Source organism: Pseudomonas jinjuensis (genome assembly GCF_900103845.1).
Taxonomy (GTDB): Bacteria; Pseudomonadota; Gammaproteobacteria; order Pseudomonadales; family Pseudomonadaceae; genus Pseudomonas; species Pseudomonas jinjuensis.
The window spans coordinates 1-55791 of sequence record NZ_FNIJ01000003.1; the positions used below are offsets into that span (position 1 = coordinate 1).

54 protein-coding genes and 1 pseudogene (1 of these 55 only partly in view) are annotated in these 55791 nt (G+C 68.5%); 46 read left to right on the forward strand and 9 right to left on the reverse strand.

The genetic code is table 11. The annotated features are described in order from the left end of the window. Positions 1-378: 378 nt before the first annotated feature. Both BLR75_RS04480 and BLR75_RS04485 read right to left on the reverse strand, forming a co-directional pair. A complete protein-coding gene (locus BLR75_RS04480; protein ID WP_084313929.1) occupies positions 379-792 on the reverse strand; it encodes a GNAT family N-acetyltransferase in 414 nt (137 codons plus the stop codon). Between the two features lie 81 nt (positions 793-873). Then, positions 874-1878 (reverse strand): hydrolase, encoded by a 1005-nt coding sequence (locus tag BLR75_RS04485; protein WP_084313928.1) that lies wholly within the window; start codon positions 1876-1878, stop codon positions 874-876. A 204-nt stretch (positions 1879-2082) separates the two neighbouring features. On the opposite strand from BLR75_RS04485, the gene mhpB reads away from it, so the two are divergent. From mhpB to BLR75_RS04610, 26 genes and pseudogenes are all read left to right on the forward strand, one after another. Beyond that, positions 2083-3027: a 3-carboxyethylcatechol 2,3-dioxygenase gene (gene mhpB, locus BLR75_RS04490; RefSeq protein WP_084313927.1), complete on the forward strand. Its 945-nt coding sequence runs from the start codon at positions 2083-2085 to the stop codon at positions 3025-3027. 20 nt (positions 3028-3047) lie between these two features. Further along, a complete protein-coding gene (locus BLR75_RS04495) occupies positions 3048-3911 on the forward strand; it encodes an alpha/beta fold hydrolase (RefSeq protein WP_084313926.1) in 864 nt (287 codons plus the stop codon). Between the two features lie 13 nt (positions 3912-3924). Beyond that, positions 3925-4713: a 2-keto-4-pentenoate hydratase gene (mhpD, locus tag BLR75_RS04500; protein ID WP_084313925.1), complete on the forward strand. Its 789-nt coding sequence runs from the start codon at positions 3925-3927 to the stop codon at positions 4711-4713. A 140-nt stretch (positions 4714-4853) separates the two neighbouring features. Then, complete coding sequence (locus BLR75_RS04505) at positions 4854-5786, forward strand: acetaldehyde dehydrogenase (acetylating) (protein WP_084313924.1); 933 nt, start codon at positions 4854-4856, stop codon at positions 5784-5786. Then, positions 5783-6793, forward strand: a complete 1011-nt coding sequence (dmpG, locus tag BLR75_RS04510; protein ID WP_084313923.1) for a 4-hydroxy-2-oxovalerate aldolase — start codon at positions 5783-5785, stop codon at positions 6791-6793. The genes BLR75_RS04505 and dmpG overlap by 4 nt, the downstream gene beginning before the upstream one ends. 1017 nt (positions 6794-7810) lie before the next feature. After that, positions 7811-7981: pseudogene (locus tag BLR75_RS27270) on the forward strand (HAMP domain-containing protein); the annotation flags it as partial. A gap of 12 nt (positions 7982-7993) precedes the next feature. Beyond that, a complete protein-coding gene (locus BLR75_RS27275; protein WP_371858142.1) occupies positions 7994-8845 on the forward strand; it encodes a methyl-accepting chemotaxis protein in 852 nt (283 codons plus the stop codon). 222 nt (positions 8846-9067) lie between these two features. After that, the gene (locus BLR75_RS04520) at positions 9068-10114 is read left to right on the forward strand and encodes a WD40/YVTN/BNR-like repeat-containing protein (RefSeq protein WP_245726101.1); all 1047 of its coding nucleotides are present in this window, start codon (positions 9068-9070) and stop codon (positions 10112-10114) included. Between the two features lie 34 nt (positions 10115-10148). Then, positions 10149-12524: an efflux RND transporter permease subunit gene (locus tag BLR75_RS04525; RefSeq protein ID WP_084313920.1), complete on the forward strand. Its 2376-nt coding sequence runs from the start codon at positions 10149-10151 to the stop codon at positions 12522-12524. Between the two features lie 71 nt (positions 12525-12595). After that, complete coding sequence (locus BLR75_RS04530; RefSeq protein ID WP_084313935.1) at positions 12596-14200, forward strand: DUF1302 family protein; 1605 nt, start codon at positions 12596-12598, stop codon at positions 14198-14200. Between the two features lie 20 nt (positions 14201-14220). After that, positions 14221-15474, forward strand: coding sequence for a DUF1329 domain-containing protein (locus tag BLR75_RS04535; RefSeq protein ID WP_084313919.1), 1254 nt, complete (start codon positions 14221-14223; stop codon positions 15472-15474). Positions 15475-15564: 90 nt separating this feature from the next. Next, positions 15565-16671: an alcohol dehydrogenase catalytic domain-containing protein gene (locus tag BLR75_RS04540; protein WP_084313918.1), complete on the forward strand. Its 1107-nt coding sequence runs from the start codon at positions 15565-15567 to the stop codon at positions 16669-16671. A 61-nt stretch (positions 16672-16732) separates the two neighbouring features. Next, complete coding sequence (locus BLR75_RS04545; RefSeq protein WP_084313917.1) at positions 16733-17266, forward strand: cupin domain-containing protein; 534 nt, start codon at positions 16733-16735, stop codon at positions 17264-17266. Positions 17267-17680: 414 nt separating this feature from the next. Next, positions 17681-18685 (forward strand): AraC family transcriptional regulator, encoded by a 1005-nt coding sequence (locus BLR75_RS04550; protein WP_084313916.1) that lies wholly within the window; start codon positions 17681-17683, stop codon positions 18683-18685. 474 nt (positions 18686-19159) lie between these two features. After that, positions 19160-20497, forward strand: coding sequence for an aromatic ring-hydroxylating dioxygenase subunit alpha (locus tag BLR75_RS04555; RefSeq protein ID WP_084313915.1), 1338 nt, complete (start codon positions 19160-19162; stop codon positions 20495-20497). A gap of 54 nt (positions 20498-20551) precedes the next feature. Further along, positions 20552-21415 (forward strand): alpha/beta fold hydrolase, encoded by an 864-nt coding sequence (locus BLR75_RS04560; protein ID WP_084313914.1) that lies wholly within the window; start codon positions 20552-20554, stop codon positions 21413-21415. Then, on the forward strand, positions 21412-22812 hold the full coding sequence (locus BLR75_RS04565; protein WP_084313913.1) for an amidase: 1401 nt from the start codon (positions 21412-21414) through the stop codon (positions 22810-22812). The genes BLR75_RS04560 and BLR75_RS04565 overlap by 4 nt, the downstream gene beginning before the upstream one ends. Before the next feature lie 225 nt (positions 22813-23037). After that, positions 23038-23508 (forward strand): REP-associated tyrosine transposase, encoded by a 471-nt coding sequence (locus BLR75_RS04570; RefSeq protein WP_084313912.1) that lies wholly within the window; start codon positions 23038-23040, stop codon positions 23506-23508. 200 nt (positions 23509-23708) lie between these two features. Next, positions 23709-24737, forward strand: a complete 1029-nt coding sequence (locus BLR75_RS04575; protein ID WP_084313911.1) for a ring-hydroxylating dioxygenase ferredoxin reductase family protein — start codon at positions 23709-23711, stop codon at positions 24735-24737. A gap of 10 nt (positions 24738-24747) precedes the next feature. Then, on the forward strand, positions 24748-26073 hold the full coding sequence (locus BLR75_RS04580) for a M20 family metallopeptidase (RefSeq protein WP_084313910.1): 1326 nt from the start codon (positions 24748-24750) through the stop codon (positions 26071-26073). A gap of 17 nt (positions 26074-26090) precedes the next feature. Next, positions 26091-26837, forward strand: a complete 747-nt coding sequence (locus BLR75_RS04585) for an aspartate/glutamate racemase family protein (RefSeq protein WP_084313909.1) — start codon at positions 26091-26093, stop codon at positions 26835-26837. Next, positions 26834-28282 carry an indoleacetamide hydrolase gene (iaaH, locus tag BLR75_RS04590; RefSeq protein ID WP_084313908.1) on the forward strand — a complete coding sequence of 483 codons (1449 nt, stop codon included), beginning with the start codon at positions 26834-26836 and terminating at the stop codon, positions 28280-28282. The genes BLR75_RS04585 and iaaH overlap by 4 nt, the downstream gene beginning before the upstream one ends. 38 nt (positions 28283-28320) lie before the next feature. Further along, complete coding sequence (locus BLR75_RS04595; RefSeq protein WP_084313907.1) at positions 28321-29067, forward strand: SDR family NAD(P)-dependent oxidoreductase; 747 nt, start codon at positions 28321-28323, stop codon at positions 29065-29067. An 11-nt stretch (positions 29068-29078) separates the two neighbouring features. Next, positions 29079-30038 carry a VOC family protein gene (locus BLR75_RS04600; protein WP_084313906.1) on the forward strand — a complete coding sequence of 320 codons (960 nt, stop codon included), beginning with the start codon at positions 29079-29081 and terminating at the stop codon, positions 30036-30038. Then, the gene (locus BLR75_RS04605) at positions 30035-30883 is read left to right on the forward strand and encodes an alpha/beta fold hydrolase (RefSeq protein WP_084313905.1); all 849 of its coding nucleotides are present in this window, start codon (positions 30035-30037) and stop codon (positions 30881-30883) included. Before BLR75_RS04600 ends, BLR75_RS04605 begins: the two co-directional genes overlap by 4 nt. Next, positions 30880-31308: a lipocalin-like domain-containing protein gene (locus tag BLR75_RS04610; protein ID WP_084313904.1), complete on the forward strand. Its 429-nt coding sequence runs from the start codon at positions 30880-30882 to the stop codon at positions 31306-31308. The genes BLR75_RS04605 and BLR75_RS04610 overlap by 4 nt, the downstream gene beginning before the upstream one ends. 248 nt (positions 31309-31556) lie before the next feature. Here BLR75_RS04610 and rsmD read toward each other — a convergent pair whose 3' ends face one another. Genes rsmD through BLR75_RS04625 form a run of 3 tightly spaced genes read right to left on the reverse strand, consistent with a single transcriptional unit; the run spans position 31557 to position 35030 of the window. Further along, positions 31557-32165, reverse strand: coding sequence for a 16S rRNA (guanine(966)-N(2))-methyltransferase RsmD (gene rsmD, locus BLR75_RS04615; protein ID WP_084313903.1), 609 nt, complete (start codon positions 32163-32165; stop codon positions 31557-31559). After that, entirely contained in the window at positions 32165-33667 is a 1503-nt protein-coding gene (locus BLR75_RS04620) for a M16 family metallopeptidase (RefSeq protein WP_084313902.1), read from the reverse strand. The genes rsmD and BLR75_RS04620 overlap by 1 nt, the downstream gene beginning before the upstream one ends. Beyond that, entirely contained in the window at positions 33660-35030 is a 1371-nt protein-coding gene (locus BLR75_RS04625; RefSeq protein ID WP_084313901.1) for a M16 family metallopeptidase, read from the reverse strand. Before BLR75_RS04625 ends, BLR75_RS04620 begins: the two co-directional genes overlap by 8 nt. 234 nt (positions 35031-35264) lie before the next feature. Here BLR75_RS04625 and ftsY point away from each other — a divergent pair, with 234 nt between their 5' ends. From ftsY to BLR75_RS04650, 5 genes are all read left to right on the forward strand, one after another. Continuing rightward, positions 35265-36806 (forward strand): signal recognition particle-docking protein FtsY, encoded by a 1542-nt coding sequence (gene ftsY / locus BLR75_RS04630; protein ID WP_084313900.1) that lies wholly within the window; start codon positions 35265-35267, stop codon positions 36804-36806. Continuing rightward, positions 36803-37474 (forward strand): cell division ATP-binding protein FtsE, encoded by a 672-nt coding sequence (gene ftsE / locus BLR75_RS04635; protein WP_084313899.1) that lies wholly within the window; start codon positions 36803-36805, stop codon positions 37472-37474. Before ftsY ends, ftsE begins: the two co-directional genes overlap by 4 nt. Further along, the gene (gene ftsX / locus BLR75_RS04640) at positions 37474-38481 is read left to right on the forward strand and encodes a permease-like cell division protein FtsX (RefSeq protein WP_084313898.1); all 1008 of its coding nucleotides are present in this window, start codon (positions 37474-37476) and stop codon (positions 38479-38481) included. The genes ftsE and ftsX overlap by 1 nt, the downstream gene beginning before the upstream one ends. A gap of 115 nt (positions 38482-38596) precedes the next feature. Then, on the forward strand, positions 38597-39451 hold the full coding sequence (rpoH, locus tag BLR75_RS04645) for an RNA polymerase sigma factor RpoH (protein WP_084313897.1): 855 nt from the start codon (positions 38597-38599) through the stop codon (positions 39449-39451). Positions 39452-39537: 86 nt separating this feature from the next. After that, complete coding sequence (locus BLR75_RS04650; protein WP_084313896.1) at positions 39538-40164, forward strand: hypothetical protein; 627 nt, start codon at positions 39538-39540, stop codon at positions 40162-40164. On the opposite strand, the gene mtgA is transcribed toward BLR75_RS04650, so the two are convergent. After that, positions 40161-40847: a monofunctional biosynthetic peptidoglycan transglycosylase gene (gene mtgA, locus BLR75_RS04655; RefSeq protein WP_084313895.1), complete on the reverse strand. Its 687-nt coding sequence runs from the start codon at positions 40845-40847 to the stop codon at positions 40161-40163. The two genes, BLR75_RS04650 and mtgA, sit on opposite strands and share 4 nt — an antisense overlap. 68 nt (positions 40848-40915) lie before the next feature. Here mtgA and BLR75_RS04660 point away from each other — a divergent pair, with 68 nt between their 5' ends. From BLR75_RS04660 to trmB, 4 genes are all read left to right on the forward strand, one after another. Then, complete coding sequence (locus BLR75_RS04660; protein WP_084313894.1) at positions 40916-41287, forward strand: DUF423 domain-containing protein; 372 nt, start codon at positions 40916-40918, stop codon at positions 41285-41287. A gap of 101 nt (positions 41288-41388) precedes the next feature. Then, positions 41389-41589 carry a sulfur carrier protein ThiS gene (gene thiS, locus BLR75_RS04665; protein ID WP_084313893.1) on the forward strand — a complete coding sequence of 67 codons (201 nt, stop codon included), beginning with the start codon at positions 41389-41391 and terminating at the stop codon, positions 41587-41589. A gap of 65 nt (positions 41590-41654) precedes the next feature. Continuing rightward, complete coding sequence (locus tag BLR75_RS04670) at positions 41655-42461, forward strand: thiazole synthase (RefSeq protein ID WP_084313892.1); 807 nt, start codon at positions 41655-41657, stop codon at positions 42459-42461. Positions 42462-42588: 127 nt separating this feature from the next. Continuing rightward, positions 42589-43260 (forward strand): tRNA (guanosine(46)-N7)-methyltransferase TrmB, encoded by a 672-nt coding sequence (trmB, locus tag BLR75_RS04675; protein WP_217633578.1) that lies wholly within the window; start codon positions 42589-42591, stop codon positions 43258-43260. Between the two features lie 48 nt (positions 43261-43308). Here the strand turns inward: trmB and BLR75_RS04680 are convergent, their stop codons facing one another. Next, on the reverse strand, positions 43309-43563 hold the full coding sequence (locus BLR75_RS04680) for a hypothetical protein (protein ID WP_084313890.1): 255 nt from the start codon (positions 43561-43563) through the stop codon (positions 43309-43311). A gap of 98 nt (positions 43564-43661) precedes the next feature. Next, a complete protein-coding gene (locus tag BLR75_RS04685; RefSeq protein WP_084313889.1) occupies positions 43662-43985 on the reverse strand; it encodes a DUF3392 domain-containing protein in 324 nt (107 codons plus the stop codon). 321 nt (positions 43986-44306) lie between these two features. Here BLR75_RS04685 and BLR75_RS04690 point away from each other — a divergent pair, with 321 nt between their 5' ends. Together BLR75_RS04690 and BLR75_RS04695 are read left to right on the forward strand one after the other, a co-directional pair. Continuing rightward, complete coding sequence (locus tag BLR75_RS04690) at positions 44307-44807, forward strand: hypothetical protein (RefSeq protein WP_084313888.1); 501 nt, start codon at positions 44307-44309, stop codon at positions 44805-44807. Positions 44808-44932: 125 nt separating this feature from the next. Then, on the forward strand, positions 44933-45361 hold the full coding sequence (locus BLR75_RS04695) for a glycine zipper domain-containing protein (protein ID WP_084313934.1): 429 nt from the start codon (positions 44933-44935) through the stop codon (positions 45359-45361). A 287-nt stretch (positions 45362-45648) separates the two neighbouring features. On the opposite strand, the gene BLR75_RS04700 is transcribed toward BLR75_RS04695, so the two are convergent. Then, positions 45649-46443: a thymidylate synthase gene (locus tag BLR75_RS04700; RefSeq protein ID WP_084313887.1), complete on the reverse strand. Its 795-nt coding sequence runs from the start codon at positions 46441-46443 to the stop codon at positions 45649-45651. A 216-nt stretch (positions 46444-46659) separates the two neighbouring features. On the opposite strand from BLR75_RS04700, the gene BLR75_RS04705 reads away from it, so the two are divergent. The 9 genes from BLR75_RS04705 to BLR75_RS04745 all read left to right on the forward strand — a co-directional run. Then, a complete protein-coding gene (locus BLR75_RS04705; RefSeq protein ID WP_084313886.1) occupies positions 46660-47157 on the forward strand; it encodes a sugar dehydrogenase complex small subunit in 498 nt (165 codons plus the stop codon). A gap of 1 nt (position 47158) precedes the next feature. Then, positions 47159-48742: a GMC family oxidoreductase gene (locus BLR75_RS04710; protein WP_084313885.1), complete on the forward strand. Its 1584-nt coding sequence runs from the start codon at positions 47159-47161 to the stop codon at positions 48740-48742. A gap of 2 nt (positions 48743-48744) precedes the next feature. Further along, positions 48745-50028, forward strand: a complete 1284-nt coding sequence (locus tag BLR75_RS04715; protein WP_084313884.1) for a c-type cytochrome — start codon at positions 48745-48747, stop codon at positions 50026-50028. A 223-nt stretch (positions 50029-50251) separates the two neighbouring features. Continuing rightward, entirely contained in the window at positions 50252-51232 is a 981-nt protein-coding gene (locus BLR75_RS04720; RefSeq protein WP_084313883.1) for an AAA family ATPase, read from the forward strand. Between the two features lie 10 nt (positions 51233-51242). After that, a complete protein-coding gene (locus BLR75_RS04725) occupies positions 51243-52187 on the forward strand; it encodes a DUF58 domain-containing protein (RefSeq protein ID WP_084313882.1) in 945 nt (314 codons plus the stop codon). Then, complete coding sequence (locus BLR75_RS04730; protein WP_084313881.1) at positions 52184-52660, forward strand: DUF4381 domain-containing protein; 477 nt, start codon at positions 52184-52186, stop codon at positions 52658-52660. The genes BLR75_RS04725 and BLR75_RS04730 overlap by 4 nt, the downstream gene beginning before the upstream one ends. After that, complete coding sequence (locus BLR75_RS04735; RefSeq protein ID WP_084313880.1) at positions 52647-53636, forward strand: vWA domain-containing protein; 990 nt, start codon at positions 52647-52649, stop codon at positions 53634-53636. The genes BLR75_RS04730 and BLR75_RS04735 overlap by 14 nt, the downstream gene beginning before the upstream one ends. After that, positions 53636-55228: a VWA domain-containing protein gene (locus tag BLR75_RS04740; RefSeq protein WP_084313879.1), complete on the forward strand. Its 1593-nt coding sequence runs from the start codon at positions 53636-53638 to the stop codon at positions 55226-55228. Before BLR75_RS04735 ends, BLR75_RS04740 begins: the two co-directional genes overlap by 1 nt. Next, positions 55225-55791, forward strand: the start of a protein-coding gene (locus BLR75_RS04745) for a BatD family protein (RefSeq protein WP_084313878.1). Its footprint extends 768 nt past the window's final position; 567 of the gene's 1335 nt are visible here — the first part of the coding sequence; its start codon is at positions 55225-55227; its stop codon lies beyond the right edge, outside the window. The genes BLR75_RS04740 and BLR75_RS04745 overlap by 4 nt, the downstream gene beginning before the upstream one ends.

The window sequence follows — 55791 nt, forward strand, 5'->3', positions numbered from 1 at the left end:
CAGCACACCGAACCTGTAGGAGCCAGCTTGCTGGCGATCCGAGGTACCAGCCGGCAACGCTGTGCACAGGGAAACCAATTGATCGCCAGCAAGCTGGCTCCTACGAAAACAGAGCCGTACCCCGACCGGTAGAAGCGCGCCATGCGCGCGATTCGCGGGCATGGCCCGCTCCTACACGGCCCATTGGATCCCCGCGTTCGCGAGGACGACGGGGTTGGGAGTCGCACGGAGTTACCCGAGAAATCCGTCATTACTCGCTGCGCTCGCCCTTCGGGCCGCACTGAAGTGCGTTCAGCGCAAGCGCTGTCCCGCGAACGCGGGAAATCAGAAGACAGTTGCTCCTGCAGAACCACGTCCACGGCACCCCGGCGCGGCCGTTCAGACCCTGCTCTTCGGTCCCGGCACCGAGCCTTGCCGCAGGCCGATGCCGTGGCGCAGGAAGAACTCCTCCACCCCCTCGGTGGCATCGGTGTACAGGCGGGTCCCCGGATGGTCGGCGATGAAGCGCGCCAGCAGCGCCTTGCCGATACCGTGCCCCTGGTAGTCCGGCAGCACGGCCAGTTCCGCCAGCCAGGTGGTCTGCGGATTGTCGCTTTCCGCACGGAGCAGGCCGACGACTCGCTCGCCGTCCAGGGCCAGCAGCGAGTAGCTCGAGTCCTCATAGAGATCGCGCAGATCCAGCGCCGAGCCGGGATGTCCCCAGCGAACCGCGCGGTGCACGGCGGCGATGTCGGCGCACTGGGCGTCGCTGAGCGTCGGGTTGAGCAGCAAGGTGAATTGCGGGTTGTCCATGAACTTCACTCCTTGCCCCTGGGTTCAACCTCAGAATGCTGACTCTCTCACATTACCCGATTGATTTGCGGCAGCTGCCGCTCAGTTGCCCCAGGCGTGCAGCTCCAGCAGCCAGCCGGGAATGCGCCGCTCCAGGTAGTAGTCCGGATGGCGCGGTGAGCCGCCGATGAAGCCGACGTGTCCGCCCCTGGCCAGCAGTTCCAGCCGGGTGGAAGCCGACAGCTCTTCGCGGCGCGGCACGCTCTCGGCGTGGATGAAGGGGTCGTCGCTGGAATGCACGATCAGCGTCGGCACGCGGATGCCGCCCAGGTAGTAGTAGCTGGACGCACGCCGGTAGTAGTCGTGGGCGTCGGCGAAGCCGTGCAGCGGTGCGGTCACCCGGCCGTCGAAGTCCCAGAAGGTGTGCACGCCGTCGAGGTTGCCGAGGCCCTGCAGCACCTGCAGGTATTCGAGGCTGCCGCGCTCGGCGAAGGCCTGCTGCTTGGTCTTCACGTAGGCCACCAGTTCGCGCATGAAGTGCGCCTGGTAGATGCGCGAGAAGCCGATGCCGATGCGGTCGGCGCACTGGTCCAGGCGGAACGGCACCGACACCGCCGCCGCGCCGCGCAGCGGGCAGTCCGCGCCGGTTTCGCCGAGGTACTTGAGCAGCACGTTGCCGCCCAGCGAATAGCCCACCGCATACAGCGGCGCCATCGGCCGCTGCGCGCGCAGGTGGGCGATCACCGCCGCCAGGTCCTCGCTGACGCCGGAGTGGTAGCCACGCGGCAGATGGTTCGGCTCGCCGGAGCAGCCGCGCCAGTTCAGCGCCACGCTGGCCCAGCCGCGCGCCGCCAGCGCCTGCTGCAGGCCGAGGATGTAGTGCGAGCCGGACGACCCGGTCAGCCCGTGCAGCGCCAGCACCAGCGGCGTCCCCGCCTCGTGCGGGCCGTTCCAGTCGAGGTCGATGAAATCGCCATCCTCCAGCCACAAGCGCTCGCGCTGCCGCTGCAACGCCGGGGTGTTGCGCATGAACGAGCTGTAGAGCGTCTGCAGATGCGGACCGGGGAGCCACCAGGCGGGGACGAAGGGAGCGGATTCGCGGGACATGTCGGGTCGGAAGGACGTCTGGGAGAGAGTGCGCAGGGCATGGAAAACCCCTGCCCTGCCCGTCAATTCTGGCACGCGCGATTAATCTGCGCACAGCGGATAAGCCCTGCATTGGCGGGATAGTCCCGGCCTCCGCCGCCTCCCTAGAGTCTGTCTGCCATTGCCGTCGGCCTGGACGGTCGTGGCTGACAAACGAGGTCTCAGATGAAGGCTTATCTGCAATGCCTGTCGCATACGCCGCTGGTCGGTCATTTCGACCCGGCGCCCGCCGTGCTGGCCGAGGTCGGCGCGGTGATCGGCTCGGCCCGCGAGCGAATCGCGCGCTTCGATCCGGAACTGGTGATCCTGTTCTCGCCGGACCATTACAACGGTTTCTTCTATGACGTGATGCCGTCGTTCTGCATCGGCATGGCGGCCCACGCCATCGGCGACTTCGGCACCGCGGCCGGGGTCATCGACGTGCCGCAGGCGCTGGCCGAGCGCTGCGCCGAGGCGGTGCTGGCCGACGGCATCGATGCCGCCGTGTCCTACCGCATGCAGGTCGACCACGGCTTCGCCCAGCCGCTGGAAGAACTGCTCGGCGGCCTGCGGCGCTACCCGGTGATCCCGATCTTCATCAACTCGGTGGCCCCGCCGCTGCCCGGCTTCCAGCGCGCCCGCCTGCTCGGCGAAGCGGTCGGCCGCTTCGCCCGCTCGACCGGCAAGCGCGTGCTGCTGCTCGGTTCCGGCGGGCTGTCGCACCAGCCGCCGGTGCCGGAGCTGGCCAAGGTCGAGGGGCTGATGGCCGACCGCCTGAAAGGCAGCGGCCGCCACCTGCCGGCCGACGAGCGCCAGGCGCGCCAGCAGCGGGTGATCGATGCCGCCCGGCGCTTCGTCGAGGAGCCGGATTCGCTGCATCCGCTCAATCCCGAGTGGGACCGGCAGTTCCTCGACACCCTCGCCGCAGGCCGCCTGGCCGAACTGGACGGCCTCGGCAATGCCGAGCTGTCGGCCATCGCCGGCAAGTCGACCCACGAGGTGAAGACCTGGGTCGCCGCCTTCGCCGCGCTGTCCGCCTTCGGCCCCTACCAGGCCACCGACCGCTACTACCGGCCGATCCCCGAGTGGATCGCCGGATACGGCGCGCTCAGTGCGCAGCCGCTCGCCTGAACCAGCCAGGAGAAACCGCGATGACCGCGTTCACCGAATCCGCCAGCAGCCGCTTCGTCCGAGTCGAGGAAGACGGCGTGGAGCTGAACATCCACTACAACGACTGCGATCCGGGCAGCGCCAGCGAAACCGTGGTGATGCTGCACGGCTCCGGCCCCGGCGCCAGCGGCTGGGCCAACTTCAGCCGCAATATCGAACCGCTGGTGGCAGCGGGCTACCGGGTGATCCTCATGGACTGCCCGGGCTGGAGCCGGAGCGACCCGATCGTCTGCAGCGGTTCGCGCTCCGAGCTCAACGCCCGCATCCTCAACGGCCTGGTCGATGCGCTGGATCTCGACCGCGTGCACATCCTCGGCAACTCCATGGGCGGCCACAGCGCCGTGGCCTTCGCCCTCGATCATCCGCGGCGGGTCGGCAAGCTGGTGCTGATGGGCGGCGGCACCGGCGGCGCCAGTCCCTTCGTGCCGATGCCCACCGAGGGCATCAAGCTGCTCAACGGCCTGTACCGCGAGCCGACCATCGACAACCTGAAGAAGATGATGAACGTCTTCGTCTTCGACCCCAGCGACCTCACCGAGGAGCTGTTCCAGGCCCGCCTGGACAACATGCTCAACCGCCGCGACCACCTGGAAAACTTCGTCGCCAGTCTGGCGGCCAATCCCAGGCAGTTCCCCGACTTCGGCCCGCGCCTGGGCGAGATCGCCGCGCCGACCCTGGTGATCTGGGGCCGCAACGACCGCTTCGTGCCCATGGACGTCGGCCTGCGCCTGGTCGCCGCCATCCCCGATTCCGAACTGCACGTGTTCAACAACTGCGGCCACTGGGCGCAGTGGGAGCACGCCGACAGGTTCAACCGCCTGGTGCTGGATTTCCTGCGCCACTGAGCCGAGGTGAAGCATGAGCGTTACCCAACAGACTCTCGAAGAAATCGCTGCCGGCCTGCGTCATGCCGAAGCCCAGGGTGAGGCAGTCGCCCCGCTGCGCGAACTGATCGGCGAAGGCAATGGCGAAGCCGCCTATGCCATCCAGCGCCTCAACGTCGCCCACGGCATGGCCGCCGGCCGTCGCGTGGTCGGCCGCAAGATCGGCCTGACCAATCCCAGGGTGCAGGCGCAGCTCGGCGTCGACCAGCCGGACTTCGGCACCCTGTTCGCCGACATGGGCTACGGCGACAACGAAGTCGTCCCCATCGGCCGGGTGCTGCAGCCGAAGATCGAGGCGGAGATCGCGCTGATCCTCGACCGCGACCTGCCCCGCGCCGACACCAGCTTCGCCGACGTGCTGGCCGCCACCGGCTGGGTGCTGCCGGCGCTGGAAATCGTCGGCAGCCGCGTCGCCGGCTGGAACATCCGCTTCGTCGACACCGTGGCCGACAACGCCTCCAGCGGCTGCTACGTGCTCGGCGGCCCGGCGCGCCGCATCGACGGCCTCGACCTGCGCGGCGCCGCCATGCGCATGACCCGCAACGGCGAGGAAGCCTCCAGCGGCAGCGGCGCCGAATGCCTCGGCCACCCGCTGAATGCCGCCGTGTGGCTGGCGCGCACCATGGCCCGCCTGGGCGAGCCGCTCAAGGCCGGCGACCTCATCCTCACCGGCGCCCTCGGGCCGATGGTCGCGGTGGCCGCCGGCGACCATTTCGAAGCCGAGATCGACGGCATTGGCCAGGTCGCCGTGACCTTCGGATAGAGCTAATAAGAGCCGAAAAAAGCGCTGGAGGCTGGAAGGCTGGACGAAAAAGCACCGACCTTCGCCCTCGCAGGGACCGCTTGTCGTTCAGCCTCCAGCCTTCCAGCGCTCTTCATCGAATGCTTTTTTAGAGGTAACCCATGAGCAAGAAACGCAAAGTCGCCATCATCGGCTCCGGCAATATCGGCACCGACCTGATGATCAAGATCCTGCGCAATGCGCAGCATCTGGAAATGGGCGCCATGGTCGGTATCGACCCGGCGTCCGACGGTCTGGCGCGCGCAGCACGACTGGGCGTCGCCACCACCCATGAAGGCGTCGAGGGCCTGACCCGCCTGCCGATCTTCGACGAGATCGACTTCGTCTTCGATGCCACCTCGGCCTCCGCCCATGTGCAGAACGACGCCTTGCTGCGGGGCCACAAGCCCGGTCTGCGCATGATCGACCTGACCCCGGCCGCGATCGGTCCGTATTGCGTGCCGGTGGTCAACCTGGAGCAGCATCTCGGGGCGGCCAACGTGAACATGGTCACCTGTGGCGGCCAGGCCACCATCCCGATGGTGGCGGCGGTGTCGCGGGTGGCGAAGGTCCACTACGCCGAGATCATCGCCTCCATTGCCTCGAAATCCGCCGGCCCGGGCACCCGCGCCAATATCGACGAGTTCACCGAGACCACCTCGAAGGCCATCGAAGTGATCGGCGGTGCGGCCAGGGGCAAGGCGATCATCGTCATGAATCCGGCCGAACCGCCGCTGATCATGCGCGACACGGTGTTCGTGCTGTCCGAAGCGGTCGATCAGGCAAAAGTGGAAGCCTCCATCGAGGAGATGGCCGCCGCCGTGCAGGCCTATGTGCCCGGCTACCGGCTGAAGCAGAAGGTGCAATTCGACGAAGTCCGCGACCTGAACATCCCCGGCCACGGCCGCTTCTCCGGCCTGAAGACCTCGGTGTTCCTCGAAGTGGAAGGCGCCGCCCATTACCTGCCGGCCTACGCCGGCAACCTCGACATCATGACCTCCGCCGCGCTGGCCACCGCCGAGCGCATGGCCCAGTCGATGGGAGCCCCGGCATGAAAAAGCTCTATATCTCCGACGTGACCCTGCGCGACGGTAGCCACGCGATCCGCCACCAGTACAGCCTCGACGACACCCGCGCCATCGCCCGTGCGCTGGACAAGGCCAGGGTGGACAGCATCGAGGTCGCCCACGGCGACGGCCTGCAGGGCTCGTCGTTCAACTATGGCTTCGGCAAGCACAGCGACCTGGAATACATCGAGGCGGTGGCCGGCGAGATCAGCCACGCCAGGATCGCCACCCTGCTGCTGCCCGGCATCGGCACGGTGCACGACCTGAAGAATGCCTACGAGGCCGGCGCGCGGATCGTGCGCATCGCCACCCACTGCACCGAGGCGGACGTCTCCAGGCAGCACATCGAGTACGCCCGCGAGCTGGGCATGGACACCGTCGGCTTCCTGATGATGAGCCACATGATTCCGGCGGAAGAACTGGCCCGACAGGGCAAGCTGATGGAGAGCTACGGCGCGCAGTGCATCTACATGGCCGACTCCGGTGGCGCCATGAACATGCAGGACATCCGCGAGCGCATGCGCGCCTTCAAGGCGATCCTGAATCCCGAAACCCAGACCGGCATGCACGCGCACCACAATCTCAGCCTCGGCGTGGCCAACTCCATCGCCGCGGTGGAGGAAGGCTGCGACCGCATCGACGCCAGCCTCGCCGGCATGGGTGCCGGTGCCGGCAACGCGCCGCTGGAAGTGTTCATCGCCGCCGCCGAACGTCTCGGCTGGAACCACGGCACCGACCTCTACACCCTGATGGACGCCGCCGACGACATCGTCCGCCCGCTGCAGGACCGCCCGGTGCGGGTCGACCGCGAAACCCTCGGCCTAGGCTATGCCGGCGTCTATTCGAGCTTCCTCCGTCACGCCGAGATCGCCGCGGCGAAGTACGGCCTGAAGACCCTCGACATCCTCGTCGAGCTTGGCCGGCGCCGGATGGTCGGCGGCCAGGAGGACATGATCGTCGACGTGGCGCTGGACCTGCTGAAGTCGAAGGCCTGATATGGAGCGCCCGGCCCCGGGCGCAAATGACGGCGGGCCAGGGGCATTGGTCCGCCGCTGGCCCGCAGCGTGCAAGGAGCTTTCATGCTGGCCAACCTGTCCCTGAAGAACAAACTGCTGCTGACCATCCTGCCCCTGACCCTGCTCATCTACCTGGCGACCGTGCTGCTGGTCTACCAGTCGAGCAAGGCATCCACCGAGGCGCTGGCGGAGGTGGCCGTCACCGCCATCGTCCGCCAGCAGGCGGCGGAGATCGCCGCCTATTTCGATGGCGCCCTGCATGCCGCGCGGATCACCGCCGACATGCTCGCCCACGAACTCGGCGATGACCGCCTCGATACCGGTCCGCTGCTCGAATCGCTATTGCGCAGCAGCCCGAAGGCCAGCGCCGTCTGGTGGCGACCCGCGTCCGCCACCGGGGCGCAGCCGGCATTCTGGCTGCGCGACGACAAGGGCCTGCGCCCGGCGCCGGCCGCGCAGCGTGATGCCCTGCTGGCGGCGCTGGGCGAAGGCAGCGGCGATCGGGAAAGCATCTCGCCGCCGCGTTCCCTGCCGCTTGCCGGCAAGTCGAAATCGGTGATCGCCCTGTGGCTGCCGGTGCGCCGGGATGGCCGGGTGGTGGGCCGCCTGGGCATCGGCCTGGATGCGGCGCAACTGCAGGAGCGAGTGGGGCAGTTGCGTCCGCTGGGGGTCGGCGCTGTCGCACTGACCGCCCACGACACGACGCTCGTCGCCCATCCCGACCCCACCCGCGTGGGGCGCAAGGAGGCGGAGACCGAGGCGGACTTCCTCGGCGAGCACCTGCAGAGCATGACCGACGCGGTGCGCAACGGCACCTCCCTGACCCTGCGTTTCATCTCCCCGGCAATGGGCGAGGAAGTGTTCATGCTCGCGGTGCCCGTCGCCATCGGCGATACCGCCACGCCCTGGTCGTTCGGCGCGGCCCTGCCCAGCGCCGCCGTGCTGGGCGCGGTGAAGGCGCTGGCGCTGAAGCTGCTATTGCTCGGCAGCCTCGCCATGCTCCTCGCCGGCGGCCTGATCCTGCTGCTCGGCCGGGCCATGGCGCGGCCGCTGGAAGCGGTGGTGCTGGCGATGCGGCAACTGGCGGCGGGCGAGGCGGACCTCGGCTCGCGCCTGCCGGTGCGCGGCCGCGACGAACTGGCCGTGCTGTCGGGCGAGTTCAACCGCTTCCTCGGCGCCATGGCCGAGCTGGTGCTGGAGATCAAGAACACCGGCCAGGCCCTGCAGCAGTCGGCCGCCGAACTGCAGCAGGAAAGCCAAAGCTCGGGGCGCGGCGTGGACGCCCAGCGCGACGAGGTCGGGCAGACCGCGTCGGCGATGCAGGAAATGGCCGCCACCGTCGAGGAGGTCGCCGGCAACGCCGACCAGGCCGCGCTGGCGACCCGCGAGGGCGACCTGGCGGCGGCGCAGGGGCAGGCCCTCGTCGGCAGCCTGGCGGCGGCCATCGCCGAGGACGCGCAGGCGCTGGAGCGGATTTCCACGCTGGCCGGCCAGCTGGACCAGGCCAGCCAGGAAATCGGTTCGGTGGTGGCGGTGATCCGCGGCATCGCCGAGCAGACCAACCTGCTGGCGCTGAATGCGGCCATCGAGTCGGCGCGGGCCGGCGAGCAGGGGCGCGGCTTCGCCGTGGTCGCCGACGAGGTGCGCGCGCTGGCCCGGCGCACCCATGCCTCCACCGAGGAGGTGTACCGCAGCGTGGCGATGATCCAGGAACGCACGCGCACCGTGGTGGGCATGGTGGAGAAGGGCCGTGGCACGGCGCAGGCCAATGTCGCCAGCGCGCAGCAGGCCAGCGAGGCGCTGCTGCGCATCACCCGGATGATCGGCGAGGTGCGCGACATGAGCCAGCAGATCGCCACCGCCACCGGGCAGCAGGCGGCCACCAGCGAGCAGCTTTCGCGCAGCCTGGTGAGCATCGCCGACTCCGCCGAGAACGCCTCGCGCAGCGCCGAGCAGGTGCACCGGCGCAGCCTCGACCTGCGCGCGCTGGCCGGGCGGCTGAACGGGCTGGTGAGTCGCTTCAGGCTGTAGGTCCAGGGTTCGCGAGCAAGCTCGCTCCTACAGGGGCAGCCGAGCTGGCTCGCGAACGATTCACTCCCGCCAGCGCATGACCCGGGTCATTAATCTGCGCACAGCGGATAAGCCCTGCAGTGCCGGGATAGTCCCGCCGGAAGCCCCTTCATAGAGTTGAGCTGCCTAGTCGTCAGCCCTTGGACGACATCAGCGTGCGGACTCAACGCCATGACAAAACTCATGAATATCGAAGCATCCCCACCCCCTCCGGTCGCTGCGCAGCCGGGTGTCGCCCGCCGGGCGCTGAACGGGCTGACGGTGGTGCTGCCGTGGACCATCATCGGCGGCCTGCTCTGGGCCGGCCTGTTCATCAAGCCGCAGCCGGTCGGCAGCAGCGTCACCCCGCCGGCCCTGGAGCGCCGCGACCAGTTCTACGGCCTGGCCCAGCTGCCGGGTGGCGCGGTGCTGGCCGCCGGCTCCTACGGCAAGGTCCTGGCGATCGGCGACGACGGCCGGATCGCCCGCCTGAATACCCCCACCGACAAGACCCTGCAGGACATCGCCGTATGGGATGCCCGGCATGCGGTGGCGGTCGGCAACGGCGGCGTGGTGCTGTACAGCGCCGACGCCGGCCAGCACTGGAGCGCAGCCGCCGACGTGCCGCGCTCGGAAATCGCCAACAAGCTCAACCGCGTGCGCGTCGGCAGGGACGGCCTGGCCATCGCCACCGGCGAGATGGGCGCCCTGCTCGCCTCCCATGACTACGGCAAGAGCTGGCAGCGCCTGCGCGAAGAGGAAGACGTGGCCTGGAACGACGTCGCCCTGCTGGAAGGCGGCCGTCTTGTCGTGGTCGGCGAGTTCGGCCGCATCCTGCTGAGCGACGACATGGGCGCGAACTGGGAGGAAATCCCCGCGCCGGTGCCCGGCTCGCTGATGTCGCTGAGCTTCCGCGATGCCGCCAACGGCGTCGCCGTCGGTGTCGAGGGCACCCTGCTGGTCACCAGCGATGGCGGCCGCAACTGGACGCAGGTTCAGGCAGGCACCAGCGACCACCTGTTCAACGTGCTGTGGAGCGCCGAGCGCAACCAGTGGCTCGCCTTCGGCGCGCTCGGCCGCTGGGTGAGCGGCACGCCGTCCGCCGACGGCATCGCCTGGCGCAGCGGCAACGTCGACCCGCGCGACCTCGCCTGGCACACCGGCGCGCTGGCCAGCGGCAAACAGGTCTGGCTGGCCGGCGACGGCATCGGCCGCTGGGACGGCCAGCGCTGGTCGCCGCTGAAACCCTGACCCCTGCCTTCGCCCCTTCATTCGAGACGACAACATGATCGAACGCATAGCCGCTTTCTGTATCCGCCGGCGCGCCTGGGTAGCGGGCATCCTGTTTGCGCTGACCCTGGTCCTCAGCTGGTTCGCCCTGCACATCGAGGTGCGCACGGTCTTCGAGGACATGCTCCCGTCGCGCCACGAGTACGTGAAGACCCACGAGAAGTTCAAGGACACCTTCGGCGGCTCGAACATGGTCACCATCATGTTCGAGGTGGACGACGGCGACATCTTCCAGACCTCCGTGCTGGACAAGGTGCGCCAGGTGACCCTGGGCCTGCGCGAGGTTTCCGCGGTCAACCAGTACCAGATCACCTCGCTGGCCTCGAAGAAGCTCAAGGAAGTCCGCGCCTCCACCGAGGGCATCGAGAGCCGCCCGCTGATGTGGCCGGATATCCCCGCCAACGCCCAGGCCATGGACGAGCTCAAGCAGGCCGTGCTGCGCAACCCGCTGGTCTATGGGCCCTACGTGTCCAAGGACCTGCAGGCGACGCTGATCACCGTCGACTTCATCGACAACCAGGTCGACTACGGCAAGGTGTTCGAGCAGGTCCGCGGGCTGATCGCCAGGGTCGACGACGGCAGCGTGAAGATCCGCGTGGTCGGCGACCCGATGCTGTACGGCTGGGTCAACCACCACGTGCCGGAAACCCTGCATCTGGTGCTGGCCGCCATCGCCGTCACCCTGGTCCTGCTGTTCCTCCTGCTGCGCACCTGGCGCGGCGTGTGCCTGCCGCTGCTGGCCGGCGCGGTCAGCGCGATCTGGGCGCTGGGCATCTGCCAGCTGCTGGGGATCAACTTCGAACCGCTGGTAATCGTGGTGGCGATGCTCATCACCTCGCGGGCGGTGTCGCACTCGGTGCAGATCGTCAATCGCTTCGACGACGAACTGGAGCTGCTGCCGCCCGGCGCCGACGTCTCGCGCCAGGCCGCCCACGTGGCGCTGGCCGACCTGTTCCGTCCCGGCATGCTCGGGGTGATCGCCGATGCCGCGTGCATGGCGGTGGTCGCTCTCAGCCCGATCCCGATGCTGCAGAAGCTCACCGTGCTGTCGGTGGTGTGGGTGTCGACGCTGACCGTCAGCGCGGTGATTCTCACTCCGGTCATGCTCTCCTGGATTCGCCGTCCGCACGGCACCGCGCATCCGCTGGACTGCCTGCCGGCGCTGCGCAGGGTGCTCGACCTGGCCGTGCGCGTCACCCTCTCGCGCGGCCGCTACGTGGTGCTCGGCGGCAGCCTGCTGGTGGTGATCGGCGCCGGCCTGTACGCGCTGAACCTGAAGATCGGCGACGCCAATCCGGGCTCGCCGATCCTCTGGCCGGAGTCGCAGTACAACCGTGACTCCGCCGCGATCAACGGTCGCTTCGAAGGCGTCGACCGCATGTTCATCGTGCTCGGCGACGACAACCAGCCGAACCTGGTGAAGACCAACGAGGCGCTGCACGCGATGAACCGCTTCCAGCGCTTCATCGAGGCGCAGCCGGAAATCGGCGGTTCGCTGTCCCTGGCCGACGTGCTGCCGCAGGTCAACAGCAGCCTGCGCGAAGGCAACCCGCGCTACCTGGAGCTGAGCGACAGCGACGCGATCAACGGCAGCCTCGCCGCCATGCTCGACTCGGTGTCCGAACCGGGCGACATGGACCGCTTCACCGACACCAAGTACGCCAACGGCTCGGTGACCCTGATGTTCCGCGACCGCCAGGGCGAGACCATCCGCACCGCCGTCGCCCGCATCAAGGAATTCATCGCCGCCAACCCGCTGTCCACCGGCCACTGGCAGCTCGCCGGCGGCGTGATCGGGGTGATGGCCGCGGTCAACGAGATCATCCTCTCCAGCCAGATCGAGGCCATCGCCCTCGCCCTGCTGGTGCTCGCCGTGCTCTGCACCGCGGTCTACCGCTCCGCGGTGGCCGGCATGCTGTTCATGGTCCCGGTGATCATCTCCAACATGCTGACCTTCGCCTTCATGAGCTGGAAGGGCATCGGCATGAACATCAACACCGTGCCGGTGGCCGCCCTCGGCATCGGCCTGGGCGTGGATTACGCCTTCTACATCGCCGACCGCATCAAGGAAGAAATCGCCGCCGGCAGCAGCCCGGAACATGCGGTGTACCAGGCCCTGCACTCCGCCGGCATGGGCGTGATCGTCACCGCCAGCGTGCTGATCCTCGCCACCCTGCTGTGGTGGCTGTCGTCCCTGCGCTTCCAGGCCGAGATGGGCCTGCTGATGGCCATCTGGCTGAGCGTCTCGGCGATCTCCGCGCTGTTCGTCATGCCTTCCCTGATCTACGTGTTCCGCCCGCGCTTCATCTTCGGCGAGCGGAGCGCGCAACCCGCGCAAGACGCCGCGCCGGCCCCGCTGGGCCTGGCCTGAGGCGGACGATGAAAGACAACAACAAGAACCGCCAACGGTTCCTCGCTGCCACTCACCCGAGGGGAAACATCGTGAAGCACTGCACTTCCACGGCGCGCCTGCGCGCCCCGCTCAACAAGATCGCCCTGGCGGTCGCCCTGTCCTCCGCCGCCACGCCGCTGCTGGCGGACGACGACTTCAAGTTCGACGGCTATCTGCGCGAGGAGCTGTCCTGGAACACCGAGAACTGGCAGGACACCAGGGACTACGACGACCGCGGCAAGCTCTCCATGGCGCGCACCACCGCGCAGCTCAACTTCGACTGGAAGGCCGCCGAAAACGTCTCGGTGGTGGCCAAGCTGCGCGGCGTGAAGGAGATCAAGACCAACTTCCTCGACCACCTGGAGAAGCTCGGCGCGAACAACTACCACGAGGCCGACGGCCGCGGCGACATCATGGAGCTCTATGACCGCGCCGAGATCCGCGAGCTGTACGTCGACTTCCCGGTGGGCGAGCGCACCTCGTTCCGCATCGGCAAGCAGCAGATCGCCTGGGGCGAAACCGACTTCTTCGCCGCCAACGACCTGGTGCACGGCTTCGACTACACCTGGCGCAGCTTCCTGCAGCCGGCCAACGAGGAACTGCGCAAGACCAACAACATCATCAAGATGAACATCGACGTGCCGGAAGCCCAGGGCGGCCTGGAAGTCTTCCTGCGTCCGGGCCTGGATGCCAAGGACGACATCGGCACCGAGCTGGACATCTACGGCGGACGCTGGTCGAGCCAGCCCTACGCCGGCGTCGATTTCCGCAACATCGACCCGTACAACTTCGAGAACGACGAGGGCGACTACCGCGACGTCACCGGCGGCATCCGCTGGAGCGGCATGGCCGGCGACTACAACTACTCGCTGTCGTACCTGCGCACCTTCTACAACTCGCCGATCCTCAACGCCTCCGACGACCTGCGCCTGATCGGCCGGCCGGACCTGCCGTCCGGCGCGGAAACCCAGGGCACCAGCAAGACCCGCGGCGTGGCCGGCGAGGTCATCTACCCCATCGTCGACATCTTCGGCCTCACCGGCAGCACCTATTCCGACTGGGCCGACGCGGTGTTCAGCACCGAGATCGCCTACATCAAGGACGCGCCGTACCAGTTCCAGGCGCAGGTGCCGACGCTGATCAGCCAATTGGTCGCGCCGGGCTTCGACGGCTTCACCCGCAAGGACGTGCTCGCCTCGATGCTGCGCATAGACAAGAACTTCGCCTTCACCCAGTCGCTGCTGGGCACCGAGAAGCCGATGTTCTTCTCCGTGCAGATCTTCGACAAATGGGTGCAGAACTTCGACGACGACGACCAGCTGCTCTACAGCGTCGGCTGGGGCGGCAAGGTCAAGGAACACACCACCCTGGCGACCACCATCTTCGACCTCAGCTACGCCAGCGGCCGCATCCACCCGCAGCTGGTGCTGGGCACCGACCTGACCAACAAGGGCGGTTTCGCCGTGCCCTCGGTGACCTTCGAGCTCAGCAGCAAGGTGCGCTGGAAGATCGAGTACGACGCCTTCTGGGATGACGAATGGCGCGACGGCGACAAGTGCACCCCGGGCAACGCCGCGACCTGCGACAGCACCACCCTGTTCGGCTACTTCCACAACCGCGACCAGATCTACACCAGCCTGACCTATCTCTTCTGAGCCACACCGGAGACTTCGCCATGAACCTATCCCGCTTCGCCCTGCGCCAGGCCCTGGCAGCCAGCCTCATCGCCGCAGCCGGCGCCGCCGGTGCCGCCGAGGTGCCGGCAGGCACCGTGATTTCCGCCGCCAACATCGACCAGATCAGGAACGACACCTTCGAAGGCCACAGCATCGCCAGCCTGCTCACCGAGAAGATGGAATGGCGCATCCGCAACAACGGCTGGAAGCTGCCGCTGGTCAAGTCCCAGGAAGTGAAGATCGACCCGCGCTGGGTCGCCGCCTCGCAGGCCAACGCCGGCAAGACCACGATCAACAAGGAAGCCTGCCGGGTGGACGGCTGGAGCGCCGGCGAGCCGTTCCCCAACGTCGACCTGAAGGACCCGCAGGTCGCCGAGAAGCTGATGTGGAACTGGCACCTCGGCCAGCTGGTCGGCGACGTGTCCCAGGTGCCGAAATTCACCCAGCTGCTGATCGACGGCAAGAAGGGCATCCACGCCGACCCGGTGGCCGAGTTCAGCCGCTACACCATGAAGGGCCGCCTGAACGGCAACGCCGTCGAGGGCGACGGCAGCGAGCGCGGCCGCCAGCTCCTGTACTTCAAGGCGCCGTCGGACATGAAGGGCCTCGGCACCTACACGCAGATGTACGACTCGGAGAAGGTCAACGACGTGTGGGCCTACATCCCTGCGGTGCGCCGCGTGCGCCGGCTGTCCGGCGGCGCGTGGATGGACCCGGTGGGCTCCTCCGACCAGCTGCAGGACGACCTCGACGCCTTCAACGCCCGTCCCTGCTGGTATCCGGAATACAAGCTGGCCGGCAAGCGCTGGGTGCTCGCCGCGGCGAACAGCAAGACCGGCCTGTGGAACCCGGACGGCAAGACCTTCGCCGAGAAATACCCGGTGCTGGACGACCAGCCGCCGTACTGGAACCTGAACAACAACGGCTTCGAGCCGCGCGAGGTCTACGTGATCGAGGCGATCACGCCGTCCGTGCACCCGTACAGCAAGAAGGTGCTGTACATGGACGTGAAGTACCCGCGCTTCTACTACGCCGAAGCCTATGACCGCAAAGGCGAGTTCTGGAAATTCCTGGAGTTCCACTCCTACTCCAACATCGCCGACGGCGACGTGCGCACCACCGCCAGCGCGGTCATCGACTTCCAGCGCAACCACGCCACGCTGTCGCTGATCGACACGGCGAGCTGGAAGACCAACTTCGACGCCAAGGCCAGCAACTTCTCCCTGCAGACCCTGCAGGCGGCCGGCCGCTGATCCCCACCCTCACAGGCGGCCGCGACGGCCGCCGCATTCAACCAGCACGGCCGGGCGGCGCACTGCCGCCAAGGCCCGAGGACAACGACAATGGAAATGATGAAGGCCGCGCGCCTGCACGAGATCGGCGGGCGCTTCAGCGTCGAGGACGTGCCGCGTCCCCAGCCCGGCGCCCACGACGTACTGGTCAGGGTCGAGGCCAGCGGAGTGATCCCCAACCTGAAGAACGTCACCACCCATTTCCCCGAGTGGTACCCCTTCCTGCCGCTGCCGGCGCTGCCGGCGATCTTCGGCCTGGACTCGGCCGGCACCGTCGCCGCCGTCGGTTCGGCGGTGACTTCGTTCAAGCCCGGCGACCGCGTCTACGTGAACCCCGGCATCGGCTGCGGCGAGTGCCGCTTCTGCAAGCAGGGCGAGAACACCCGCTGCGACGCCTACACCTTCATGGGCTACTTCGGTTTCGGCCCCGGTTCCCAGGCGATCTTCGAAAAATATCCCTATGCCGGATATGGCCAGTACCTGACCGCGCCGGCCACCAACCTGGTGCGTCTGCCGGACAACCTCAGCGCTGCCCAGGCGACCCGCTTCGGCTACCTCGGCACGGCCTGGTCGGCGATCCGCAAGGCGGCGCTGCGGCCGGGGCAGAGCATCCTCATTCTCGGTGCGTCGGGCACCCTCGGCGTCGGCGCGGCGCTGCTGGCGCTGGCCTCCGGCGCCTCGCGGGTGCTGGTCGCGGCGCGTGACCAGAACGCGCTGGAACGCCTGAAGGAACTGGCGCCGCAGCGCGTCGAGACGATCCGCATCGGTTCCCGCACGATCCACGAGCAGGTGCTGGAAATGCTCCCCGGCGGCGTCGACGCCATGCTCGACACCCTCGGCGCGAAGGCTCCGGCGGAGCTGTCGGTGGATGCCATGAAGGGCGTCGTGCGCGGCGGCCGCATCGTGCAGATCGGCGGCGTCGCCGGGCCGATCCCGATCGACCCGCACCCGTTCATGTGCGCCCAGCTGCAGTACCTCGGCTCGCTGTGGTTCACCACCACCGAGGGCGACGAGATGGCCGCCATGATCGAGTCGGGCATCCTCGACCTGTCCCTGCTGGAAGAGCGGGCCTATCCGCTGGAACGCCTGAACGAAGCGCTGGAGGACATCCAGACCCAGGCCAGCGGCTTCAGCAACTTCCATATCGTCCACCAGTGACCGGTGTGCGCCACGCCCGGCCGTGGCGCCCCACCGTCCAGCCTTGCAGGTGACCTGAACCATGACCGCACAACGAATCGTCACCGGCCACGACAGCCAGGGACTCTCGCAGATCGTCAGCGCCGGCCCGGTTCCCGGCAACGAGGAATTCACCCACTCGCCGGGCTTCTCCGCCGCGCTGGTCTGGCAGACCGAAGCCGAGCCGCTGCTTTCCGCTGCCGGGTCGCAGCAACCGGCAAGCTCGGTACTGCCCGGCGTCGGCGGCACCAGCGCCATGCTGGTGACCTTCCCGCCGCAGGACCAGCCACTGCCGGTGGACTTCGATCCGGCCGCCGCCGCTGCGGAAATGTGCGCCCGGCTTCCGGGCCTCGGCGAACTCTTCGAAGCGGACAATCCCGGCTTCCACCGCACCGACACCATCGACTACGGCGTGGTGCTGGAAGGCGAGCTTTGCCTGGAACTCGACGAGGGCCGCAGCACCCGTTTGCGCCAGGGCGATGTGGTGGTGCAGATGGGTACGCGCCACGCCTGGCGTAACACCGGTAACACTCCGGCGCGGATGCTCTTCGTGATGGTCGGCGCGTCACGTGGCTAGCGCCGGGAAAGGGAAGTGAACGTCATGCGCCGCCGGGCTGGAACCGGCATTCCAGAGCGGTGCGCGACAGTCCGCCCGCCGCACTCCGCCGTCCGGCAGTTTTCCGCCGGTTGCGCAGGGCGGCGGGCATGCTTCTTGCTCTTTTTCCAGAAGTCGGAAAATTCCCAGCAGATAACAAGAAATTGCAGTAGTTCCAATGTCTTGCGCAGGTCGACAAACCGTTCCCCCGCTCCATGCTGAAGCACCCGCCTCCTCGCAGTGCACCCGCTCCAGCCGGAAGCACACCGGGTAACGGCACCTCACCGACCTTGCTCGCGAAAACAACTAAATGGCCCCGGCGGCCCATCGCCGAGGACCGCATAAACCGTGAGATTGCCTGTCCGGTCCCCGTGACCGGGCAGTGGAGGGTGCAACATGGACCGCTTGAACTTTTCCCCCGCAGTGCCGCCCGACGTGGTGCTGTCCCGCTACGAGCTGTGCCGTACGCATGACCTCGAGGAAGCGCGCCAGTGGGGCGAGCGGATCTTCTGCGAGAACCGCCTGCGCAGCGTCGACGCCAAGGGCTCGGTGCTCACCCGCATCTACTACAAGCGCCTGGGCGCTGTCGGCATCGGCCGCATGAGCTATGGCGGCGACGTCACCATCGAACCCGGCGACCTCGATTCCTTCGCCCTGGTGCAGATGCCCATCTGCGGCCAGGAGCTGATCGACTGGCGCAACCAGCGCGTCGATTCCCGGCCCGGCATGGGCTCCATCCTCAACATCCACGGGGCGTCGAAGATTCAGCACCGCTCCGGCACCGAGAAGCTGATCATCCGCGTCGACAGCGCCCTGCTCGAACGCCACTGCCAGCAGCACCTGGGGCGCACCCTGCGCAAGACCGTGGAGTTCCAGCCGGCCATGCCGCTGGATACGCCGCAGGGACGCAACTGGATGCGCACGGTCGGCTGGGTCTACGACAGCATTTCCGCCGATGACGGCGACCTGCCGCCGATGCTCGCGAGTCAGTTCGAGAGCGCGCTGGTGACCATGCTGCTGGCCTGCCAGCCGCACAACTACAGCGCCGAGATGCTGGCCGACTCCGGCCCCACCATCGCGCCGTCGTTCGTCAAGAAGGTGGAGCGCTACATCGACGAGCACGCCCACGAGCCGATCACCATCGTCGACATGGCCGAGCACGCCGGCGTCAGCAGCCGCTCGCTGTTCAGCGGCTTCCGCCGCTACCGCAACACCTCGCCGATGCTCTACCTGAAGGAAGTGCGCCTGCGCCACGTCCACGAGGAACTGCAGCGGCAGAGCGTTGCCACCACCACCGTCACCGCGGTGGCCTTCCGCTGGGGCTTCAGCCACCTCGGCCACTTCACCACCGACTACAAGCGCCGCTTCGGCGAAAGCCCGTCGGAGACGCTGGCGCGCTGAGCTTCAGCCGTTCTTCAGGACAGGGATGTCCACCCCTCTCTGCGTGATGCTCCCGGTGCGGAACCGGTCGCGGGCATGGCCCGTTCCTACGTCTTCGGCAAGATATCCGGGATACGGATGCTGCACCTTGTGTGTAGGAGCCAGCTTGCTGGCGATCCGGTTTTCCTTCAGCGCCGGTGTGGCCGGATAGTGCGGCTTTCGCCAGCAAGCTGGCTCCTACGAAGAACAGTGCCGAGTCGCATCATTCGCCCTACCGGCAGTCGGTGTTCCTTGTAGGAGCGAGCTTGCTCGCGAACAAAATGCGTTGAGATACCAAGACAGTTGCCCCTACGACAAACGCTCCCGCATTTTCTGCACTGGCGGGATAACCCCCTCGGTCCCGGGAGCGTCAGCCCCGACCCGGATTCCTAGGATGACTCACACGAACACCGCACGGAGCGGTGCCTGTCCTGTCAGCCTACCGGGAGAGCCCCCATGTCCGACCAGCCCATCATCCGCCGTCGCCAGGTCAAGACCGGCATCAGCGATGCCCGCGTCAACAACGCCAAGACCCAGAGCCAGTACCAGCCCTACAAGGACGCCGCCTGGGGCTTCATCAACCACTGGTATCCGGCGCTGTTCACCCACGAGTTGGCCGAGGACCAGGTCGAGGGCATCCAGATCTGCGGCGTGCCGATCGTGCTGCGCCGCGTCAACGGCAAGGTCTACGCGCTCAAGGACCAGTGCCTGCACCGTGGCGTGCGTCTGTCCGAGAAGCCGATGTGCTTCAACAAGAGCACCATTTCCTGCTGGTACCACGGCTTCACCTTCGACCTGGAAAAAGGCGACCTGGTGACCATCGTCGCCAACCCGGACGACAAGCTGATCGGCACCACCGGCCTCACCACCTACCCGGTGCATGAAATCAACGGCATGATCTTCGTCTTCGTCCGCGAGGACGACTTCCCCGACGCGGACGTGCCACCGCTGACCGACGACCTGCCGTTCCGCTTCCCGGAAAACAGCGAGCGCTTCCCGCATCCGCTGTGGCCGGCCTCGCCGAGCGTCGCCGATGACAACGCCGTGGTCCACGGCATGCACCGCACCGGCTACGGCAACTGGCGGATCGCCTGCGAGAACGGTTTCGACAACGCGCACATCCTGGTGCACAAGGACAACGCCATCGTCCATGCCAAGGACTGGGTGCTGCCGCTGGGCATCCTGCCGACCTCCGATGACTGCATCAGCGTGGTCGAGGACGAGAACGGCCCGAAAGGCCTGATGCAGTGGCTGTTCACCGACAAGTGGCAGCCGATCCTGGAGAACGGTCCCCTGGGCCTGAAGGTGGAAGGCCTGAATGGCCGCTACTACCGTACCTCGGTGGTGCTGCCGGGCGTGCTGATGGTGGAGAACTGGCCGGAAGAGCACGTGGTGCAATACGAGTGGTACGTGCCGATCACCGACGACACCCACGAGTACTGGGAAATCCTGGTGCGCGTGTGCAACACCGACGAAGAGCGCACCAAGTTCAAGTACCGCTACGACTACATGTACAAGCCGCTGTGCCTGCATGGCTTCAACGACTGCGACCTGTACGCCCGCGAAGCCATGCAGAACTTCTACTCCGACGGCACCGGCTGGGACAACGAGCAACTGGTGGCCACCGACGTGTCGCCGATCACCTGGCGCAAGATGGCCTCGCGCTGGAACCGCGGCATCGCCAAGCCGGGTCGCGGCGTGGCGGGAGCCCTGAAGAACACCAGCCTGATCTTCAAGGACACCGCCGATGGGCATCGCCCCGGCTACAAGGTCCGGCAGATCGTGGAAGAGTGACGTCCCCGGCGGTCCGGCTCTTCCGCCGGACCGCCCCCGCCAAGGAAATTCCCCATGCTCGACGAAATCGAATCCACCAGCCGGTGGGTGACGGTCGATGGCGTGCGCCTGCACTACCGCGAGGTCGCCGGACCGGATGACAGCCTGCCGGTGATCTTCACCCACGGCGGCGGCCCCGGCAGCACCGGCTGGAGCAACTTCCGCCTGAGCGCCGCGGCCTTCGCCGAACGCCAGCGCTGCTACTTCCTCGACTTCCCGCAATTCGGCCAGTCCGACATGGTCCCGGTGGACGGCCCGGTGTTCAGCTGGCATGCGCGCAAGCTGCTCGGCTTCATGGATGCGCTGGGCATTCGCCGGGCACATCTGGTCAACCAGTCGTTCGGCGGCTGCGTGGCGATCCGCTTCGCCGCCGAGCATCCCGAGCGGATCGGCCGCCTGCTGCTGATCGCCTCGCAGCCGGTGGAACGCGGTGTCATGCAACCGCTGCTGCTGTTCAGCAAGCACGCCGCGCACATCATGTCCGACTACTTCCTCGCCGACGGCGGGCCGAGCCGGGAGAAGATGGCGGCGCTGATCCGCCGCTACGAGCTGCACGACGACGACCGCCTCGACGACGAGAACCTGCGCCTGCGTTTCGAGGCCAGCGCCAATCCCGGCTTCCTCGACCTGCTGCATACGCCCGGCGCCTTCGGCGAGTGGGAGAACCTGCTGCCGATGTTTTCCCGCGTGCAGGTACCTACCCTGATCCTCTGGGGGCTGCACGACTGGTTCGGCGGCATCGACGTGCCGATGCTGATGCTCAACCAGTTCGCCGACGCCCGCCTGCACGTCATGGGCAACGCCGCGCATCACCTGCAGAGCGAATGCCCGGACGAATTCAACGCGGTCGCGCTGACCTTCATCGGGGGCCATGAATGAGCGATTCCGAACTGCACTACCTGGACATGTACGACCTGTCGCTGCTGATCCGCAGCCGCCGGGTCTCGCCGGTGGAAGTCACCGAGGCCATGCTGGCGCGCATCGACCGCCTCGACGGCGAGCTGCACAGCTACGCCCGCGTCACCCCCGAGCTGGCGCTGCAGCAGGCCCGCGAAGCCGAGCGCGAACTGATGCGCGGCGAGTGCCGCAGCCCGCTGCACGGCATCCCCATCGCCTACAAGGACCTGCTGTGGACCGCCGGCGTGCCGACCGCCGCCGGCATGCCGATCCACCGCGACTTCGTCCCGCAGGAAGACGCCACCGTGGTCGCCCGCCTGCGCGAAGCCGGCGCGGTGATGCTCGGCAAGCTGCAGATGACCGAAGGCGCCTTCGCCATCCACCACCCGGACATCACCCCGCCGAACAACCCGTGGAACGCCGGACACTGGGCCGGCGCGTCCTCCAGCGGCAGCGGCGTGGCCACCGCCGCCGGGCTCTGCTATGCGTCGCTGGGCAGCGATACCGGCGGCTCGATCCGCTTCCCCTGCGCCGCCAGCGGCCTCACCGGGCTCAAGCCGACCTGGGGCCGGGTCAGCCGTTACGGCGCCTTCGAGCTGGCCGCCAGCCTCGACCATATCGGCCCGATCACCCGCAGCGCGCGGGATGCGCTGTTCATGCTGTCGACCATCGCCGGCCACGACCCCAAGGACCCGACTTCTCTGCCCAGCGTGTGCCTGGAGATTCCCGGCATCGAGGATTCCTTCCGCGGCCTGCGCGTCGGCATCGACGAGGCCTGGCTGAGCGACGGCGTCGACCCGGTGATCCAGCAGGCGCTGCAACAGGTGATGGCGGTCATCCGCGACGGCGGCGGCGTGCTGCAGCGCGTGCGCGTGCCGGACACCCGCGCGGTGAGCGCCAACTGGGAAATCCACTGCGGCGTGCAGACCGCCGTGGCCCACGCGCAGACCTATCCACAACGCGCGGCGGAATACGGCCCGGCATTGAGCCGCCTGATCGACGGCGGCCGCGCGCTGTCCGGCATGGACTACCAGCGCGTGCTGCTCGACGCGCAGCGCTTCACCGGCGAGCTGGAGACCGTGCTGAAGGACGTCGACCTGCTGCTCGCCCCGGTGCAACCGTACGCCGCGCCGACCCACGAGCAACTGGCCAACCTGGCCCAGGACCCGGACGCCAACCGCCGGCTGATCCAGTTCACCTCGCCGTTCAACGTCAGCGGCCACCCCTGTCTCAGCCTGCCCTGCGGCTTCACCGACGAAGGCCTGCCGATCGGCTGCCAGTTCATCGCCGGCAAGGGCGGCGAAGGCACCCTCTGCCGCGCCGGCATGGCGCTGCAGAAGGTGACGGACTGGCACAGGGTTAGGCCGAGCGGGTTCTGATCCGCAGGGTAGATGACACGCATCCTGTAGGAGCGCGCCATGCGCGCGACATATCGGCTGCACAGGGCTGTCGCGGGCATGGCCCGCTCCTACAGCGGGTGGGACGCTCTTGTAGGAGCGGGCCATGCCCGCGACCAAACCTGCCTACAACGCAATCCTCCCTTTCCTCTATCCGCGTCCCTGCCACGGCCATGACATTCGGCCTCCCATCTGTGGAGACCATTCATGACCCATCTTCCCCATCCCCCCGGCCATGCCGCACTGCGCAAAGGCCGTGTTTCCCTCGCTGGCGGAATCTATCTGGTCACGACAACCACCCTTGGCCGGAATCCGCTATTCGGCGATTTCGCCACCGCCTGCGCCGCCGCTCGCTGCTTCGAAGATCCATCCGTACTGGGCACCAACCACCTGCTGGCCTGGGTATTGATGCCCGATCACGCTCACTGGCTGATCCAATTGGGTGCCGGAGAGCCGCTTGGCATCACCGTTGGCCGACTGAAATCCGCCAGCTCGCGCCGGGTGAATCAGCTTCTGGGAAAACAAGGTCCCCTGTGGGCCAACGCCTTCCATGACCGCGCATTGCGGCGGGATGAGGATCTGCAGGCGATAGCCCGCTACATCGTCGCGAATCCCTTGCGCGCGGGGTTGGTGCGGCGGGTGGGGGCTTACCCGTTCTGGAATGCGGTCTGGTTGTGACCCCTTTGGGGTCGCGGGCATGGCCCGCTCCTACAAGAGCCCCATGCCCGCGACCCAGGTTTACCCACGCACAAGATCCTGCACTCCCGGGATAACCCCGTAACCCACGGGAGCGCCCGGCGCGAATGCCGTTCCTAAGATCGGGCCATGACTCCAGCCCAGCGCTGGTAATTGAAGTCCAGCCATGGAGCCGAACGCGCATGAACGACTCTCCGCACCAAGTCACCGTCAACTTCTCCGATGGCGTCAGCCGCAGCTTCAGCGTCGCCGCCGAGACCAGCATTCTCGACGCCGCCATCGAGGCGGAAGTCCCCCTGCTCTACCAGTGCCGCTCCGGCAGCTGTTCCAGTTGCATCGCCCAGCTCAGCGAGGGCGAGGCGCATACCCGCCCCGGGGCCAGCTCGACCCTGCTGGCCAGCGAATACGCCGCCGGCCAGCGTCTGCTGTGCCTGTGCCAGGCGCAGTCGGACTGCACCTTCGACCTGCCCTATGGCAGCGAGGTCGGTTCCAGCGCCGCCCGCGAGGTGCACGCCTTCATCGATTCGGTCGAGCGCATCGCCAGCAATGTGATGCGCCTGACCCTGGAGCTGGCCGAGGGCGAGTGGCTGGAGTTCCGTCCCGGCCAGTTCATGCAGATCCACGTGCCGGGCTTCGGCGTGTTGCGCAGCTACTCGCCGTCGAGCACCGCGGCGAGCCTGCCGAAACTGGAATTCCTCATCCGCCTGTTGCCGGGCGGCGCCATGTCCAGCTTCCTCGAAGAGAAGGCCAAGGCCGACGACGTGCTGACCCTCAGCGGCCCCTACGGCGCCTTCTTCCTCCGTGAGGAGAAGAAGCGCGCGCCGCACATCTTCGTCGCCGGCGGCACCGGCCTCGCGCCGATCCTCTCGATGATCGACAGCCTGCGCCAGGGCAGCGGGCGCAAGCCGCCGATGCTGCTGAGCTTCGGCTGCGCCAATCCGGATGCGCTGTTCAGCCTCGAAGACATCGAGCTGCGCCAGCAGTGGCTGCCGACCCTCGAAGCGCGCATCTGCGTCGACCGCGATCCCACCGAAGGGCTGCACCACGGCAGCCCGGTCAGCGCCCTGCGCGAGGGCGATGTGACCAGCCCGGACACCGTCGCCTACCTGTGCGGCCCGCAGCCGATGATCGACGCCGCCACCGCACGCCTGATCGAGCTGGGCGTCGACCCCGCCAACATCTTTGCCGAACAGTTCGTCGCTTCCAAATAAGGACTCCCGCATGCAACCCACGACTCCCGTGCCGTTCTCCGCCGACCAGATGAAGTGGTACGAACAGGCCTGCGCGAAAATCGATCCGCAGCGCCTGCAGAACCTGCTGTTCGCCCTCACCGATATCCACAGCCCGACCGGTTCCGCCCGCGCCGCCAGCGAATTCATGGCCGGCCACCTGAAGCGCATCGGCATGTCGGCGCGCTACATGCCGATGAGCTTCACCAGCGGCAACGTGCTCGGCGAATTCCGCGGCAGCGGCGGCGGCGCCAGCGTGATGCTGTACGCGCCGATCGACACCCACCTGGAGTGCGACGAGGAAGAGCAGATCCTCACCGGGGACGCCGGCGAGGCGGACATGCTGCCCATGGCGCAGATGGTCGACGACTGGGTGTTCGGCCTCGGCGCGTCGAACCCCAAGGGCATGATCGCCACCCTCACCGAGGTCGCCACCGCGCTGATCGAGGCCGAGGTGCCGCTGGTGGGCGACCTGCTGGTCGGCCTGGCGGACGGCGGCATGCCTGTGGATATCTCCGCGCGCCAGCACTCCGGCATGTCCAACGGCGTGCTGCACCTGCTCAACCGCGGCGCCGCGCCGGACTTCGCCATCATCATGAAGCCGTGGAACTGGGTGTACCACGAGGAGCCGGGCATGGCCTGGTTCAAGCTGCGCGTGCACGGCAGCCTCGGCTACGCCGGCGTGCCGCGCGACACCCCCGGCTTCCGCAGTTCGGTGGTGCCGGCGGCGACGGTGATCCAGGAACTGGAGCAGTGGATCATCGACTACTCCGAGCGCAACAAGTCCGGAGTGGTTCATCCCCACGGCTGGATCGCCGGGGTGCGCGGCGGCGATGTGGAGCGCCCGGCCTTCCCTTCGGCGGTCACGGAAATCTTCTTCGACGTGCGGGTCAACCCGCGCACCAGCCCGGCCGAGGTGAAGGCGCAGTTCGCCGCCTTCGTCCGCGAACTGCAGGCGCAGCGTCCGGAACTCGATCTCGACTGGGAGATGTACGGCTCGGTGCCCGGCGGCACCACCGACCCGCAGAACTGGATCATCCAGTCGGCCAAGCGCGGCTGGGAGCACATCGAGCAGCGCCCGCACGGCATGCCCGACCTGCTCGGCGGCCAGACCGACGGCGCCGCGCTGCGCCGCTACGGCATCCCCACCGCGCGCATCGGCTGGCCATGGCCGGCGACGGGTGCGCCGCTGCCGGTGGCCGAGGGCCTCGGCGGCATGGGCGCGACCTACATCCCGGACCTGCTGCCCTGCGCGCGGAAGATCATGTACGCGCTGATCGACACCCTGACCCGCCCGCGCGGCGAGCTCGGCCTCTGACCCAAGGAGATCGTCCCATGAGCAAGCGCGTGAAGATGATCTTCCCGGTGCCGATGAGCGAGGCGACCCGGCCGCTGGTGGAATCCCAGCTGCCGGCCGAGCTGCAGCGGCCGGATATCGAGGTGAGCTTCGTCGGCGCCGGCCGCGTCTCGACCCTGGCCGACAGCTACTACGACATGGCCGTGATGGAACAGGCGGTGATCGAGGCGGGCGTCCGCGCGGAGGAGGAAGGGTTCGATGCGCTGTGCATCAATACCGTCAGCGACTCCGGCCTCGCCGCGCTGCGCTCGCGGCTGTCGATCCCGGTGCTGGCGCCGGGGCAGAGTTCGTTCCTCATGGCCTCTGCGCTGGGACAGAAGTTCAGCATCCTGACCATGTGGCCGCGCTGGTATCCGCTGTACCGCAAGACGCTGAAGGAGTACGGCCTGGAGTCGCGGCTGGCGTCGATCCGCTCGATCGACGTGCGCCCGGATACCGCGGCCCTGCTGCAGGGCAAGGAAGAGGTGGTGTTCGGCAAGCTGCTGGAAGCCGCGCGGCTGGCCATCGAGGAGGACGGCGCCGACGTGATCGTCCTCGGCTCCACCACCATGCACCAGTCCCATGCGTATCTCGCCGAGCACCTGCCGGTGCCCGTGCTCAATCCCGGGGTGATCGCCTACAAGCTGTGCGAGGTACTCCTCGACCTCGGCCTCGCCCACAGCAAGCTCGCCTATCCGAGTCCTGAACTGATCAAGGACGAGGCATTCGTCAGGAGCCCCGCATGAAACTCTTCGATTCCGCCGCCCAGCCCGTGCCTTCCGACCTGACCATCGGCGAGGCCATGGCGGCCTTCCGCGACGGCGTGCTGACCAGCACCGAGCTGGTCTGCGCCTGCCTGGACCGCGCCGAGGAAGGCCGCGAGCTGAACGTCTACGTGACCCTGAACGGCGATGGCGCGCTGGCCGAAGCCAGGGCCGCCGACGCCGCGCGCCGCGCCGGCCGGCCGCTGAAGCCGCTTTCCGGCATCCCCATCGTGGTCAAGGACAACATCCACGCCGCCGGCCTGCCCTGCACCGCCGGCACCCCGGCGCTGGCCGGCTTCGTCCCGCGGCAGGATGCGCCGACGCTGCAGAAACTGCGCGATGCCGGCGCCATCCTGCTGGGCAAGACCAACATGCACGAGCTGGCCTTCGGCGCCACCGGCTACAATGGCGCCTTCAACACCGGCAGCCGCCCCGGCGTGCGCAACGCCTACGACAGCGAGCGGATCGCCGGCGGTTCGTCTTCCGGCAGCGCCGCCGCCCTTGGCGCGCGCATGGCGCTGGCGGCGCTGGGCACCGATACCGGCGGCTCGATGCGCATTCCCTGCGCGCTGAACGGCTGTTCCTCGCTGCGCCCGAGCGCCGGCCGCTATTCCAGCAAAGGCGTGATCCCCATCGCCCGCAGCCGCGACACGGTCGGCCCGATGGCCCTGTGCATGGCCGACGTCGCCCTGCTCGACGCCGTGATCAGCGACGAGCACGGCCTGCCGCCGGTGACCCTGGACGGCCTGCGCCTGGGCATCGCCGAGGAATTCTGGCGCAACCTCGACGAGGACACCCGCGAGGTCGCCGAGGCCGCCCTGGCGAAGCTTTCCCGCGCCGGCGCGACCCTGGTCGAACTGCCCGAGGCGCGCCTGCAGGAGCTGAACCAGCCGGTCGGCTTCCCGGTGGTGATCCACGAGGCCTACGACTCGATGGTCGCCTACCTGCGCGACGAGGGACCGGGCATCGCCATCGAGGAACTCGCCCGCGATATCCACAGCCCGGACGTGCGCGCCATCTACGAGCAGTGGGTGCTGCCACGGAAGATTCCCGGCGCCGACGGGCTGGTCGACGTCGCCCCGCTGTACCAGGCGGCGCAGGACGCCGGCCGTCCGGCCTTGAAGGAGCACTACCAGGACCTGTTCGAACGGCATCACCTGGACGCCCTGCTGTTCCCCACCACGCCGATCGTCGCGCCGCCGGCCAACGACGAGGTCAACCTGCCGGCCTGTTTCGAGCGCCTGATCCAGAACACCGAGCCGGCCGCCAGCGCCGGGCTGCCGGGCATCCAGATGCCCATCGGCCTGGGCCGCCGCACGGGTCTGCCGGTGGGGCTGGAGCTGGACGGCGCATTCGGCGCCGACCGCCGCCTGCTGGCCATCGGTATCGCCCTCGAAGCGGTGCTCGGCCGCATCCCGCCGGCCTGATGCCCGGCGCCCGTTTCCCTGTCCCGGAGAAAAGAACGATGAGTCTGGAAAACAAGGTAGTCCTCGTCACCGGAGGCGGCAGCGGCATGGGCCGCGACGCCTGCCTGGCCCTGGCAAGGGCCGGCGCCCGCGTGGTGCTGGGCAACCGCAACGCGCAGGCCGGCGCCGACGTGGTCGAGGAGATCGTCGCCCTCGGCGGCTCGGCCCAGTTCCGCGTGACCGACGTTTCCCGCCCGGCCGACTGCGCGGCGCTGGTCGAACTGGCCATGCAGCGCTACGGGCGGCTCGACGGCGCCTTCAACAACGCCGGCCTGCAGCGCGAGTTCAACGATGTGCACGAAACGCCGGACGCGGACTTCTCCGACGTCATCGACATCAACCTCAAGGGCGTGCTGTACATGATGAAGTACGAGGCCGCCGCGATGCTGCAGAGCGGTGGCGGCTCGATCGTCAACAACGCCTCGATCTTCGGCCTCAAGGCCATGCCGAAGACCGCCTACTACGTCGCCGCCAAGCACGGCATCGTCGGCGCCACCCGCGCCGCGGCGCTGGACTACGCGACGCGCAACATCCGCGTGAACGCCATCTGCCCCGGCCCGATCAAGACGCCGAGCTTCGACCGCGTCACCGGCGGCGACGAGCACATGTACGACGACGGCGTGCCCATGCACCGCATCGGCCGCCCCCATGAAGTCAGCGCCGCGCTGCTGTGGCTGCTTTCCGGACACGCCTCCTACGTCACCGGCACCACCCTCTCGGTGGACGGCGGCATGTCGGCGGAATGAGGACGACGGCAATGATCAATGCATTGAGCTACGTGGTGGCGCATACGCCGCACATGCAGCAGTGGCTGGAGATGGCCGGCAAGCATATCGGCCTGCAGGTGGAGGTGGTCGAGCCGGACGTCTGCGCGCGACTGCGCATGGACGGCAAGGTCCAGCGGCTGCTGGTGCAGGCCTGCGACGGCGAGGCGTCGATGGCCATGGGCTTCGAGGTGGGCTCTGCCGAGGAGTTGGAGGAAGTCCGGCGGGCGCTGCAGCAGGCCGGCTACCCGACCATCGGCGGCACGGCGAAGGAAATCGCCCTGCGCGGCGTCGCCGGCATGTGCCATTTCCGCGATCCGGACGGCATGCGCATCGAGGTGGCCTGGGGCCTCGCCGACGCCGAGACGCCCTTCGTGCCCGGTCGTCCGCTCGGCGGCTTCCGCACCGGCGAGCTGGGCATCGGCCACGTCGCCCTGATCACCGCGCATTTCGACGAGCTGTGCCGGCTGTACAAGGAGGTGCTCGGCTTCCGCGTCAGCGACCGCGCCAGCGCGCCGTTCCGCGTCGAGTTCCTGCACGTCAACCCGCGCCACCACACCATCGGCATCGCCCACACCGGCGGGCCGGCCAAGGTCTATCACCTGATGCTCGAATACAACGACTTCGACGACCTCGGCCGCGCCTATGACATGGCGCTGGAGAACCCCGAGAGCATCGGCGTCACCCTCGGCCGGCACATCAACGACCACGTCACTTCCTTCTACCTGAAGAACCCGGACGGCTGGATGTTCGAGCTGGGCTGGGCCGGGCGCACCATCGGCCCCGACTGGCAGGTCGAGGAACTGCAGGGCATGAGCCTGTGGGGCCACGACCGCACCTGGCTGCCGGACGCCAAGCGCGAGGAAGCCCGGCAGATTCTCAAGCGACTCGCCGACCAGGGCATGCGCGCCCCCGTCGTGACCACCACCCAGACCGCGAAGGCCAATCAATGAATGCGACCACGACTCCGGCCCTGCCGGAAATCGCCAACCGCCTGCAGATCGGCGACTGCAGCATCAACTACCACGACCAGGGCAGCGGCGAGCCGATCCTGCTGATCCACGGCTCCGGCCCCGGCGTCACCGCCTGGGCCAACTGGCGCGGGGTGATCCCGCAGCTTTCGCAGAAGGCGCGGGTCATCGCGCCGGACATGCTCGGCTTCGGCTACACCCAGTGCCCTTCCGAACGGAAACTCGATCCCGATGCCTGGGTCGGACAACTGATCGGCCTGCTCGACGCCCTCGACATTCCCTCGGTGTCGGTGGTCGGCAACTCCTTCGGCGGCGCCATCGCCCTGGCGCTCGCTCACCGTCATCCGCAGCGCGTGCGCCGGCTGGTGCTGATGGGCGCGGTTGGGGTGTCCTTCCCGATCTCCGCCGGACTGGAGAAGGTCTGGGGCTACCAGCCGTCGCTGGAGGCGATGCGCGAGCTGATGGGCGTGTTCGCCTACGACCAGTCGCTGATCAACGACGACCTGGTGCGCATGCGCTACGAGGCGAGCATCCGCGACGACGTGCAGACGCGCTTCGCCCGGCTGTTCCCCGAACCGCGCCAGCAGGGCGTGGAAATGCTCGCGCTGCCGGAGGACGCGCTGCGCGCCCTGCCGCACGAGACGCTGATCGTCCACGGCCGCGACGACCAGGTCATCCCGCTGGAGGTGTCCGAACGCCTGCTGCGACTGATTCCCCATGCCCAGCTGCACGCATTCGGCGAATGCGGCCACTGGGTACAGATCGAGAAGGCCGCCGCCTTCACCCGTCTTCTGCTCGATTTTCTCTGCCCGGAGGTAACGCAATGAACAAGGACAGCATCCAGGGTCGCTGGAACATTCTTTCCTGGGAACAGCTCTACGACGACGGCCGCGTCGTCCACCCCATGGGCACCGAGCTGGAAGGCTTCATCGAGTACGGGCCGCACGGCATGTTCTGCGTGATGGCGCGCAAGGACCGCGAGCAGTTCAGCAGCGGCGGCCAGTGGTCGGCGAACGCCGCGGAAAAGGCCGCCGCCTACGATGGCTACCTGACCTACGCGGGCGGCTACGAAGTGGACGGCGACAACATCCTGCACCACGTCCGGCACAGCCTGTTCCCCAACTGGGTGGGCGGCACCCAGCACCGCGTCGCGCAGCTGGACGGCGACGTGCTGGCGCTCACCGCGCGCCTGGAGGAAGGCACCCCCGAGGCGCGCACCGCCCGATTGCTCTGGCGCCGCAGCGTTGGGTAAATGCTCGCGGGCATGGCCCGCTCCTACAGGGTCCGGTTCTGCGGAGGGCTGTAGGCGCACGCCCGGAATACAACGTCGCCGATTTATTGGATCCCCGCGTTCGCGGGGAAGACGGAGTTGAGAACCGCACGGAGTTATCCGAAAACCCCGTCATTCCCGCGAACGCGGGAAACCAGAAGACAGTTGCTCCTACGGTTTAGCCCTGACGCGACTTCTGTAGAAGCGGGCCATGCCCTCGAAACAAAACCCTACCCTTCGCGCTGCCACAGTGCGTAGTGCACCGAACCGGCCTTCTTCTCGCGGTGCAGGCGCCAGTTGGCGGGCAGGCCGAGGCTGGAGGGGGCGGCCTCGCTCTCGGTGTAGATCCAGGCGTCCGGCGCCAGCCAGCCGCGTTCTTCCAGCAGGCGGCAGGTGTTCTGCAGCAGGTCCTGGTGGAACGGCGGGTCGAGGAAGACCAGGTCGAACGGCCGGACGCTCTGAGTTTCCAGGTAGCGCAGGGCGTCGCCCGACTGGATCTGCCCGTTGCTGCACTGGAGCGTCTGCAGATGGCCGCGCAGGGCGGCCACCGCTTCGCTGTTCATGTCCAGCGCCAGGGCTTCGCCGGCGCCGCGGGACAGCGCTTCGAGGAACAGCGCGCCGCTGCCGGCGAAGGGATCGAGCACCCGCGCGCCGGGCACGTAGGCGGCCAGCCAGTTGAACAGGGTTTCGCGCACGCGGTCCGGGGTCGGGCGCAGGCCCGGGCCCTCGGGGAAGGCGAAGCGCCGGCTGCGCCATTCGCCGCCGATGATGCGCAGCTGGCCCTGTCCGCCGTGCGCGCGCTGCGGGGCGCGGGGTGCGCCGTTGGCTCGTCTGTTCATCAGTGCTCCGGTACGCCGCTGGGTTGTTCGACAGGCTTGTCGCTGGGCGCCGGCAGGGGTTCCTGCCTGACCGTCGGGCCGGCGGTGACGATGACGAAGGCGTCGGGATCAAGGTGCCGGTTCATCGCCGCGCGCACGTCTTCCACGCTGAGGTTCTGCACCTTGCCGAGGAAGCTTTCCAGATAGTCCAGCGGCAGGTTGTAGAAGCCGATGGCGCCGAGCTGGCCGACGATGTCGGCGTTGCTCGCGGTGCTCAGCGGGAAGCTGCCGGCCAGTTCGCGCTTGGCGTCGTCCAGTTCCTTCCGGGTCGGGCCGGTCTTCAGGTAGTCGCGGACGATGTCCTGCACCAGCTTCAGCGTGCCCTCGCTGACTTCGGCGCGGGTCTGCAGGCCGATGGTGAACGGGCCGCGCGCCTGCATGCCGGTGAAGCCGGAGCCGACGCCGTAGGTCAGCCCGCGCTTCTCGCGTACCTGATCCATCAGCCGGGTGCCGAAGCCGCCACCGCCGAGGATCTGGTTGCCGAGGTAGAGCGCCGGCCAGTCCGGGTCGTTACGCACGATGCCGAGCTGCGCCAGCATCAGGTGGGTCTGCTTGGACGGGAACTCGATATGGGTGACGCCGGCCTTCGGCTGCTCGGGCGCAGCGGGCGCCGGCAGCGCCGGGCCCTTCGGCAGGGACGCGGAAACCTGCGCGGCGATGGCTTCGGCCTCGGCGCGGTCGAGGTCGCCGACCAGGGCGATGACCGTGTTGCCGGCGGCGTAGGCCTTCTGGTGGAAGGCGCGCAGCTGCTCCACGCCGATCTTCGCCACCGACTTCTCGTCGCCGTCGCTGGAATGGGCGTAGGGATGCTCGCCATAGAGGCGCTTGAACAGCTCGATGCCGGCCAGCTTGCCGGGGTTCTGCTTCTGGTACTCGAAGGCGGCCAGCACCTGGTTGCGGATGCGGGTCAGGGCTTCCTCGGGGAAGGTCGGCTGGCCGATCACCTGGTCGAACAGCGCGAGCGCCGCCGTGCGCTTGTCCTCGTCGCTCAGGCTGCGCAGGCTGGCGATGGCCATGTCGCGGTAGGAGCCGTTGCCGAAGTCGGCACCGAGTCCCTCGAAGCCGCTGGCGATGGCGACGGAGTCCTTGCCGGGCACGCCCTCGTTGAGCATGGCGTTGGTCAGCATGGCCAGGCCGGGGGCGTCGCCGTCCTGGCTGCTGCCGGCGGCGAAGGTCAGGCGCAGGTCGAACATCGGCAGCTCATGGGTCTCGACGAACAGCACGCGGGCGCCTTCGGCTGTGCGCCATTGCTGGATGTCCAGCTTGCGGTGGCCGATCGCCTTGTCGGCGACTTCCGCCAGCGATTGCAGGCCGGGACGGGCCGCTTCGCCGGCGGGCTGCGCGGCTGCCGGCGCGGCGGAGGTTTCGGCGGCAGGCCGGCCGACGAACGCCAGCAGGCCGCCCACCAGCAGGACGACGGCCAGGCCGATCAGGCCGTAACGCAGGCCGTTGCGCTCACTCATGATTGGGCTCCTTGTCGGCGGTGGCTTGCGGCAGGACGTGGGCGACCGTCAGGCGCGAGCGGGTGAAGTAGGTGCGCGCGGCCTTCTGGATGTCCTCGGCGGTGACCGCCTGCAGGGCGTCGAGATCCTCGTCGGCGAGTTTCCAGGACAGGCCGACGCTTTCCAGCTGGCCGATGTTGCTGGCCTGGGCGGCGATGGAGTCGCGCTCGTAGACCAGTCCGGCGATCACCTGGGCGCGCACGCGCTCCAGTTCCTCGGCGCTGGGCGGGTTGGTCTTCAGTTCGTTGAGCTGCGCCCACAGCGCCTTTTCCACTTCCGCCAGGGTCTTGCCCTTCTGCACGTTCGGCGTGGCGCTGAGGATGAACAGGCTGTCGCCGCGGTTGAAGGCGTCGTAGGAGGCGGACGCGCCGCTCACCAGCTCCTCGCCGCGCTCCAGACGCACCGCCAGGCGCGCGCTGTAGCCGCCGTCGAGCAGCGCGGAGATCAGCCGCAGGGCGTGGATTTCGCGTGGGTTCTTCGTACTGCCGAGGCTCGGCACGTTGAAGCCCATGATCAGGCTCGGCAGCTGGGTGCGCACGTGCAGGGTGAGGCGGCGTTCGCCGGGCTCGGCCAGTTCCAGCGGCTTGCGCGCCGAGGGCAGGTCGCGCCGGGGAATCTCGCCGAACCAGCGCTGGGCGAGGGCCTTCACCTCCTCCGGCTGGACGTCGCCGACCACCACCAGGGTAGCGTTGTTCGGCGCGTACCAGGCCTGGTACCAGCGGCGCAGGTCGTCGATGCTCATGCGCTGCAGGTCGGCCATCCAGCCGATGGTCGGCGTGTGGTAGCCGCTGGCGGGGAAGGCGGCGGCGCGGAAGCGCTCGAAGGCCAGGGCGCTGGGCTTGTCGTCGGTGCGCAGGCGGCGCTCCTCCTTGATCACCTCGATCTCGCTGGCGAACTCGTTGGCCGGCAGGGTCAGGTGCGCCATGCGGTCGGCCTCCAGCTCGAAGGCCACGGGCAGGCGGTCGCGGGCCAGCACCTGGTAATAGGCGGTGTAGTCGTCGGTGGTGAAGGCGTTCTCCTCGGCGCCGAGATCGCGCAGCACGCGGGAGGCTTCCCCCGGGCCGAGCTTGCGGCTGCCCTTGAACATCATGTGTTCGAGGGCGTGGGACAGGCCGGTGAGCCCGGGCGTCTCGTAGCTGGAGCCGACCCGGTACCAGAGCTGGGAGACTACCACCGGCGCGCGATGGTCTTCGCGGACCACCACCTTGAGGCCGTTGTCGAGGGTGAATTCGTGGGTCGGCTGGGGTTCTGCCGCCAGCGCGATGAGCGGCAGGCAGAGGCTGCCGAGCAGCAGGCCGGCGCGGCGGCGTGCGGAAATCTTCATGGTCGTCTGAACCTAAAGGAATGTCCGAATGGTCTCAGGAGGCGGCGGGCAGCCTCTTAACCCCGGTGGGCGAGGAGATGCTAGGATACCCATCCGTTTTCCGGGCGACCACGCTCCGAAGCCGCGAAAGCTTCCGCACTGGTTACATCATGTTGGAAACCGGCCCCTCCGCCGCCTTCCAGCTGAGCTTCCGGTTGCCCGGTCCGTGGCGTCCTCCAGAGATACGATCCATTCATGTTTGGTTCCAACGACGACAAGAAAGCCCCGCAGGGCGGGGAAAAGAAAGGTCTGTTCGGCTGGCTGAAGAAGAAGCCGGCCGCCGAGACCCCGGCCGCCGCGCCACAGCCCGCTCCCGAGCAACCCGCCGCGCCGGCCGATGCCGCACCGGTGGTGCAGCAGCCGGCTCCTTCGCCGGTCATCGAGCCGGTGACTCCGCAGGCCGCTGCCGAAGCCGCTACGGCTCCAGAGCCGACGCCGCTCCCGGTCGAGCCGGTCGAGGTAGCGCCTGCCGCAGCCAGCGAGCCGGCCGGCAGCCCGATTCCCGAAATCCAGGTCGAAGCCGCGCCCATCGCCGAACCGGTCGTGCAGTCCGCGGCGGAACCGGCGGCCAAGTCCGGCTTCTTCGCCCGCTTCATGCCGGGCCGCCAGGAAGCGCCGCAGCCCGCCCCGACCGGCGAGCCGCAGCCTGCAGAGCCCGTGGTTTCCGAGCCCGCGGCCGCTGAACCGGCCCCTGCGCCGGTCGAACCTGCCGCGCCTGCCCCCGTCGCCAGTGCGCCGGTCGAGCAGCCCGCCGCTCCTGCGCTTGTGGCAACCGTCCCGGCAGCAGCGTCCAGCGCCGAACCGGCCAAGCTCGGCTTCTTCGCCCGCCTCAAGCAGGGCCTGTCGAAGACCAGTGCCAGCATCGGCGAGGGCATGGCCAGCCTGTTCCTCGGCCGCAAGGCGATCGACGACGAGCTGTTCGACGAGATCGAGACGCGCCTGCTGACCGCCGACGTCGGCGTCGAGGCGACCAGCGTGATCATCCAGAACCTGACCCAGCGCGTGGCGCGCAAGCAGCTGGCCGACAGCGGCGCGCTGTACAAGGCGCTGCAGGAAGAGCTGGCCGGCCTGCTGCGGCCGGTGGAAAAGCCGCTGCAGATCGAAAAGCGCGATCCCTACGTGATCCTGGTGGTCGGCGTGAACGGCGTCGGCAAGACCACCACCATCGGCAAGCTGGCGAAGAAGCTGCAGCTGGAAGGCAGGAAGGTCATGCTCGCCGCCGGCGACACCTTCCGCGCCGCCGCCGTCGAGCAGCTGCAGGTGTGGGGCGAGCGCAACAACATCGCGGTGATCGCCCAGCACACCGGCGCCGACTCCGCCTCGGTGATCTTCGACGCGGTGCAGGCGGCCAAGGCCCGCGGCGCCGACGTGCTGATCGCCGATACCGCCGGTCGCCTGCACACCAAGGACAACCTGATGGAAGAGCTGAAGAAGGTGCGCCGGGTGATCGGCAAGCTGGATGAGACGGCTCCCCACGAGGTCCTGCTGGTGCTGGACGCCGGCACCGGGCAGAACGCGATCAACCAGGCCAGGCAGTTCAACAACGCAGTGGAACTCACCGGCCTGGCCCTGACCAAACTGGATGGCACCGCCAAGGGCGGGGTGATCTTCGCCCTGGCCAAGCAGTTCGGCCTGCCGATCCGCTACATCGGCGTCGGCGAAGGCATCGACGATCTGCGCACCTTCGAGGCCGACGCCTTCGTCCAGGCGCTTTTCGCAGAGCGGGAGCACGCATGATTCGATTCGAGCAGGTCGGCAAACGCTATTCCAATGGCCATGTCGGCCTGCACGACATTTCGTTCCGCGTGCACCGCGGCGAGATCATGTTCGTCACCGGCCACTCCGGCGCCGGCAAGAGCACCCTGCTGCGCCTGATCCTGGCGATGGAGCGGCCGACCTCCGGCAAGCTGCTGCTCGGCGGCCAGGACGTCAGCCGCATCTCCACCGCGCAGATTCCGTTCCTGCGCCGGCAGATCGGCGTGGTGTTCCAGAATCACCAGTTGCTGAACGATCGCAACGTGTTCGACAACGTTGCCCTGCCGATGCAGATTCTCGGCCTGCCCAAGGCGGAGATCGCCTACCGCGTCGAAGCGGCGCTGGACCGGGTCAACCTCAAGGAAAAGGCCGAGGACCTGCCGTCCGATCTGTCCACCGGCCAGCAGCAGCGCGTCGGCATCGCCCGCGCGGTGGTGCACCGCCCTGCCCTGCTGCTCGCCGACGAACCGACCGGCAACCTCGACCCGCGCCTGGCCTCGGAAATCATGGCGGTGTTCGAGGACATCAACCGCCTCGGCACCACCGTGCTGGTCGCCAGCCACGACCTGGCGCTGATCGCACGCATGCGCCACCGGATGATCACCCTGCAGCGCGGGCGCATCATCGCCGACCGCGAGGAGGAAGCCTGATGGGCGCCAACGAACTGCCCCACGGCCCGGAAGAGGGCACCCCGCAGCGCCCGGTGCGCCAGGTGGAGGAAAACGACGCCGAGGATCTCAGCGGCGGCCTCAGCGCCTATGCGGAGAGCCACCGCGCCAGCCTGCTGGACAGCCTCAGGCGCCTGTTCAGCCATCCCTTCGGCAGCTTCTTCACCTGCCTGGTGATGGGCATCACCCTGAGCCTGCCGATGGGCCTGTCGCTGCTGCTGCACAACGTCGAACGCCTCGGCGGCTCCTGGCAGCGCGCGGCGCAGATTTCCCTGTTCCTCGACCTCAAGGCCGGCGAGGCCCAGGGCCAGGACCTGCGTGAGCAGATCGAGGGCATGCCGGACGTGATCGAGGCGCAGCTGATCGGCCGCGACGAGGCGCTGCAGGAGCTGCAGCAGCAGTCCGGCCTCGGCGAGGCGCTGCGCGACCTGCCGGAGAATCCGCTGCCGATGGTGATCTCGGTGACGCCCAAACAGGTCGACAAGGACCAGCTGGACGCCCTGCGCCAGCGCCTGGCGGAAATGCCCGGCGTGCAGCAGGCGCAGCTCGACCTGCAGTGGGTGGAGCGCCTGTCGGCGATCCTCAAGCTCGGCGACCGCTTCGTCTTCGGCCTGACCATCCTGCTGGTGCTGACCCTGCTGCTGGTGATCGGCAATACCATTCGTCTGCATATCGAGAACCGGCGCAGCGAAATCGAGGTGATCAAGCTGGTCGGCGGGACGGACGGCTACGTGCGCCGCCCCTTCCTCTATATGGGCGCGCTCTACGGCCTGGGCGCCGGCGTGCTGTCCTGGGCGCTGCTGGCCTTCGGCCTGGACTGGCTGAACGGCGCGGTGGTCAACCTCGCGGGCCTCTACGGCAGCGATTTCGCCCTGGCCGGCGTACCGCTGGAAGACGGCCTTTCGCTGACCATCGGCGCCGTGCTGCTGGGCTGGATCGGCGCCTGGCTGGCGGTGGCGCGGCATCTGCGGGAGCTGGCGCCGCGCTGATTTTTCCGGCTTCTTTTTCTGACCGCTCAGACAGGTGTAAAGGAACTTTTACACCCACTTGCAGTCAGATTTCGCAGTGCTACACTGCGCCAGTTTCGTGAGTCGGAGGATTCGCATGTCCACTTCCCTGCAACCTGTTTATGCCCTGGTTCCCGGTGCCAACCTGGAATCCTACGTGCACTCGGTGAACAGCATCCCGCTGTTGTCGCCGGAGCAGGAGCGCGAACTGGCCGAACGTCTCTTCTACCAACAGGATCTGGAAGCGGCGCGGCAGATGGTACTGGCGCACCTGCGCTTCGTCGTGCACATCGCCCGGAGCTACTCCGGTTACGGCCTGGCACAGGCCGACCTGATCCAGGAAGGCAACGTCGGCCTGATGAAGGCCGTGAAGCGCTTCAACCCCGAGATGGGCGTGCGCCTGGTTTCCTTCGCCGTGCACTGGATCAAGGCGGAAATCCACGAGTTCATCCTGCGCAACTGGCGCATCGTCAAGGTCGCCACCACCAAGGCGCAGCGCAAGCTGTTCTTCAACCTGCGCAGCCAGAAGAAGCGTCTGGCCTGGCTGAGCAACGAGGAAGTGCATCGCGTGGCGGAAAGCCTCGGCGTCGAGCCGCGCGAAGTGCTGGAGATGGAAAGCCGCCTGAGCGGCCAGGACATGGCCTTCGACCCGGCCGCCGATGCCGACGACGACAGCGCCTACCAGTCCCCGGCGCACTACCTGGAAGACCATCGCTACGACCCGGCGCGCCAGCTGGAGGAAGCGGACTGGAGCGACAGTTCCAGCGCCAGCCTGCACGAGGCACTGGAAGGCCTCGACGAGCGCAGCCGCGACATCCTCTACCAGCGCTGGCTGGCCGAGGAAAAGGCCACGCTGCATGACCTGGCCGCCAAGTACAACGTCTCCGCCGAGCGCATCCGCCAGCTGGAGAAGAACGCGATGAACAAGCTCAAGGGCCGCATCGAGGCCTGACGGGCCGCACGCGAGCCGCTAGGATAGACAGCCGCGCTTTCGAGCGCGGCTTTTTTCTGTCCGCCTCTTTTCCGCTGGAGATCCGCATGCCGCGCCTTCGCCCAGGCCATGGCCTGTTCTTTCTCGCAATCGCCGCACTGGCCTTCGCCTTCGGGCTGTGGGTCAGCCGCCCGTCGGCGCCGCTCAAGCCGCCGGCCTGGCTGGCCGACTGGCAGGGCGCGGTGCTGACGCCGCTGGCCGACGACCATCTCACCCTCGGCCAGCTGCATGAGAAACAGAAAGGCGAGCTGTGGCTGACCCGCGACGAGCAGGGCCCGGAACTGGCCTACCGGGCGCATGTCGTCACCGACGACGGCCCCTGGCGGCTGGAAGCCGAGCTGGCCCTGAGCGACGCGGAACGCGCCAGCCTGGAGAAGGCCACCGACATCGCCCCGGGCAGCCCGGCGCAGGCGCTCAGCGAACAGCTGCTCGACCAGCTGGCGGCCAAGCCGGTCGCCGCCATCGCCCTGGCGCCCCAGGAAGATCTCGCCATCGGCCGCCTCGGCGCGGCATACGGCCAGCCGCGGGTGACCCTGCAGACCGAAGAGGGCGAAGCCTGGATCTACCCCGACCGGGGCCTGACGCTGATGCACAAGGACGGCATCCTGCAATGGCTGCGAGTGGTGCCGAGCAGGACCTTCCTGAAGACGCCGCCGACCGGCGAAAAGCCCTAGAGCCTTTGCAGGTAACCGTCGCCGAGCTGCCACATCTGCTGGCGAATCCAGGCCGAGCGCTGGCGCACGTAGGGGCTGGGACGCGCCGCACTCCACTCGCGCGGGTTCGGCAGCACCGCGGCGAGCAGGCTGGCCTGCTGGCGTGACAGGCGCCGGGCGTCGACGCCGAAGTGATGGCGCGCGGCGGCCTGGGCGCCGAACACGCCGCTGTCCCATTCCACGCTGTTCAGGTAGACCTCGAGAATCCGCTGCTTCGACCACAGCGTCTCGATCAGCACGGTGAACCACGCCTCGAAGCCCTTGCGCAGCCAACTGCGGCCCGGCCAGAGGAACAGGTTCTTCGCCACCTGCTGGCTGATGGTGCTGGCCCCGCGGATGCTGCGGCCGCGCTCGTTGTGCTTCAGCGCCTGCTCGATCGCCGGCAGGTCGAAGCCGTGATGTTCGGGGAATTTCTGGTCTTCGCCGGCGATCACGGCGATCTTCAGGCTGTTCGGCAGGTCGTCCCAGGACACCCAGTCGCGCTGCAGGTCGATCGGTTCGCCATCGATCCAGGATTCCACCTTGCGCTCGACCATCAGCATGCTGCCGGGCGGCGGCACCCAGCGGAACACCAGGACCAGTGCGGCGCTGCCGGCGACGAACCAGAGCAGGATCTTGAGCAGGCGGCGGGGCAGGTTGCGCATGAGGCTATGCCAGGAAGGATCGGGCGGGCCATTATAACGGGACTGTCCCGACTGAATGGATTCTTCATATGCTGCGTACCTTCCTCATGCTAGCCGCATTCTTCGGCTTCACCGGCGTCGGCCTCGGCGCCTTCGCCGCCCACGCCCTGAAGGCCCGGCTGAGCCCGGAACACCTGGCGGTATTCCAGACCGGCGTGCACTACCAGCAGATCCATGCCCTGGCGCTGCTCGGCGTGGCGCTGCTGTCCACCCACGTCAGCGGCTCGCTGGTGGGCGCGGCGGGCTGGTTCTTCACCGCCGGCATCCTGCTGTTCTCCGGCAGCCTCTACCTGCTCACGCTGACCGGCACCCCGGCGCTGGGCATGATCACCCCGATCGGCGGCGTGGCCTTCCTCGCCGGCTGGCTGCTGCTGTTCCTCGTCGCCTTCCGCCTGGCCTGACCCGGACGTCAGAAAGGCCGCCGGGTGGCGGCCTTGTGCCTTGGTCATCGCGGCAGATCGGGCTAGAATGCCGTCCCCTCCAGTACACGATCCGTCCGCCAATGCGTATCCAGTTGAATGGCGAAGCCTATGAGCTGCCCGACGGCCAGACCGTCGCGAACCTGCTTGAACGTCTCGAACTGACCGGCCGCCGCGTCGCGGTCGAACTCAACCAGGACATCGTGCCGCGCAGCCAGCACAGCGCTACCGCCCTGCGTGACGGCGACCAGGTGGAAGTCGTGCACGCCATCGGTGGCGGCTAGAACGCTCTCGCCCGCCCGTAATTTCCAGGCCCCGCCCAGCCTTATCCTTTCCGAGGAGTGATCCGATGAGCCAAGCTCCATCCACCCTGCCTGCCGACAAGCCCTTCACCCTGGCCGGGCGCACCTACGCGTCGCGCCTGCTGGTCGGCACCGGCAAGTACAAGGATCTCGACGAGACCCGCCGCGCCATCGAGGCGTCCGGTGCGGAGATCGTCACCGTGGCGGTGCGCCGCACCAACATCGGCCAGAACCCCGGCGAGCCGAACCTGCTCGACGTGATCCCGCCGGATCGCTACACCATCCTGCCGAACACCGCCGGCTGCTACGACGCCGTCGAGGCCGTGCGCACCTGCCGCCTGGCCCGCGAGCTGCTGGATGGCCACAACCTGGTCAAGCTGGAAGTGCTGGCCGACCAGAAGACCCTGTTCCCCAACGTGGTCGAAACCCTCAAGGCCGCCGAAGTGCTGGTCAAGGACGGCTTCGACGTCATGGTGTACACCAGCGACGACCCGATCATCGCCCGCCAGCTCGCCGAGATCGGCTGCATCGCGGTGATGCCGCTGGCCGGCCTGATCGGCTCCGGCATGGGCATCTGCAACCCGTGGAACCTGCGCATCATCCTCGAGGAAGCCACGGTCCCGGTGCTGGTCGACGCCGGCGTGGGCACCGCTTCCGACGCCACCATCGCCATGGAGCTGGGCTGCGAGGCCGTGCTGATGAACACCGCCATCGCCCACGCGCAGAACCCGGTGATGATGGCCGAGGCGATGAAGCACGCGATCGTCGCCGGCCGCCTGGCCTACCTGGCCGGCCGCATGCCGCGCAAGCTGTACGCCAGCGCCTCGTCGCCGCTGGAAGGCCTGATCGGCTGATACTCCCTTTCCATCTCTGACGACGGGCCGGATGCCTGAGGTGTCCGGCCCGTCGCATTTACAGTTCCAAGGTCCAGACATGAGCGATACCCAGGAAATCCAGGCAGCCACCGACGACGCGCGGCCGATGCGCACCATCAAGAGCTTCGTGATGCGCGCCGGGCGCATGACCGAAGGCCAGCAGCGCGGCCTCGACCAGGGCTGGCCGAAGTTCGGCCTGGAGCTCGCCGACGGCCTGCAGGATTTCGACCAGGTATTCGGCCGCCAGGCGCCGCGCACCTTCGAGATCGGCTTCGGCATGGGCCACGCGACCCTGGAGATGGCCGCCGCCGCGCCGGAGCAGGACTTCATCGGCGTGGAAGTGCATCGCCCGGGCGTCGGCGCGCTGCTCAACGGCATGCTGACGCAGAACCTGAGCAACATCCGCGTCTACAGCTGCGACGCCATCGAAGTGCTGAAGGAGTGCGTGGCCGACGCCAGCCTCGATCGCGTGCTGCTGTTCTTCCCCGATCCCTGGCACAAGTCGCGCCACCACAAGCGCCGCATCGTCCAGCCGTCCTGGGCCGAGCTGGTGCGGCAGAAGCTCAAGGTCGGCAGCGTGCTGCACATGGCCACCGACTGGGAACAGTACGCCGAGCACATGCTGGAAGTGATGAACGCGGCGCCCGGCTACCGCAACCTGTCCGCCGACAACACCTACGTGCCGCGCCCGGAAGAGCGCCCGTCGACCAAGTTCGAGCGCCGCGGCGAGCGGCTGGGGCATGGGGTGTGGGACCTGAAGTTCCAGCGCGTCGAGTGACCCGTTCTTCGTAGGGCGAATGACGCGTTCCGCTTCATTCGCCGCTTCTCAATCGATCAACTCCGCCCCCAGCACCGTGGTATCCGGCAGGCGCACCGGCGCCGGGCTGATCTGCAGGTACTTGATGCTGTTGCGCGGAATGATCAGCAGGTCGCCGTCCACCTCGATGCTGATGGAGGTCGACTCCATCTGCTTGCGGATGCCGCGGGCGACCTCGGCGGGATCGTCGCTCTGCTGGGGAAAGCGCAGCGCCAGGCGCTGGCCGTCGAGGAAGTGCAGGTAGAGGTGCTTGATCGCTTTCATGGTCCCTCCGCGGGCTCAGGGCCTGTTGACGTTTCGTTCCGAACCGGAACGAAGCGTCAACAGACCCTATGGGGCCGACCGCCGAGGGAGCCGACAGATCAGCTGCGGTCGGCGATCATGCCTATCACGAAGAACACTAGCAGCAGCACCGGCGCCAGGGTGTAGTTGTTGAAGTAGCCCAGCCCCTTGGCGAGCCACGGCGTGACGTAGACCATCGCCAGGCCGTAGCCGACGGCGCAGACGAGCACGAACAGCAGGGTGCGGAAGACGAAGTTGAGGCTGCCGATGCGCTGCTGCACCCAGGCGTTGAGCAGCGGGCCGAACAGCACCAGCAGGGTGGCCATGAGCGCCAGGGCGATCTCGGAAAGATGGCCGCGGCTCCAGCGCGAGGCGGTAGCGATCAGGTCGAGCGCAAAGTCCATGTAGGCTCCTTGGATGTCGTCGGGCATCGGGAGTTTACATGGCTCGTCGCGGGTGCGAAGCGGAGTGGCGGAAAAACCCTGCCGGGGGCTCTGGCACGGGGCCATCCGCGCCATCAGAAAGCAATCACCGGAACACGAAAAAAGGCCCTGGAAACGGGCCTCGGAATAAGCCTCAGACAAGCCGATTTCGAATAAGTTCCGCAACAAAATCAATAACTTGCATATTTTAGTGAAAGTCGTGCTATTCGTCGGCAGACGCTTGTCAGCCGCCTCGTCCAACTCCAGCATCGCCGCCAACACCACCACAGAGAGAACCTCTCTATGAAGTACTCCTCGATGCTCCTGCTTACCTTCGCGCTGGCCGGCGGCAATGCCTTCGCGGATGGCGACACCCGTGCCGGCGTCGGCGGCGCCCTGGGCGGGGTATTGGGTTCGGTCGTCGGCCAGGCGGTCGGCGGCAGCACCGGTGCCGCCATTGGCAGCGGCGTAGGCGGCGCAGCAGGCGGCGCGGTCGCCGCACGGCGCGGCAACAAGACCGAAGCGGCCATCGGCGGCGGTCTCGGCGCAGCGGGCGGCCAGGTCATCGGCAACAAGGTCGGCGGCACCACCGGCGGCCTGATCGGCGCAGCCCTGGGCGGCGGCGCTGGCGGCGCGCTGGGCAACCACTATGCCGACAACAACCGTGACGATGACGACGACTACCGCCGCGCGGGCTACCGCGATGGCTATCGTGATGGTCGCCGCAACGGCTGGCACGACAATGGCCGCCACCGTGGCCACTACAAGCACAAGTGGCACCGCAAGCATCGCCATTGGGACTGATCGACGGTCCGCAATTCAGCGAAAAGCTTGATCCACATCCATGAACAGCCGGACTTCGATTGTCCGGCTGTTTTGCGTCCGACAGAATTTCCCCGCTCCTTTTTCCACTTTTCGAGGTACGCATGATGCGTAAGCCCCTGTCAGCTCTTGCTTTCACCATTCTCGCGTCGCAGTACGCCGTCGCCGGCGAGACCACCACTACCGCCGTCGGCGGCGGCGTGGGCGGTGCGCTGGGCAGCGTGGTCGGCCAGGCCATCGGCGGCAGCACCGGCGCGGCGATCGGTGCGGGTGTCGGCGGCGCGGCCGGCGGAGCGATGACCGCGAAGGACGGCAAGAAGACCGAAGCCGCCCTCGGCGGCGGTCTCGGCGCGGCGGGCGGCCAGGTGATCGGCAACAAGGTCGGCGGTTCCACCGGCGGCGCAATCGGCGCCGGCCTGGGCGGCGCCGCGGGCAGCGCCATCGGCAACAATCTGGCCGATGACAACGACCACCACGACAACGGCAACCGCAAGGCCAACTACAAGCGCAAACACAAGCACAAGCATCGCGACTGATTGCCGGTGCAGAAGCAGAAAGCCCGCCATTTCGGCGGGCTTTTGCATTTCAGGGGTATCCATCGCGGGCATGGCCCGCTCCTACGGGGAGCACGTAGGAGCCACTGTCTTCTGGTTTACTCGCTGCGCTCGCCCTTCGGGCCGCACTGAAGTGCGTTCAGCGCAAGCGCTGTCCCGCGTTCGCGGAATGACGTAGTGAGATGAAACATCACCTCACAACCGTCATCCGCGCGAACGCGGGGATCCAATAAGCCGTGCAGGAGCGGGCCATGCCCGCGACCCCGGAATCAGACGGCGACCGGCGCCTTGATGTGCGGATGCGACTGGTAGCCGACCAGCTCGAAATCGTCGAAGCGGAAGTCGAACAGGTCCTTCACCGCCGGGTTGAGCTTCATGGTCGGCAGCGGCAGCGGCTCGCGGGTCAGTTGCAGGTCGGCCTGCTCCAGGTGGTTGGTATAGAGGTGGCAGTCGCCGCCGGTCCAGATGAACTCGCCCGGCTGCAGGCCGGCGACCTGCGCCACCATCAGGGTCAGCAGCGCGTAGCTGGCGATGTTGAACGGCACGCCGAGGAAGATGTCCGCCGAGCGCTGGTAGAGCTGGCAGCTGAGCCGGCCGTCGGCGACGTAGAACTGGAACAGCGCGTGGCACGGCGGCAGGGCCATCTCGTCGATCAGCGCCGGGTTCCACGCCGAGACGATCAGCCGGCGCGAATCCGGGTTGTTCTTCAGCATGCTCATCAGGTTGGCGATCTGGTCGATGTGGCGGCCATCCGGCGCCGGCCAGGAGCGCCACTGGTAGCCGTACACCGGGCCGAGGTCGCCGTTCTCGTCGGCCCACTCGTCCCAGATCGAGACGCCGTTTTCCTTCAGGTAGGCGATGTTGGTCGACCCCTGGAGGAACCACAGCAGCTCGTGGACGATCGATTTCAGGTGGCACTTCTTGGTGGTCACCAGCGGGAAACCCTGCGCCAGGTCGAAGCGCATCTGCTGGCCGAACACGCTGTAGGTGCCGGTGCCGGTGCGGTCGCTCTTGAAGGTGCCGTGCTCGCGCACGTGGCGCATCAGGTCGAGGTACTGTTTCATCGGAAGCTCGTGTCGGGAGGCATCCGCGCGGCCGTGGGGCATGGCCGGCGGCGGATGTCCTGCGCTGCAGAATCTGGATAAACGGCAATACTAATGGCTCGCGGCCCGGCGTCGCCAGCCTGGCCGACGGAGAGAGTCGAACCTTTCCCCGGCGCCGCGTCTCGAAGCAGAAGAACACCGCCGCCCTGTCATTCGCCCGTCGAACGCGAGGTCTCCATGGACGACCAGCCTCCAGTGCCCGCCTTCGCCCTGTCCCGCCGCCGGTTGCTGGCCGCCGCCTGCGTCGCCGCGGCCGCCGGGCTGCTGCCGTGCCCGGCGATGGCCGCGGTGACGGCACAGGCGGAGATCGAGCTGGCGATCTTCATGCGCCTGTCGCAGCGCCTCACCGGCCGCAGCAACCTCGACAAGCGCATCGGCCAGCGCCTCTACCGCACCCTCGCGCAGCGCGACACCGCGCTCAGCCAGAGCCTCGGCGAGCTGCAGGCGCGCCTCGGCGACGACCCGGCGAGCTGGACCGAGCGCCAGCAGTGGCTGGCCCGGCAGATCCTGCGCGGCTGGTACCTCGGCGTGATCGGCGACGGCCCCGGCGCCGACGTGGTGATCTACGAGAAGGCGCTGATGTTCGTCGCCCTGGACGACGTGGCGGTGCCGCGCAGCTACTGCCCGAACCGCCCCGGCTTCTGGGCCGCGCAGCCGGTCGAACGGGGAGTCTGAGATGCCCGCCACGCAGCGCGCCGACTACGTGGTGGTGGGCTCCGGGGTGGCCGGGGCGCTGGTCGCCCACCGCCTGGCGCTGGCCGGGCGCGACGTGCTGATCCTCGAAGCCGGCCCGCGCCTGGCGCGCTGGCAACTGGTCGAGCGCTTCCGCAACCTGCCGGACAAGTTCCTCAACCCCTCGCCCTACCCCTCCGCCGCCCACGCGCCGCATCCGCAGTACCAGCCGGACAACCACTACCTGGTCCAGGCCGGCGAGCAGCCCTGCAATGCGCAGTACATCCGCGCCGTGGGCGGCACCACCTGGAACTGGCTGGGCGCGGCCTGGCGCTTCCTTCCCGCCGACTTCCGCCTGCGCACGCTGTACGGCGTCGGCCGCGACTGGCCGCTCGACTATGCCGAACTGGAGCCCTGGTACCAGCGCGCCGAAGAGGAACTCGGCGTCTGGGGCCCGGCCGACGAGGAGCTCGGCTCGCCGCGCAGCGCGCCCTACCCGATGCAGCCGCTGCCGCTGTCGTGGAACGAACAGCGCGTGCGCGACCTGCTCAACGGCAACGGCTACCGCATGGTCACCGAGCCGGCGGCGCGCAACAGCCGCCCCTATGACGAGCGCCCGACCTGCTGCGGCAACAACAACTGCATGCCGGTCTGCCCGATCGGCGCCATGTACGGCGGCATCGTCCACGTGCACAAGGCCGAGCGGGCCGGCGCGCGGATCATCGAGAACGCCGTGGTGCATCGCCTGGAAAAGGGCGGGAAGAACCGCATCGTCGCCGCCCTGTACAAGGACCCGCAGGGCGCCGAGGTGCGCGTCGAGGGCAAGGTCTTCGTGCTCGCCGCCAACGCCATCGAAACGCCCAAACTGATGCTCATGTCCGGCGTCGGCAACAGCTCGGACATGCTCGGCCGCAACCTGATGACCCACCCCGGCACCGCGCTGCGCCTGCAGGCGCGGGAAAAGCTCTGGCCGGGCCGCGGGCCGCAGGCGATGACCGCGCTGGCGGACTTCCGCGACGGCGACTTCCGCCGCGAGCGCGGGGCGAAGAAGCTGCAGCTGTCCAACCTGTCGCGCATCGACCAGGCCACCGCCGAGCTGATCCGCTCCGGGCCGCTGCTGCTCGGCCGCGATCTCGAAGCGCGGATTCGCGACCGCGCCGCGCGCTTCGTCCAGTTCGACAGCCTGCACGAAACCCTGCCGCGCCCGGAAAACCGCATCGTCCCCAGCGCCAGCCAGCGCGACGACCTCGGCCTGCCGCGCCCGGAAATCACCTGGGCGCCGGACGACTACCTGCGCCAGAGCGCCGCGCACACCCGCGAGGTCTATGCCGACATCGCCAGGCTGCTCGGCGGCAGCGACGTGCAGTTCAGCGACGACTTCAACGACGGCGGCGACATCGCCGGCACCGCGCTGATGGGCGACGACCCGCGCGACGCCGTGGTGGATGGCGACTGCCGCAGCTACGACCATCCCAACCTGTTCCTCGCCGGCGGCGCGGTGCTGCCGAGCATCGGCTCGGTCAACTGCACCCTGACCATCGCCGCCCTGGCCCTGCGCCTGGCCGGGCTGCTGCAGCGGGAGACCTGAGCATGTGGCGCCCGCTGCTCGCCGCCCTCGTCCTGCTCTGTGCCCCTCCGGCGCAGGCCGAGCCGGCGCGCTACCCGGCGCCACGGGAGCTGCTGCAGCGCGGCGAATACCTGGCCCGCGCCGGCGACTGCGCCAGCTGCCACAGCGCCCCCGGCGGCCGGCCATTCGCCGGCGGCGTCGCGCTGGACACGCCGCTGGGCACCCTCTACTCCACCAACATCACCCCCGATCCGAAGACCGGCATCGGCAGCTACAGCTACGACGACTTCGCCCGCGCGCTGCGCCAGGGCGTGACCAAGGGCGGCGATCACCTCTACCCGGCGATGCCCTACACCGCCTACGCGCGGATCACCGACGAGGACATGCATGCGCTGTACGCCTGGTTCGTCCTCGGCGGCGTGGAACCGGTGGCGCAGCCCAACCGCGACAACGACATCGCCTGGCCGCTGGACATGCGCTGGCCGCTGGCGTTCTGGAAGCTGCTGTTCCACGACGACCGCGTCTACCGGCCGAACCCCAGGCAGAGCGCCGCCTGGAACCGCGGCGCCTACCTGGTCCAGGGCCTGGCGCACTGCGGCACCTGCCATACGCCGCGCGGCCTGGCCTTCCAGGAGCGCGCGCTGGACGAGCGGCAGGCCGGCTACCTGTCCGGCGCCGCGCTGGGCGGCTGGTACGCCTACAACATCACCCCCGACACCCGCAGCGGCATCGGCGGCTGGAGCGACGCCGAGCTGGTGCGGCACCTCAGGACCGGCCGCGTCCCCGGCAAGGCCCAGGCCGCCGGGCCGATGGGCGACGCGGTGGAGCACAGCTACCAGTACCTGACGGAGGCCGACCTCAAGGCGATGGCCAGCTACCTGCGCAGCGTCAGGCCGGTCACGGACGGCGAACGCAAGGCGCGCTTCCAGTGGGGCAAGCCGGCCGAGGATGTGGTCGCCCTGCGCGGCGCGGAACTCGACGACCAGGCGCGGCTGGACGGCGCCCGCCTGTACCTCGGCAACTGCGCCAGCTGCCACGGCGCCAGCGGCGAGGGCGTGAAGGACGGCTACTTCCCCATGCTGCCGAAGAACAGCACGGTCGGCGCCCTGCAGGCCGACAACCTGGTGCGGGTGGTGCTCGACGGCGTGCAGCGCAAGGCCGGCAAGGACGAGGTGTTCATGCCCGGCTACGCCGGTATCCTCGACGACGGGCAGATCGCCGCGCTGGTGAACTACCTCACCCGGCAGTTCGGCAATCCGGAGGTGAAGGTGGACAGCGCGCGGGTGGCGGCGATTCGGCAGCCTTGAGCGCAGGCGCTCGGCACTGCACGGACCTGTAGGAGCGAGCTTGCTCGCGATCGTCGACCACGCCGATCGCCGACAAGCTGGCTCCTACACAAGAGCGGCAAATCTCCACCCTCACTCTTTGGAACTAGAAACCACCCTACCCATTTGGCGGGTTCCATCCATTGCGCGGGACCGCTAGAGTCTGCCGCTACTAAAAAAACAGCCGCCGTCCAGGAGTCGCCCCATGAGCACCCGCGAGCAGATCCTCGAACTCGAGCGCAGCGTCGATGCCGCCGTGCTCGGCCAGCGCGACGCGGTGCGGCAGATCATCCTCGGCCTGCTGGCCAACGGGCACCTGCTGCTGGAAGGCCTGCCGGGACTGGCCAAGACCCGCACGGTGAAGGCGCTGTCGCGGCACCTGGACGCCGACATGAGCCGCATCCAGTTCACCCCCGACCTGCTGCCCTCGGACATCACCGGCGCCGAGATCCTCCAGCAGATCGACGGCCACCAGCAGATCCATTTCCAGCCCGGCCCGCTGTTCGGCAACCTGATCCTCGCCGACGAGATCAACCGCGCCCCGGCCAAGGTCCAGGCGGCGCTGCTGGAAGCCATGGAGGAACGCCAGATCACCGTGGCCGGGCACAGCTACCGGATGCCCGAGCTGTTCCTCGTGCTGGCCACGCAGAACCCCATCGAGCAGGAAGGCACCTACCCGCTGCCGGAAGCGCAGATGGACCGCTTCCTGATGAAGGTGCTGATCGACTATCCGCAGCCCGAGCACGAGGCCGAAGTCCTGCGCCTGCTGCGCGCCGAGGAACAGGGCGCGCTGGAAAGCAGTCCGGCGCCGGCGCCCGAGCCGATTCCGCAGGCGGCGATCTTCGCCGCGCGCCGCGAGGTCAGCGCCATCCATGTGTCCCCGGCCATCGACCGCTACCTGGTCGACCTGGTCAACGCCACCCGCAAGCCCGCCGCCTATGACGCCGACCTGGCGCGCTGGCTGCTGGTCGGCGCCAGTCCGCGCGGGGCGATCGGCCTCGACCGCGCCGCCCGCGCCCACGCCTGGCTGGCCGGGCAGGACTACGTCGGTCCCGACGACGTGCGCGCCGTGCTGCACCCGGTGCTGCGCCATCGCCTGCAGTTGTCCTACGACGCGGTGGCCGACGGCGTGAGCGCCGACCGCATCATCGACCGCCTGCTCGACTGCGTCGCCATCCCGGCCTGAGTCCCGGCAGATGCCAATAGAAGCCGACGGCCTCGTCTACGCCAGCCTCGCCCAACTGATGGCGCTGGAGGCGCACAGCCGCGGCCTGAGTTTCGCCACCCGCCGGCCGCGGGCGAGCATCCTCGCCGGCCGCCACGCCTCGCTGCTGCGCGGGCGCGGGCTGAACTTCGAGGAGCTGCGCCGCTACCAGCCCGGCGACGACCTGCGCCATCTCGACTGGCGCGCCTCGCTGCGCTACGGCAAGCCCTTCGTGCGCGCCTTCAGCGAGGAGCGCGACCGGCCGACGCAGATCATCGTCGACCAGCGCATGGACATGTTCTTCGGCTCCCGGCGCGCCTTCAAATCCACCTGCGCCGCCGAGCTGGCCGCCCTCGCCGCCTGGATCGCCTACCACGGCGGCGACCGCGTCGGCGGACTGGTGTTCGGCGACCGCAACATCGAACGCATCGCCCCGCTGCGCAGCCGCACCCGGGTGGAAGCGCTGCTGGCCGCCATCGTCCGCCAGAACAACGCCCTCGAAGCCCGCGCGCCGCAGGTCGAGGACGCCCACCAGCAGCTCGACAAGGCGCTGCTGCACTGCCTGTCGCTGGGCTGCCACGGCCAGACCATCGTCATCGTCAGCGACTTCGCCGGCGCCGCCACGCGCACCCAGCAGTTGCTGCGCCAGCTCGCCGTGCACAACGACGTGATCGCCCTGCAGATCTACGACCCGCTGGCGCTGGACCTGCCCCGCCGCGGCCGGCCGCGGGTGACCCAGGGCGAGCTGCAGCTGGAACTCGCCGTCGAACGCCGCCGCGTGCACCAGCCGCTCAGCGAATTCGCCAGCGGGCGGGTGCGCGAAGTGGGCGAACTGCTGCGCCGCAGCCAGGTGCCGCTGCTGCTCTTCGAAACCGACCAGCCGGCGCTGCAGCAGCTGCGCCGCGAACTCGGCAAGCTGGCCGGGATACCGCGATGAAAGAGCCGTCCCTCGACCAGCTGCGCGAACTGCCGCTGCCTGCGCCGCCGTCCTGGCTGCCGCAGACCTGGGGCTGGGCCGCGCTGGGCGGACTGCTGGCGCTCGCCGCGCTGGCCTGGGCCGGCCTCGCCTGGCACCGCTGGCAGCGCGACCGCTACCGCCGCGAGGCGCTGGCGCAGCTGGCCGCGCTGCAACAGGCGTTCGCCGTCGATCCGCAGGCGCTGCGCGAGCTGCCCGGCCTGCTCAAGCGCGCCGCCCTGTCGATCGCCCCGCGCGAGGAGGTCGCCACCCTGCGCGGCGACCGCTGGCAGGCCTTCCTGCAACAACGCTGCGCCACGCCGCTGCCGGAGGATTTCGCCGCGCGCCTGGCGCGCCTGGCCTACGCGCCCGACGCGCAGCTGCCGCAGCAGGATGCCGGCGAGCTGTTCGCCATCGCCCGCCAATGGCTGGAGACCCACCATGTGGCAGCTTGACTACCCCTGGCTGCTGCTCCTGCTGCCCTTGCCGCTGCTCGGCTACCGCTGGCTGCCGGCCTACCGCGAGGCGCGCAGCGCGATCCGCGTGCCGTTCTTCGCCGCCATCAGTCGCGCCATCGGCGGCAAGCCGGAGCGCGACGGCCTGCGCGGCAGCCGCAGCCAGCTGTTGCTCAACCTGCTGGTCTGGGGGTTGGTACTGATGGCCTGCGCGCGGCCGGTGTGGATCGAGAAACCCATCGAGAAGCGCCAGCCGGTGCGCGACATCCTGCTCGCCATCGACATCTCGCAGTCCATGGAAACCCGCGACTTCACCAGCGCCGCCGGAGAAAGGTCCGACCGCCTGAATGCGGTGAAGGGCGTGGTGCACGACTTCATCCGCCGGCGCAAGGACGACCGCCTCGGCCTGGTCGTGTTCGGCAGCAACGCCTTCCCGCAGGCGCCGCTGACCCTCGACCACGGCAGCCTCGGCCTGCTGCTGGACGAGGTCGGCATCGGCATGGCCGGGCCGAACACCGCCATCGGCGACGCCATCGGCCTGTCGGTCAAGCTGCTCGACCAGGCCAGGGAAAAGGACAAGCTGGTGATCCTGCTCACCGACGGCAACGACACCGGCAGCGTCATCCCCCCGCAGCAGGCCGCCGAACTGGCGCACCGCCACGGGGTGACCATCCACACCATCGGCATCGGCGACGTGCAGGCCGAGGGCGAGGCGAAGGTCGACCTCGACAGCCTGCGGCAGATCGCCGGCACCACTGGCGGCGAGTTCTTCCGCGCCGAGGACCGCCAGGAGCTGGAACAGGTCTACGCCCGCCTCGACGCCATGACCGCCCACGAGGTGCAGACCCTCGCCCACCAGCCGCGCCGCGAGCTGTTCTGGCTGCCGCTGGGCGCCGCCCTCGGCCTGCTCGCGCTGTACCACCTGGGCGCGCTCGGCGTGGCCCGGCTGCGCATGCGCCGGACAGCGGAGGCCTGATGCAGATCGATCTCGCCGCCTTCCACTTCCTGCGCCCGGCCTGGCTGCTGCTGGTCCTCCTCGCCGTCGCCCTGCCGCTGCTCTGGCGGCGCCTGCGGGACCCGGCGCGCAACAGCATGATCGCCCCCGCCCTGCTGCGTCACCTGCTGGTGGAGCCGCAGGATTCCGCGCGGGTGCGCCCGGTGCATCTGCTCGCCGCCCTGCTCGCCCTCGGCGCGCTGGCCGCCGCCGGGCCGACCTGGGAGCAGGACCGCCCGACCTTCCTCGACGACCGTGCGCCGCTGATCCTCGCCCTCGACCTGTCGCCGTCGATGGACGCCGCCGACGTGCCGCCGAGCCGGCTGGAAGCCGCGCGCAACAAGTTCCACCAGTTGCTCCAGCGCCGCAGCGGCAGCCGCATCGCCCTGCTCGCCTACGCCGGCAGCGCGCACCTGGTGCTGCCGCCCACCGACGACCCGGCGCTGCTCGACAGCTTCCTGCAGGTGCTCGCCACCGGCATGGTGCCGCGCCCGGGCAAGAACGCCCTGGCCGCCATCGAACAGGCGAAACGCCTGCTGGCGGCGGAAGGCACGCCCGGCACCCTGGTGCTGGCCACCGACGGTGCCGATACCGGCCAGCTCGACGCGGTCGAACAGGCCGTGAAGGGCAGCGACCTGCAGGTGCTGGTCCTCGCCGTCGGCAACCAGGACGGCGGCATGCTGCGCGACGGCCACGGCCAGCCGCGCCTGGATGCCGACGGCAAGCCGGTGCTCGGCCGCTTCGATGCCGACGCGCTGAAACATCTGGCCGACGCCGCCGACGCGCCGCTGGGCAGCCTGACGCTGAACGACGACGACCTCGACTGGATCGAACTGCACGCCCAGCGGCACTTCCAGGCCAGCCAGGGCGAGCAGGCGGAAATCCACTGGAAGGACGCCGGCTACTGGCTGTGCTGGCCGCTGCTGGCGCTGGCCTTCCTCGCCGTGCGCCGCGGCTGGAGCGTGAGCTGGCTGCCGGCGCTGCTGCTCGGCCTGTTCCTGCAACTGGCTCCGGGCCAGGACGCCAACGCCGGGGCGCTGGCCGATGCCTTCTTCAGCCGCGACCAGCAGGGCCGCTGGGCCTTCGAGCACGAGCGTTATCCACAGGCCGCGGAGCTGTTCGAGGAACCCTACTGGAAGGGCCGCGCCGCCTACGCGGCCGCCGACTACCAGGCCGCGCTGGCCGCCTTCGCCAGTCTGGACAGCGCCGAGGGCTGGTTCTACCTGGGCAACACCTGGATGCGCCTGTCGAAGTTCGATGCCGCCGCCGACGCCTACCGCCAGGCCCTGCAGCGCCAGCCGGGAATGGCCGAGGCGCAGGCCAACCTGGAACTGGCCATCGCCCTGGAGAAGATCGCCGACGAGCAGCGCGAAGTGACGCCGGGCGACGAGCCGGACAAGATCGAGTTCGACAACAGGAAGGGCAAGGGCAAGGACGTGCGCATGGATCCGAAGCAGGCGGCCTCCGAGGACGCCTGGCTGGAGAACCTCAGCACCTCGCCGGCGCAGTTCCTCAGGCGCAAATTCGCTATCCAGGATGCCCTCGCCCAGCCGCCACAGGAGGCCAGGCCATGAGGCGCCTGCTGCTGGCGCTCTGCTGCCTGTGCCCGCTGCTTGCCTTCGCCGCGCCGAAGGTGCTGGTGGAAAGCCGCCTGCTGCCCGGCGCCGAGGTGGCCGTGGGGCAGACCCTCGACCTGCAGGTCGACGTGCTGGTGGACACCTGGTTCGTCAAGGCGCCGCAGCTGCCGCCGCTGGAGATCGCCGGCGCGCTGGTCAGTCCGCCGGCCAGCGCCACCCAGCACCTGACCCTGCAGCGCGACGGCGCCACGCTGTTCGGCCTGCGCTACGACTACCGCATCACCCCGGTCCGCGCCCAGGGCTTCATTGTCCCGGCGCTGGCGGTCAGCGTCTTCGCCGGCGAGGCCAACGCGCCGGTCCAGCTGCGCAGCCAGCCGCTGCGCTTCAGCGCCAGCGCCCCGGCCGACGGCCAGGACCTGTTGATCGCCGACGGCGTGCGCCTGAGCCAGCGGATCGAAGGCTCGAACACGACGCTGCAGGTCGGCGACAGCGTCACCCGCAGCCTCACCCTGCAGGCCGACGGCGCCCCGGCGATGCTGCTGCCGGCGCTGCCGCTGGCC

What these genes read in the sequence shown, in the direction of transcription:
- BLR75_RS04650 (WP_084313896.1), top strand. Translation starts at nt 39,538, where the DNA reads ATGCCGCGCCTTCGCCCAGGCCATGGCCTGTTCTTTCTCGCAATCGCC.
- BLR75_RS04735 (WP_084313880.1), top strand. Translation starts at nt 52,647, where the DNA reads ATGTGGCAGCTTGACTACCCCTGGCTGCTGCTCCTGCTGCCCTTGCCG.
- BLR75_RS04595 (WP_084313907.1), top strand. Translation starts at nt 28,321, where the DNA reads ATGAGTCTGGAAAACAAGGTAGTCCTCGTCACCGGAGGCGGCAGCGGC.
- BLR75_RS04560 (WP_084313914.1), top strand. Translation starts at nt 20,552, where the DNA reads ATGCTCGACGAAATCGAATCCACCAGCCGGTGGGTGACGGTCGATGGC.
- mtgA (WP_084313895.1), bottom strand. Translation starts at nt 40,847, where the DNA reads ATGCGCAACCTGCCCCGCCGCCTGCTCAAGATCCTGCTCTGGTTCGTC.
- BLR75_RS04495 (WP_084313926.1), top strand. Translation starts at nt 3,048, where the DNA reads ATGACCGCGTTCACCGAATCCGCCAGCAGCCGCTTCGTCCGAGTCGAG.
- BLR75_RS04570 (WP_084313912.1), top strand. Translation starts at nt 23,038, where the DNA reads ATGACCCATCTTCCCCATCCCCCCGGCCATGCCGCACTGCGCAAAGGC.
- rsmD (WP_084313903.1), bottom strand. Translation starts at nt 32,165, where the DNA reads ATGAACAGACGAGCCAACGGCGCACCCCGCGCCCCGCAGCGCGCGCAC.
- BLR75_RS04555 (WP_084313915.1), top strand. Translation starts at nt 19,160, where the DNA reads ATGTCCGACCAGCCCATCATCCGCCGTCGCCAGGTCAAGACCGGCATC.
- BLR75_RS04550 (WP_084313916.1), top strand. Translation starts at nt 17,681, where the DNA reads ATGGACCGCTTGAACTTTTCCCCCGCAGTGCCGCCCGACGTGGTGCTG.
- BLR75_RS04725 (WP_084313882.1), top strand. Translation starts at nt 51,243, where the DNA reads ATGCCAATAGAAGCCGACGGCCTCGTCTACGCCAGCCTCGCCCAACTG.
- BLR75_RS04610 (WP_084313904.1), top strand. Translation starts at nt 30,880, where the DNA reads ATGAACAAGGACAGCATCCAGGGTCGCTGGAACATTCTTTCCTGGGAA.
- BLR75_RS04505 (WP_084313924.1), top strand. Translation starts at nt 4,854, where the DNA reads ATGAGCAAGAAACGCAAAGTCGCCATCATCGGCTCCGGCAATATCGGC.
- BLR75_RS04705 (WP_084313886.1), top strand. Translation starts at nt 46,660, where the DNA reads ATGGACGACCAGCCTCCAGTGCCCGCCTTCGCCCTGTCCCGCCGCCGG.
- BLR75_RS04695 (WP_084313934.1), top strand. Translation starts at nt 44,933, where the DNA reads ATGCGTAAGCCCCTGTCAGCTCTTGCTTTCACCATTCTCGCGTCGCAG.
- mhpD (WP_084313925.1), top strand. Translation starts at nt 3,925, where the DNA reads ATGAGCGTTACCCAACAGACTCTCGAAGAAATCGCTGCCGGCCTGCGT.
- BLR75_RS04625 (WP_084313901.1), bottom strand. Translation starts at nt 35,030, where the DNA reads ATGAAGATTTCCGCACGCCGCCGCGCCGGCCTGCTGCTCGGCAGCCTC.
- BLR75_RS04545 (WP_084313917.1), top strand. Translation starts at nt 16,733, where the DNA reads ATGACCGCACAACGAATCGTCACCGGCCACGACAGCCAGGGACTCTCG.
- trmB (WP_217633578.1), top strand. Translation starts at nt 42,589, where the DNA reads ATGCGCACCATCAAGAGCTTCGTGATGCGCGCCGGGCGCATGACCGAA.
- BLR75_RS04600 (WP_084313906.1), top strand. Translation starts at nt 29,079, where the DNA reads ATGATCAATGCATTGAGCTACGTGGTGGCGCATACGCCGCACATGCAG.
- BLR75_RS04730 (WP_084313881.1), top strand. Translation starts at nt 52,184, where the DNA reads ATGAAAGAGCCGTCCCTCGACCAGCTGCGCGAACTGCCGCTGCCTGCG.
- ftsE (WP_084313899.1), top strand. Translation starts at nt 36,803, where the DNA reads ATGATTCGATTCGAGCAGGTCGGCAAACGCTATTCCAATGGCCATGTC.
- BLR75_RS04580 (WP_084313910.1), top strand. Translation starts at nt 24,748, where the DNA reads ATGCAACCCACGACTCCCGTGCCGTTCTCCGCCGACCAGATGAAGTGG.
- BLR75_RS04660 (WP_084313894.1), top strand. Translation starts at nt 40,916, where the DNA reads ATGCTGCGTACCTTCCTCATGCTAGCCGCATTCTTCGGCTTCACCGGC.
- BLR75_RS04670 (WP_084313892.1), top strand. Translation starts at nt 41,655, where the DNA reads ATGAGCCAAGCTCCATCCACCCTGCCTGCCGACAAGCCCTTCACCCTG.
- rpoH (WP_084313897.1), top strand. Translation starts at nt 38,597, where the DNA reads ATGTCCACTTCCCTGCAACCTGTTTATGCCCTGGTTCCCGGTGCCAAC.
- BLR75_RS04710 (WP_084313885.1), top strand. Translation starts at nt 47,159, where the DNA reads ATGCCCGCCACGCAGCGCGCCGACTACGTGGTGGTGGGCTCCGGGGTG.
- BLR75_RS04690 (WP_084313888.1), top strand. Translation starts at nt 44,307, where the DNA reads ATGAAGTACTCCTCGATGCTCCTGCTTACCTTCGCGCTGGCCGGCGGC.
- BLR75_RS04620 (WP_084313902.1), bottom strand. Translation starts at nt 33,667, where the DNA reads ATGAGTGAGCGCAACGGCCTGCGTTACGGCCTGATCGGCCTGGCCGTC.
- BLR75_RS04485 (WP_084313928.1), bottom strand. Translation starts at nt 1,878, where the DNA reads ATGTCCCGCGAATCCGCTCCCTTCGTCCCCGCCTGGTGGCTCCCCGGT.
- BLR75_RS04740 (WP_084313879.1), top strand. Translation starts at nt 53,636, where the DNA reads ATGCAGATCGATCTCGCCGCCTTCCACTTCCTGCGCCCGGCCTGGCTG.
- BLR75_RS04585 (WP_084313909.1), top strand. Translation starts at nt 26,091, where the DNA reads ATGAGCAAGCGCGTGAAGATGATCTTCCCGGTGCCGATGAGCGAGGCG.
- BLR75_RS04525 (WP_084313920.1), top strand. Translation starts at nt 10,149, where the DNA reads ATGATCGAACGCATAGCCGCTTTCTGTATCCGCCGGCGCGCCTGGGTA.
- BLR75_RS04720 (WP_084313883.1), top strand. Translation starts at nt 50,252, where the DNA reads ATGAGCACCCGCGAGCAGATCCTCGAACTCGAGCGCAGCGTCGATGCC.
- BLR75_RS04520 (WP_245726101.1), top strand. Translation starts at nt 9,068, where the DNA reads ATGAATATCGAAGCATCCCCACCCCCTCCGGTCGCTGCGCAGCCGGGT.
- dmpG (WP_084313923.1), top strand. Translation starts at nt 5,783, where the DNA reads ATGAAAAAGCTCTATATCTCCGACGTGACCCTGCGCGACGGTAGCCAC.
- mhpB (WP_084313927.1), top strand. Translation starts at nt 2,083, where the DNA reads ATGAAGGCTTATCTGCAATGCCTGTCGCATACGCCGCTGGTCGGTCAT.
- iaaH (WP_084313908.1), top strand. Translation starts at nt 26,834, where the DNA reads ATGAAACTCTTCGATTCCGCCGCCCAGCCCGTGCCTTCCGACCTGACC.
- BLR75_RS04715 (WP_084313884.1), top strand. Translation starts at nt 48,745, where the DNA reads ATGTGGCGCCCGCTGCTCGCCGCCCTCGTCCTGCTCTGTGCCCCTCCG.
- BLR75_RS04540 (WP_084313918.1), top strand. Translation starts at nt 15,565, where the DNA reads ATGGAAATGATGAAGGCCGCGCGCCTGCACGAGATCGGCGGGCGCTTC.
- BLR75_RS04565 (WP_084313913.1), top strand. Translation starts at nt 21,412, where the DNA reads ATGAGCGATTCCGAACTGCACTACCTGGACATGTACGACCTGTCGCTG.
- BLR75_RS27275 (WP_371858142.1), top strand. Translation starts at nt 7,994, where the DNA reads ATGGCCGAGCTGGTGCTGGAGATCAAGAACACCGGCCAGGCCCTGCAG.
- ftsX (WP_084313898.1), top strand. Translation starts at nt 37,474, where the DNA reads ATGGGCGCCAACGAACTGCCCCACGGCCCGGAAGAGGGCACCCCGCAG.
- thiS (WP_084313893.1), top strand. Translation starts at nt 41,389, where the DNA reads ATGCGTATCCAGTTGAATGGCGAAGCCTATGAGCTGCCCGACGGCCAG.
- BLR75_RS04700 (WP_084313887.1), bottom strand. Translation starts at nt 46,443, where the DNA reads ATGAAACAGTACCTCGACCTGATGCGCCACGTGCGCGAGCACGGCACC.
- BLR75_RS04685 (WP_084313889.1), bottom strand. Translation starts at nt 43,985, where the DNA reads ATGGACTTTGCGCTCGACCTGATCGCTACCGCCTCGCGCTGGAGCCGC.
- BLR75_RS04680 (WP_084313890.1), bottom strand. Translation starts at nt 43,563, where the DNA reads ATGAAAGCGATCAAGCACCTCTACCTGCACTTCCTCGACGGCCAGCGC.
- BLR75_RS04480 (WP_084313929.1), bottom strand. Translation starts at nt 792, where the DNA reads ATGGACAACCCGCAATTCACCTTGCTGCTCAACCCGACGCTCAGCGAC.
- BLR75_RS04535 (WP_084313919.1), top strand. Translation starts at nt 14,221, where the DNA reads ATGAACCTATCCCGCTTCGCCCTGCGCCAGGCCCTGGCAGCCAGCCTC.
- ftsY (WP_084313900.1), top strand. Translation starts at nt 35,265, where the DNA reads ATGTTTGGTTCCAACGACGACAAGAAAGCCCCGCAGGGCGGGGAAAAG.
- BLR75_RS04605 (WP_084313905.1), top strand. Translation starts at nt 30,035, where the DNA reads ATGAATGCGACCACGACTCCGGCCCTGCCGGAAATCGCCAACCGCCTG.
- BLR75_RS04575 (WP_084313911.1), top strand. Translation starts at nt 23,709, where the DNA reads ATGAACGACTCTCCGCACCAAGTCACCGTCAACTTCTCCGATGGCGTC.